Origin of the sequence: Streptomyces sodiiphilus (assembly GCF_039529215.1) — a bacterium.
Taxonomy (GTDB): Bacteria; Actinomycetota; Actinomycetes; order Streptomycetales; family Streptomycetaceae; genus Streptomyces; species Streptomyces sodiiphilus.
The window spans coordinates 1-57,671 of the sequence record NZ_BAAAMJ010000042.1 but is presented as its reverse complement, the minus strand read 5'-3'; the positions used below and the strand labels follow the sequence as shown (position 1 = coordinate 57,671).

Annotated in this window: 46 protein-coding genes and 1 tRNA gene; 22 read left to right on the top strand and 25 right to left on the bottom strand. The window is 70.9% G+C overall.

Features of this window, described 5'->3' with window-relative positions:
- Positions 1 to 364 precede the first annotated feature (364 nt).
- The 7 genes from ABD299_RS18540 to ABD299_RS18510 all read right to left on the bottom strand — a co-directional run bounded on the left by ABD299_RS18540 (position 365) and on the right by ABD299_RS18510 (position 7,253).
- Positions 365 to 1,759: a tryptophanase gene (locus ABD299_RS18540; RefSeq protein ID WP_344263808.1), complete on the bottom strand. Its 1,395-nt coding sequence runs from the start codon at positions 1,757 to 1,759 to the stop codon at positions 365 to 367.
- A gap of 65 nt (positions 1,760 to 1,824) precedes the next feature.
- Entirely contained in the window at positions 1,825 to 2,808 is a 984-nt protein-coding gene (locus ABD299_RS18535; RefSeq protein WP_344263806.1) for a tryptophan dimethylallyltransferase family protein, read from the bottom strand.
- Positions 2,809 to 3,325: 517 nt separating this feature from the next.
- Complete coding sequence (locus tag ABD299_RS18530) at positions 3,326 to 4,693, bottom strand: cytochrome P450 (RefSeq protein ID WP_344263804.1); 1,368 nt, start codon at positions 4,691 to 4,693, stop codon at positions 3,326 to 3,328.
- Complete coding sequence (locus ABD299_RS18525) at positions 4,690 to 5,295, bottom strand: GTP-binding protein (protein ID WP_344263802.1); 606 nt, start codon at positions 5,293 to 5,295, stop codon at positions 4,690 to 4,692. Before ABD299_RS18525 ends, ABD299_RS18530 begins: the two co-directional genes overlap by 4 nt.
- A complete protein-coding gene (locus ABD299_RS18520) occupies positions 5,270 to 5,632 on the bottom strand; it encodes a DUF742 domain-containing protein (RefSeq protein ID WP_344263819.1) in 363 nt (120 codons plus the stop codon). Before ABD299_RS18520 ends, ABD299_RS18525 begins: the two co-directional genes overlap by 26 nt.
- A gap of 14 nt (positions 5,633 to 5,646) precedes the next feature.
- Positions 5,647 to 6,048, bottom strand: a complete 402-nt coding sequence (locus ABD299_RS18515; protein ID WP_344263800.1) for a roadblock/LC7 domain-containing protein — start codon at positions 6,046 to 6,048, stop codon at positions 5,647 to 5,649.
- The gene (locus ABD299_RS18510) at positions 6,045 to 7,253 is read right to left on the bottom strand and encodes an ATP-binding protein (protein ID WP_344263798.1); all 1,209 of its coding nucleotides are present in this window, start codon (positions 7,251 to 7,253) and stop codon (positions 6,045 to 6,047) included. The genes ABD299_RS18515 and ABD299_RS18510 overlap by 4 nt, the downstream gene beginning before the upstream one ends.
- Before the next feature lie 802 nt (positions 7,254 to 8,055).
- Here ABD299_RS18510 and ABD299_RS18505 point away from each other — a divergent pair.
- Entirely contained in the window at positions 8,056 to 8,883 is an 828-nt protein-coding gene (locus ABD299_RS18505) for a helix-turn-helix domain-containing protein (protein ID WP_344263796.1), read from the top strand.
- A complete protein-coding gene (locus ABD299_RS18500; protein ID WP_344263794.1) occupies positions 8,843 to 9,073 on the top strand; it encodes a DUF397 domain-containing protein in 231 nt (76 codons plus the stop codon). Before ABD299_RS18505 ends, ABD299_RS18500 begins: the two co-directional genes overlap by 41 nt.
- Before the next feature lie 90 nt (positions 9,074 to 9,163).
- Here the strand turns inward: ABD299_RS18500 and ABD299_RS18495 are convergent, their stop codons facing one another.
- Both ABD299_RS18495 and ABD299_RS18490 read right to left on the bottom strand, forming a co-directional pair.
- Positions 9,164 to 10,897 carry a cellulase family glycosylhydrolase gene (locus ABD299_RS18495; RefSeq protein ID WP_344263792.1) on the bottom strand — a complete coding sequence of 578 codons (1,734 nt, stop codon included), beginning with the start codon at positions 10,895 to 10,897 and terminating at the stop codon, positions 9,164 to 9,166.
- Between the two features lie 435 nt (positions 10,898 to 11,332).
- Positions 11,333 to 12,052, bottom strand: a complete 720-nt coding sequence (locus tag ABD299_RS18490; protein ID WP_344263791.1) for a restriction endonuclease — start codon at positions 12,050 to 12,052, stop codon at positions 11,333 to 11,335.
- A 622-nt stretch (positions 12,053 to 12,674) separates the two neighbouring features.
- On the opposite strand from ABD299_RS18490, the gene ABD299_RS25170 reads away from it, so the two are divergent.
- The 13 genes from ABD299_RS25170 to ABD299_RS18430 all read left to right on the top strand — a co-directional run bounded on the left by ABD299_RS25170 (position 12,675) and on the right by ABD299_RS18430 (position 29,649).
- The gene (locus tag ABD299_RS25170; protein WP_425581366.1) at positions 12,675 to 13,022 is read left to right on the top strand and encodes a response regulator transcription factor; all 348 of its coding nucleotides are present in this window, start codon (positions 12,675 to 12,677) and stop codon (positions 13,020 to 13,022) included.
- A gap of 330 nt (positions 13,023 to 13,352) precedes the next feature.
- Positions 13,353 to 14,108 carry a class I SAM-dependent methyltransferase gene (locus tag ABD299_RS18485; RefSeq protein WP_344263817.1) on the top strand — a complete coding sequence of 252 codons (756 nt, stop codon included), beginning with the start codon at positions 13,353 to 13,355 and terminating at the stop codon, positions 14,106 to 14,108.
- Positions 14,109 to 14,136: 28 nt separating this feature from the next.
- Positions 14,137 to 16,419, top strand: coding sequence for an alpha/beta fold hydrolase (locus tag ABD299_RS18480; RefSeq protein ID WP_344263790.1), 2,283 nt, complete (start codon positions 14,137 to 14,139; stop codon positions 16,417 to 16,419).
- Positions 16,412 to 17,419 (top strand): ATP-grasp domain-containing protein, encoded by a 1,008-nt coding sequence (locus ABD299_RS18475; RefSeq protein WP_344263788.1) that lies wholly within the window; start codon positions 16,412 to 16,414, stop codon positions 17,417 to 17,419. The genes ABD299_RS18480 and ABD299_RS18475 overlap by 8 nt, the downstream gene beginning before the upstream one ends.
- Positions 17,420 to 17,421: 2 nt before the next feature.
- Entirely contained in the window at positions 17,422 to 18,603 is a 1,182-nt protein-coding gene (locus ABD299_RS18470) for a phenylacetate--CoA ligase family protein (protein ID WP_344263815.1), read from the top strand.
- The gene (locus tag ABD299_RS18465) at positions 18,600 to 20,039 is read left to right on the top strand and encodes an MFS transporter (RefSeq protein ID WP_344263786.1); all 1,440 of its coding nucleotides are present in this window, start codon (positions 18,600 to 18,602) and stop codon (positions 20,037 to 20,039) included. The genes ABD299_RS18470 and ABD299_RS18465 overlap by 4 nt, the downstream gene beginning before the upstream one ends.
- 454 nt (positions 20,040 to 20,493) lie before the next feature.
- Complete coding sequence (locus ABD299_RS18460; RefSeq protein WP_344263784.1) at positions 20,494 to 20,817, top strand: MFS transporter; 324 nt, start codon at positions 20,494 to 20,496, stop codon at positions 20,815 to 20,817.
- A 27-nt stretch (positions 20,818 to 20,844) separates the two neighbouring features.
- A complete protein-coding gene (locus tag ABD299_RS18455; RefSeq protein ID WP_344263782.1) occupies positions 20,845 to 21,837 on the top strand; it encodes a LacI family DNA-binding transcriptional regulator in 993 nt (330 codons plus the stop codon).
- Positions 21,838 to 22,140: 303 nt separating this feature from the next.
- Positions 22,141 to 23,502 carry an ABC transporter substrate-binding protein gene (locus ABD299_RS18450; protein ID WP_344263780.1) on the top strand — a complete coding sequence of 454 codons (1,362 nt, stop codon included), beginning with the start codon at positions 22,141 to 22,143 and terminating at the stop codon, positions 23,500 to 23,502.
- Positions 23,503 to 23,575: 73 nt separating this feature from the next.
- Positions 23,576 to 24,487, top strand: a complete 912-nt coding sequence (locus ABD299_RS18445) for a carbohydrate ABC transporter permease (RefSeq protein ID WP_344263778.1) — start codon at positions 23,576 to 23,578, stop codon at positions 24,485 to 24,487.
- On the top strand, positions 24,484 to 25,380 hold the full coding sequence (locus ABD299_RS18440) for a carbohydrate ABC transporter permease (protein WP_344263776.1): 897 nt from the start codon (positions 24,484 to 24,486) through the stop codon (positions 25,378 to 25,380). Before ABD299_RS18445 ends, ABD299_RS18440 begins: the two co-directional genes overlap by 4 nt.
- Positions 25,377 to 27,419: a beta-galactosidase gene (locus ABD299_RS18435; RefSeq protein WP_344263774.1), complete on the top strand. Its 2,043-nt coding sequence runs from the start codon at positions 25,377 to 25,379 to the stop codon at positions 27,417 to 27,419. Before ABD299_RS18440 ends, ABD299_RS18435 begins: the two co-directional genes overlap by 4 nt.
- Before the next feature lie 64 nt (positions 27,420 to 27,483).
- Positions 27,484 to 29,649 (top strand): alpha-galactosidase, encoded by a 2,166-nt coding sequence (locus ABD299_RS18430; RefSeq protein ID WP_344263772.1) that lies wholly within the window; start codon positions 27,484 to 27,486, stop codon positions 29,647 to 29,649.
- A 128-nt stretch (positions 29,650 to 29,777) separates the two neighbouring features.
- On the opposite strand, the gene ABD299_RS18425 is transcribed toward ABD299_RS18430, so the two are convergent.
- The 3 genes from ABD299_RS18425 to ABD299_RS18415 all read right to left on the bottom strand — a co-directional run bounded on the left by ABD299_RS18425 (position 29,778) and on the right by ABD299_RS18415 (position 31,845).
- A complete protein-coding gene (locus ABD299_RS18425) occupies positions 29,778 to 30,569 on the bottom strand; it encodes a DUF429 domain-containing protein (RefSeq protein WP_344263813.1) in 792 nt (263 codons plus the stop codon).
- A gap of 200 nt (positions 30,570 to 30,769) precedes the next feature.
- Complete coding sequence (locus tag ABD299_RS18420) at positions 30,770 to 30,991, bottom strand: DUF397 domain-containing protein (RefSeq protein ID WP_344263770.1); 222 nt, start codon at positions 30,989 to 30,991, stop codon at positions 30,770 to 30,772.
- Positions 30,988 to 31,845, bottom strand: a complete 858-nt coding sequence (locus tag ABD299_RS18415) for a helix-turn-helix domain-containing protein (RefSeq protein WP_344263768.1) — start codon at positions 31,843 to 31,845, stop codon at positions 30,988 to 30,990. Before ABD299_RS18415 ends, ABD299_RS18420 begins: the two co-directional genes overlap by 4 nt.
- A 141-nt stretch (positions 31,846 to 31,986) precedes the next feature.
- On the opposite strand from ABD299_RS18415, the gene ABD299_RS18410 reads away from it, so the two are divergent.
- The 4 genes from ABD299_RS18410 (at position 31,987) to ABD299_RS18395 (ending at position 33,842) form a co-directional block, all read left to right on the top strand.
- On the top strand, positions 31,987 to 32,508 hold the full coding sequence (locus tag ABD299_RS18410; protein WP_344263766.1) for an ATP-binding protein: 522 nt from the start codon (positions 31,987 to 31,989) through the stop codon (positions 32,506 to 32,508).
- The gene (locus ABD299_RS18405) at positions 32,505 to 32,942 is read left to right on the top strand and encodes a DUF6415 family natural product biosynthesis protein (protein ID WP_344263764.1); all 438 of its coding nucleotides are present in this window, start codon (positions 32,505 to 32,507) and stop codon (positions 32,940 to 32,942) included. The genes ABD299_RS18410 and ABD299_RS18405 overlap by 4 nt, the downstream gene beginning before the upstream one ends.
- A gap of 179 nt (positions 32,943 to 33,121) precedes the next feature.
- Complete coding sequence (locus ABD299_RS18400; protein WP_344263763.1) at positions 33,122 to 33,472, top strand: hypothetical protein; 351 nt, start codon at positions 33,122 to 33,124, stop codon at positions 33,470 to 33,472.
- 91 nt (positions 33,473 to 33,563) lie between these two features.
- Positions 33,564 to 33,842, top strand: a complete 279-nt coding sequence (locus ABD299_RS18395) for a hypothetical protein (protein WP_344263761.1) — start codon at positions 33,564 to 33,566, stop codon at positions 33,840 to 33,842.
- 232 nt (positions 33,843 to 34,074) lie between these two features.
- Here ABD299_RS18395 and ABD299_RS18390 read toward each other — a convergent pair whose 3' ends face one another.
- Complete coding sequence (locus tag ABD299_RS18390) at positions 34,075 to 34,245, bottom strand: hypothetical protein (protein WP_344263759.1); 171 nt, start codon at positions 34,243 to 34,245, stop codon at positions 34,075 to 34,077.
- Between the two features lie 78 nt (positions 34,246 to 34,323).
- The gene (fxlM, locus tag ABD299_RS18385) at positions 34,324 to 35,535 is read right to left on the bottom strand and encodes a methyltransferase, FxLD system (protein WP_344263757.1); all 1,212 of its coding nucleotides are present in this window, start codon (positions 35,533 to 35,535) and stop codon (positions 34,324 to 34,326) included.
- 289 nt (positions 35,536 to 35,824) lie between these two features.
- Between fxlM and ABD299_RS18380 the strand changes: the two genes are divergently transcribed.
- Entirely contained in the window at positions 35,825 to 36,775 is a 951-nt protein-coding gene (locus ABD299_RS18380) for a phosphotransferase (RefSeq protein ID WP_344263755.1), read from the top strand.
- A gap of 819 nt (positions 36,776 to 37,594) precedes the next feature.
- Here ABD299_RS18380 and ABD299_RS18375 read toward each other — a convergent pair.
- The 3 genes from ABD299_RS18375 to ABD299_RS18365 all read right to left on the bottom strand — a co-directional run bounded on the left by ABD299_RS18375 (position 37,595) and on the right by ABD299_RS18365 (position 40,590).
- Positions 37,595 to 37,671: transfer RNA gene (locus ABD299_RS18375), tRNA-Thr, on the bottom strand.
- A gap of 68 nt (positions 37,672 to 37,739) precedes the next feature.
- The gene (locus ABD299_RS18370; RefSeq protein WP_344263753.1) at positions 37,740 to 39,326 is read right to left on the bottom strand and encodes an alpha/beta hydrolase; all 1,587 of its coding nucleotides are present in this window, start codon (positions 39,324 to 39,326) and stop codon (positions 37,740 to 37,742) included.
- A 58-nt stretch (positions 39,327 to 39,384) separates the two neighbouring features.
- Positions 39,385 to 40,590, bottom strand: coding sequence for a DNA polymerase III subunit delta' (locus tag ABD299_RS18365; protein ID WP_344263751.1), 1,206 nt, complete (start codon positions 40,588 to 40,590; stop codon positions 39,385 to 39,387).
- 240 nt (positions 40,591 to 40,830) lie between these two features.
- On the opposite strand from ABD299_RS18365, the gene ABD299_RS18360 reads away from it, so the two are divergent.
- Complete coding sequence (locus ABD299_RS18360; protein ID WP_344263749.1) at positions 40,831 to 41,811, top strand: choice-of-anchor P family protein; 981 nt, start codon at positions 40,831 to 40,833, stop codon at positions 41,809 to 41,811.
- An 87-nt stretch (positions 41,812 to 41,898) separates the two neighbouring features.
- On the opposite strand, the gene ABD299_RS18355 is transcribed toward ABD299_RS18360, so the two are convergent.
- The 8 genes from ABD299_RS18355 to ABD299_RS18320 form a co-directional block, all read right to left on the bottom strand.
- Positions 41,899 to 42,642, bottom strand: a complete 744-nt coding sequence (locus ABD299_RS18355) for a L,D-transpeptidase family protein (protein ID WP_344263747.1) — start codon at positions 42,640 to 42,642, stop codon at positions 41,899 to 41,901.
- A gap of 262 nt (positions 42,643 to 42,904) precedes the next feature.
- On the bottom strand, positions 42,905 to 45,946 hold the full coding sequence (gene tmk, locus ABD299_RS18350; RefSeq protein ID WP_344263745.1) for a dTMP kinase: 3,042 nt from the start codon (positions 45,944 to 45,946) through the stop codon (positions 42,905 to 42,907).
- A 96-nt stretch (positions 45,947 to 46,042) separates the two neighbouring features.
- A complete protein-coding gene (gene topA / locus ABD299_RS18345) occupies positions 46,043 to 48,904 on the bottom strand; it encodes a type I DNA topoisomerase (protein WP_344263743.1) in 2,862 nt (953 codons plus the stop codon).
- Positions 48,905 to 49,167: 263 nt separating this feature from the next.
- Entirely contained in the window at positions 49,168 to 50,724 is a 1,557-nt protein-coding gene (locus ABD299_RS18340; protein ID WP_344263741.1) for a DUF7059 domain-containing protein, read from the bottom strand.
- A 24-nt stretch (positions 50,725 to 50,748) separates the two neighbouring features.
- Positions 50,749 to 51,411, bottom strand: a complete 663-nt coding sequence (locus tag ABD299_RS18335; protein WP_344263739.1) for a small secreted protein — start codon at positions 51,409 to 51,411, stop codon at positions 50,749 to 50,751.
- A gap of 248 nt (positions 51,412 to 51,659) precedes the next feature.
- Positions 51,660 to 54,107, bottom strand: a complete 2,448-nt coding sequence (locus tag ABD299_RS18330; protein ID WP_344263737.1) for a sodium-translocating pyrophosphatase — start codon at positions 54,105 to 54,107, stop codon at positions 51,660 to 51,662.
- Positions 54,108 to 54,295: 188 nt separating this feature from the next.
- Positions 54,296 to 54,721, bottom strand: coding sequence for an ATP-binding protein (locus ABD299_RS18325; RefSeq protein ID WP_344263735.1), 426 nt, complete (start codon positions 54,719 to 54,721; stop codon positions 54,296 to 54,298).
- A gap of 102 nt (positions 54,722 to 54,823) precedes the next feature.
- Entirely contained in the window at positions 54,824 to 55,165 is a 342-nt protein-coding gene (locus ABD299_RS18320; protein ID WP_344263733.1) for an STAS domain-containing protein, read from the bottom strand.
- Positions 55,166 to 55,298: 133 nt separating this feature from the next.
- Between ABD299_RS18320 and ABD299_RS18315 the strand changes: the two genes are divergently transcribed.
- Positions 55,299 to 57,671: DEAD/DEAH box helicase (locus ABD299_RS18315; protein ID WP_344263731.1), on the top strand; the 2,373-nt coding region annotated here is incomplete at its 3' end.

Here is a 57,671-nt window from a genome sequence, read left to right as displayed (position 1 = left end):
GCGGCATCTTCGGCTTCGGCCAGTGCGTCGTCGGTGAGTTCTCTCGCCTGCCTGGCGTCGATACCGAGTTCGGCCAGGCTTCCGAGGAGTTGTGCTCCCCATTCCTCGGCGGACATCACGCCGGCCCGTGCTGCCCGCTCAACGTGCTCGGCGCACTCACCGGTGTGTCGACCACGGTGTTCATCGCGGTGCGGAACTGCTGCCGTTCGCGCATGGCCGCTCGGCCAGTGTCCGTGAGTCCGTAGTACTTCCGGGTCCGGCCCGGGGCGTCCGCTCTCTGCGGCGAACACCCCCGGGGCGGCGCGAACGGGTCATCCCATCGGCGGGGACGACCCGTTCATCGAAGAGCCGGTACCGGATTGCCTCATCCGCCCTCGGACGGGGAAGCACCTCCCGCTGTGACAGGGCGGAGCTTGGCGCGGAAGTGCCGCAGGATCGGGCCCTGTTCCACGATGCGGTAGCCGTGCACGGAGTCCGCGGCCTTGACGATCCGTTCCAGGGTCGAGCCGATGTGGTCGTAGTGGCTGCGCGTGTAGACCCGGCGCGGCAACGCCAGCCTGACCAGCTCGTACGGCGGGCCGCTCACCTGGTTGCCGTCCTCGTCCTCCTTCCCCAGGTACAGCGAACCGAGTTCGGCCGAACGGATTCCGCCCTGCAGGTAGAGCTGGCAGGCAAGGGCGTGGCCGGGGTACTGGTGCGGCGGTATGTGGGGCAGGAGCCGCCCGGCGTTGAGATAGATGGCGTGCAGCCCGGCAGGCTCGAGGATGCTCACGCCGGCGGCCCGGACCCGGTCGGCCAGATAGCCCGCGCTGTCGGCCCGCTCCGCGAGGTAGGCGGGTTCGGTGACCTCCAGCAGGCCCTGGGCAACCATGTCGAGGTCGCGTCCGGCCAGCCCTCCGTAGGTGGGAAACCCCTCGGTGGCGATGAGGAGGACCTCGCACTTCTGGGCCAGTTCCTCGTTGTTCAGCCCGATGAAACCGCCGATGTGGGCGATCCCGTCCTTCTTGGCACTCATGACGCACCCGTCGGCGAGACGGAACGCCTCTTCGGCGACCTGGCGAGGGGTGCGGTCCTGGTAGGCCGCCTCGTGGCGGGTCACCAGCCAGGCGTTCTCGGCGAACCGGGCGGCGTCCAGAATCATGGGCACGCCGTGCCGCCGGCAGAGTTCGGCGGTGCGCCGGAGGTTGTCCATGGAGACGGGCTGACCACCGCCGCCGTTGTTGGTGATGGTCATCACCACTGCGGCCACTCGCGGGCCGCCCGAATCGGCCAGCGTCTTCTCCAGCGTCTCCAGGTCGATGTTGCCCTTGAAAGGCTCGTGGCTGTCCAGATCGCGGGCCGCGGCGCACGGCAGATCGCGAGCCTGGCAGCCCGCCAGCTCCACGTTGGCCCGGGTGGTGTCGAAATGCGTGTTGGACAGGACGACGTCGCCAGGTGACAGAAGCGCGGAGAACAGGACACGCTCCGCGGCGCGCCCCTGATGGGCGGGCAGAATATGCGCATACCCGGTGAGATCCCTCACCGTGTCACGGAACCTGTAGAAGGAGTGCGAGCCGGCGTAGGACTCGTCACCGGCCATGCCGGCGGCCAGCTGCGCGGCCGACAGAGCGCCGGTGCCCGAGTCGCTCAGCAGGTCGATGGTCACTTCGTCGGCTCGCAGATCGAAAAGGTTGTAATGCACTCGCTTGAGCGCCGCTTCACGCTGCTGGGGTGTTGTCACCGGGAGTGGTTCGACAACCTTGATCCGGTACGGCTCCATATCCGGTTACTGCTCCTGTTATCGGTGTTCTACTGCTCTGAGTGGCTTCCCGCGCCCGGTGCGGGCTATCGGGTGGGAAGAGGAATCGACAGCTGGGACCTGGGCGGTTGAACCTTGTACGCCTCCGAGGAGATGTACGTGGTCACACGCGGCGGACGTCCCAGCTCATGGACCAGCGCAAGGTAAGCGATCAGTCCGACACCGTCCTGGAGCCTGCGGCCGCTCACTCCTGCCAGCGCCCGGTCGAGCGGTGCGGGGTCCATGCCGTACCGACTCAGCAGAGCCCGCGCACGCGCACGTGCCTCGCCGTCGTGCGACGCGTAGTCCCGGACCGGGAAGTGCAGGGTGAAGCCGCTCGGCAGTCCGCTCTTCGCCTCGGTGAAGGAGTGGCACGAGAGGACGGGCCGCCCGGCGAACCGCGCGCTGTCCCGGAACGCGGGCGAGGCGTCGAGGTCGCCGGCGGTGCACAGGAACTCCTGGAGTACGTGCGGCTCCGGGCCCGGGTCCATCCGGCTCAGGGCGCCCGAGTCGGCGACGGACAGACCTTGGTGGGCAAGGTAGATCTTTGCACGGGGGGTTTCCCAGTCGCCCAGGTCAAGGGCGAGGAACGGGTACCCGTCGGCCTGGGGAAGTGTCGCGAACGCCCGCTCGTGCCCGAGCCGGCACAGCGCCTCGCGTACGGTCCTGGCCGCCCGATCCTTTCCGGACGCCGCGGGGTTCAGGTAGACCTTCACCTTGGGGACTCCGCCGGGGCGGAGCTCCAGGGCGAGCCACAGCGCCAGGGGGCCCTGAGGGGAAGGGGGGAAGAAGAGGTCTTCCAGTTCATCGAGCCGGTCGGTGGTGAAACCCCAGCGCTGCGCCATGGCACGCACCACCCGCAGTCCTGTACGGCCGTTCGCCGCCAGGTCGCCGGCCCCGTGCCCCGGCTCCAGCAGTACGCGCAGCGTGGGATCCGCGCCGGGGACGAACGAGAGGGAGAACTCGACCGGCGTGTGGTCGTCGGACAGGAAAGTCGGAGCGTGCGGCGGCAGGTCCAGTGGACGTTCCACCACATGTTCCAGGGACTGCGTCAGGAGGTCCGCGTATCCGTGCGCGTCCGCATGGCCGAGTCCCACAGCCCGGCACAGACGTGTTAACTGGCCCGCGACAAAGCTGCCGAGTGGTTCCGCCTTCGTCGTTTCCCGGAGCCGTGGAGGCGACGTGGTCACTGCCCCGCCTCCCGGGTGGCGGTGCGTGCGAGGCGAGGGTGCCGGCACGGTGCGGCCGGTCGCCGGAGGGAACCGACCGCTCGGGGGAGGCGGACAGGAACAGCGGTGCTGCGACCGGGTATCTGGTTCTTTGTCACAAGAAATCCGGCGTCAGGATAATTCGCGGGGACAGGACAGCCCCCCGCCGTCGAGGCCCGGCGCGGAAGGCCTTGCCCGGCAGGGGAACGCAGAGTGGCAGTGGTGTCGGTGGATAGCTCCACGACGCCTCCTTAGTCGTGTACCAGGAGTCATACAGCTCCCTTCTATCCCTTCAGTTTGATCTTCAACCAGTACACGATGTCCAGATGTGCCGGGTAAATCAACTCTTCAGCCAGTTCAGGAACGAACTCCATCGTCCCCCGCGATCCTGGTGTGCCCGCGTGTCGCCCCCGCCCTGGGCAGCGGCGTCCTCGCCCTGTGTGGTCTCGGCGGCTTGCCGCGTCTCGAGTTCTTCCTTGGGCGTCACAGGAGTGAAGCGGACCGGGAGAGCGGCCAGAGCCCGATGGAACGGTCCCGGACGCCAGGTCAGGCTGTCGCCCGGCACGGCGAGTTCCATGTCGTGCAACTGGTTGAGGAGATGCTCGATGGCGACCACCGCGATGATCCGGGCGGAGTCCTTCGCCGGGCAGGCGTGCGGCCCCGCGCTCCAGGCCAGATGAGACCGGTTGCTGGGCGTGTGCCGTGACGCGGAGAGCGCCGGGTCCTTGTTGGCAGCGGCGAAACTGACCAGCATCATGTCGCCGGCCCTCAGCCTCTGGCCCGCGAAATCCACGTCGGCCGCCGGATAGTGCGGTGCGTAGTTGGCGATGGGCGGGTTGTTCCACAGCGTGGCATCAATGGCCTCGTCGATCATGCCACCGGCCGCATACCGTCCCTCGTCGTCGGTGAGCAGCAAGTACAGAGTGTTGGCGAGAAGGTTCCGCTGCGGTTCCACACCCGCTCCCAGCAGCAGGACGAGCTGCTGGATCATCTCCTCGTCGTTCAGGCGCGCCTGGTGCCGCATCAGCCAGGAGGTGACATCATCGCCGGGCCGGCTCCGCTTCAGGGCGACCAGTTCGGCCACCGCCTGGATCAGCACCTCATTGGCCTTCTCCGCGTTCACGCCCTCGAAGACGCCGGATATCCCGAAGAGAACCCGGTCTCCGATCTCCGCGGGGCAGCCGAAGAGATCGTTGAAGACGAAGAGCGGCAGCAGCTTGGCGTAGTCGTTGAGCACGTCGGCCGAGCCTCGGCTGCTGAACTGCGCGATGAGGTAGCGGGAGACCCGCTCGGAGCACTGCTTCAGCCAGTACGCGTCGACCTGCGCAAGGCTGTCCGTGACCGCCTGGCGCAGCCGCTTGTGCTCGGCACCGTCGGTGAACATGCAGTTGAGGCGGGGCGCGAGCATCGGAAGGACCGGACTGTCCTCGCTGATCCTGCCCTCGTCGAGGTCCCGCCAGCGGCGGGCGTCCTTGCGGAAGATACCTGGGTTCTGCAGGAGTTGAAGAGCCGCCGCGTAATCCGTCACCAAAGTCGCCTCCACACCGGGAGCCAGCTCGACCGGCGCGGTCGGCCCGTAGTGGCGCATGTACTCGTAATAGGAGTCGGGGTTCGCCGCGAACTCCGATCCGTACAGCGGCACACGTTCAGCCATGCCGTGGGCCGGACATCCCGGGGGCGGTACGGGGAAGGTGGGATCAGTGCTCATGCTTGCTCCTTACGGACTTTGTTCTGAAGATAGTCGACAAGCGATATCAGAGCCCTGGCAGACGATCTCTCATCACGCGCATCGCAGGCGATGACCGGAGTTTCGGGCAACAGGTCGAGGGCCTCGCGCAACGAATGCTCGTTGCGAATCTGCGTCCCGTCGAAATGGTTGACAGCAATCGCGTAGTCGAGTCCGTACTGCTCGATCAGGTCGATGACGTCAAAGGATTCCCTCAGCCGCTCGGGGTCGATCAGGACCAGGGCTCCGAGAGCGCCACGGGCCACGTCTTCCCACATCTGCACGAAGCGCTGTTGCCCCGGCGTGCCGAACAAGTACAGCACGATGTGATCGCTGAGGGTCAGGCGGCCGAAATCCATGGCCACCGTGGTGGTGGTCTTGCCCCGCACTCCTTTCAGGTCGTCGATGCCCTCTCCGGCCTGCGTCATCGTCTCCTCTGTGGAGAGCGGTGGGATCTCGGACAGGGTTTTCACGAGGGTGGTCTTGCCCACCGCGAAGTGCCCCACGACGAGAATCTTCACCGCGGTCTGCTCGGCCCCGCCACGGACGTAGGACGGCTCACCCAAAACGGGCCCGGAGACCATCCAGCACCTCCTGAAGAATCTGCTCGTCGACTTGCTGTGCCCGCTCCACGGGTGCTCGCGTGGTGAGATAGCCACGTTCGGCGAGTGAGGAGAGGAGCACCTTCACGACTCCCATGGGCAAGCCCATGTGGCCCACGATCTCGGCGACCGCGAGGTAGCCGCCGGAGCACATCCGCAGAACACTCTGTTCCTCGGGGGAGAGCAGAGCGGGCCACTGCTGCCGGCTGTCGACCGCGGTGACCAGTGTGATCAGCGAGAGCTCGTCACCCTCGGGGACGTTCCGGCCGTTGGTGATGACGTACGGCCGCACCAGTGCGGCGGCCTCGGGCTCCTGCATTTCCGGGTCATCGGTCACGGGCGCGCACCGGTGCCCTCACGCGGCGAAGTCGCCAGTTCCTTGCCCAACTGGCTGACAATCAGCTGCATTCGATAGGTGATGCTTTCCATATCGACGTCGGTCGTGGCGGAGACCGCGAGGTACGCGCCGGACCCGGCGGAGATCAGAAAGATCCAGCCACCGTCGAACTCGACCACCGTCTGCTGCCACTTCAGGCCGGGCTGGTCGCAGAAGAACGCGAGCGAGCGGCTCAGCGACTGCACGCCGCTCATTCCGGCAGCGGCCCTCTCCGCGTTGTCCTTGTCTAACTCCTTGGAGGAGGTCATCAGCAGCCCGTCCGCGGAGACCAGGACCGCGTGAAGAGCCCCGGGAATCTCCAAGACACCGTCAAGCATCCATGAAAGATTTTTCGTCACCGAACGTCATGCCCTTCGCTGCTTGGCTCACGTGTGCTGCTCTGCCGGCCCTCAGTGTCCGCGCTCACAGCCCGACCGGATTGTGTGCCCCGCTGAAGGCGCCCGTATGTGGACGCGGTCCTCTCCGCTGAGCGGGGCCGGCTGCCCGTGCCTCGGGAGTCCTGCGGCACGATGGCCAAAGCCTGCTTCCGCCGGCGCCTGGGAAGGCCGTCCGCGGTCTCGGGCAGGGCGGCGACAGCCTCCCCGCCGGGGTTGTTCGAGGGAACGGTGCTCACAGCCCTGGTCGCTTCCTTCGGCTCCGGCATGCTGGTGAGCAGCGCGTCGGGCAGCAGTACCACTGCCCGCACTCCTCCGTAGGGCGAGGTGGAGTCCACGGAGACCGTGAAGCCGTAGCGCTCACAGAGCTGACCGATCAGGGCGAATCCGAACCGGGGAGGGTCGCCGAGCTCGGAGACACCGGACGCCCGTTCGCTGGACAGCAGTCTGGCAGCCCTGACCTTCTCTTCCTCGTCCATACCGACACCCGCGTCGTCGACGACGATGCAGATGCCCTTGGGCACGGTCCGGACATCGATCCCGACCATGGTCTCCGGCTGCGAATAGCTGGTGGCATTGTCCAGTAGCTCGGCTAGTGCCAGTGCCACCGGTTCGACAGCTCGGCTGGTCACGCCGAAGTCAACCTGCGAGAGGATCTCGACACGCTGGTAATGCCGGATCCTGCCCTGAGCGCTGCGCACCACGTCGTGCACCGAGGCGACCTCGCGCTGCCGCCCCGCCCAGCCTCCGCACAGCACAGCGATGGACTGGGCGCGCCGTCCGAACTGTGAGTTCATATGGTCGATCTCCAGGAGGTCCTGAAGAACCGGCGACTCACCGTACTTTTCCTGAACCCGGGAAATGATCAGCTGCTGCTCACCGGCGAGACCCTGGAGTGTCCGCATCGCGGACTTGAGCACCGTGTTGATTGCTTCTTCGGCCTTCTTCCGAGCCTCGTCCACGGACGCCGAGAACTTGTCCTCCAGCTCGGCGTTGCGTTTTTCGAGCTCGGCGTTGCGCTCTTCGGCCCGGGCCTTTTGCTGTTCGAGGCCGGCGCATTCCCGCCTTAACCTTCGCGACACGTTCCGGGCATGGATGACAATGAGGGCAGCAATGGAAGTTCCAGCAATAAGAACCCAAAGCGCCGGGCCCTGCATGTAATACGTCATAAAACTCTCTTCAAGCGACTGGCATCTGGTCACTGGGTTCGTGCTCAGCGCGACGTACTGCCCGCCAACTGCTCCGGGGCGGCTTCCCGGGCCGCACCTCCGACCCAATGAAGTCGTTTTGCGGCCGGAGCCCACTCGTTGGTGCGGCGATCGTATCACCGCACCAACCCGGTTACTTTCCTCGCGAGTCACCGGCGGGGCCGGGTAGCCGGCCCCGCCGGTGACCGTCCGTTTCGCCCTGCGACATCCCGATCAGGTGGGGGAACACGCGCGGCACACAGGGGGAGTCTCCGCAATTGGCCTGTGGTGCCGGTGACCACGGAACAGTCACGAATTCTCCGTTTTCGCCCGGCCCGTGGCCGGGGAACTCCTTCTTGGCCGCGGCCCCCGGCGGCTGCGGCGCACTCCCTTCGCGGGCCGGCCGCTGCCACAGGTGTCAGTCCCGGAACGCAAACAAGCCGTTCACCTCCCGAGGCGCCTCCCCTGATCGTCTCCCTCGTCACCACCGGGCACCGGCAGACGCTCACCCCGGCTCCGACCGATGGCGTCCGGACGGGCGCCGAAGCAGCCGGAGCAGTGGCTCGATCACGTCGGCGACAGTGTGCAACACGTCTTCAACTCCGTGCGGTTGATGGCCATGCCCCCGAGTCGTCACCAGCGGCTGCGGGGGCCTCCTGCGCGCAGTCCGGGCACACACCGCGGAACTGCGCTGCGTAGCGATTCACTCACAGAATGGGACCCGGTCGTTTAGCCTGGCCGGGGGCCCAGAGGTGACAGTGCGTTCGTCGCAGGGGAGCTGACAGTGAGCAACATCTATGGGGAATGGCTGCGTGAGCAGCGTGAGGCCGCGGGCATGACGCAACAGCAGCTGGCCGACGCGGCGTTCATGACCCGCTCGCACGTCGCGCACATCGAGGCAGGCCGACGCATCCCGTCGGAGGACGACGCCCGCCGCCTGGACAGAGCCCTGAACACGGGAAACGTGCTGACCAGCTTCCTGCCCCGGGAGGATGTGGCGGTCGCCGACTACTTCGAGACGGCACGACTGCTCGAACAGCAGGCAACAGTGATCCGGGAGTTCGCCCTCTCCTTCGTTCCCGGCATCCTCCAGACAGAGGCATACGCGCGGGCCGTCCTGCGCGTGGGTTTCCCTCCCTTGAGCGAAGAAGAACGTGACAGGCTCGTCGTCACGCGGCTGGAGAGATCGAAAGTCCTCCTCGACCCGGTGACTCCGGTCGTCTGGGCGCTCCTGGACGAGGCCGTGCTGAGGCGCCCTGTGGGCAGTCCGCGCGTCATGGCGGAGCAGATCACGCACCTCGTCCGCCTCGTCGAGTCCGGCCGCATCCGCGTGCACGTTCTGCCCTTCGGGCTGGGACTCCACCCGCTCATGCAGAGCATGCTGACCTTGATGTGGTTCGAGGACCAGCCTCCGGTCGCCTACTCCGAGGGAGTGCAGATCGGCAAGGTGCACGACAGCCCGTCCACCGTCGAACGGCTCCAGGGCTCCTACGACCTCGCGCTTGGCGACGCGCTGCCGATGCAGGAGTCACTCACCCTGATGCGGGCGGCAGTGAGGGACTATGAGCACCATGAGCGCACACTCAATCGCCAACGCCGCGGTCCTGCCTGACTGGCGCAAGTCCTCATACAGCGGCAACGAAGGGGGCAGCTGCCTGGAGGTGCTGGACGGCTACCCCTCCGGCATCCCGGTCCGCGACTCCAAGCAGGCCTCCGGCCCGGCTCTGGTCTTTCCCAGCGCGCACTGGGCGATATTCGTCGCCACCGTGAAGGAGGGTGGGCTCTCCACCCGGAACCCGTAAAGGGGCCAGCGGCGCGGGGCGTCCAGGCAGAACAGTCCCGGGGCGGCCGGGGACCGCGACGGTTCGCGGTCCCCGGCCGCCGGGTGGCGGTCAGCCGGCCGTGCCGGTGACGGTCGAACCCGACCTGGTGAGCGTGTACGACACCGTGTCGCCGCTCCAGAAGTGGAAGGTGAGGTTCACCGTGGAGTTGTCCCGCACCGCGTCGAAGAACGCGGAGGGAAGGGTGATGCGGCCGGCCTCGTAGTCCGGCGCGAAGGCCGCGTCGAACTCCTTGAACGACGTCCAGTCGTGCGGGCCGGCGTTGCCGCCATCCGCGTACACGGCCTCCATGGTGGCCAGCTGGTCGCCGCGGAACGCGGTCGGGATCCGCAGGGAGTTCGTCGTCCCCGTGGCGTTCTGCAGGACCGGGGTGTCGTGGGTGAGGATGTGCACGTCCCAGGGCACCCCGCCGGAGAAGCGCAGCGAGATGGTGGTGTTGACCCCGTACTGGCCCGGGCCGGCGAGCCGGTCCAGGGTCGCGGCGCGGATGGTCAGCCGGTCGCCGCTCACGGAGTAGTCACGGTCCCGGACGAGCCACCGGGAGCCGTGGACGACCGAGGTGAGTGTGTGACCGTTCGTGTTGAGTGTGAGCGTGGCATCGGTCGTCTGCTGGGACCCGCGGACGAAGATCTGGTCGGAGGAGGCCGTGCCGGAGGCGGTGGTCCAGCTCGACTTGATCTGCCGGAACAGGCTCGGGTCGTTCCAGCGGAACGCGGTGCGGTCGAAATGCTGGCCGTTGTCCCACAGCATCGTCGTCAGGCCGCGGGCCCGGGCGTGGGTGCCGAAGTGCTCGAAGAACTTGAGCTTCTCGCCCTGCTGGATGGTGCCGGTGTGGCGGTCGAAGCCGAGGAGCCCGTACTCGCCGATGATCAGCGGGATGCCGCGTGCCACGAACGTGTGGTGCAGACGGTCGAAGGTGTCCGTCAGGTCCTGGCGCGAGGTGTCGTCGTAGCGGGTGAAGCCCGCGACGTTCACGCTGAACGGCCAGAAGCCGTAGTAGTGGATCGTGGCGGCCAGGTTGGGGTCGTCCAGTTCGTCGAAGGTGTCGACGAGTTCGTCCAGCCGCTCCTGGTCGGAGGAGGTGTGCAGGGTCGGCAGGACCAGCAGCCGGTCGGTGTTGTTGCCGCCGGAGCCCCGGACGATCCCGTGGAACTTGGCGTTGAGGTCGTGCATCAGCTCGGCATTGTGCGCGTCACCGGAACTGCCCTCGAAGAAGGGCTCGTTGATGCTCTCGAAGCTGAGCTTGGGGGGTGCGTCGCGGAAGGTGCCGGCGATCTGCTCCCAGGCCGCGGTGTAGCGGGCCATCACGTTGTCGTAGTCCCTCGGCAGGTTCATCACCCACTGCCAGGAGTCGTGATGGATGTTGATCATGACGTAGAAGCCCTCGTCCAACGCCCAGCCCACCACCTCCTCGACGCGGTCCATGTACGCCTGGTCGATCGTGTACGAGGGGCCGGGGCCCTGATGGGCACTCCAGGTGACCGGGATACGGATGCTCTCGAATCCCTGGGCGCGCACATTCCTCAACTGCTCCCGGGTGATGCGGGGGTTGCCCCAGGCCGTCTCGTCGTCACCGACGGCGTCAAGGGAGTTGCCCAGGTTCCAGCCCGGCTGCATCGCCTCGACCATCTCCATGGCCGAGACCTTGGCCGGCGGCTTCTTGTGCTTGGCCGCGCCGAATTCCTCGGCGCCCGCGGAGGACGGCATGGCCGCCAGGCCGAGTAGGACCGCCAGGGCGGTCAGGGCGGTCAGGGCGGTCAGTAAACCTCGTGAACGGCTCTTCACCGTCGTCGTCCCTTTCCGTGTGCATGTGTCCGAGCGGCTCGGGATGAGCCCGCTGCTGCCGGAACACGTGTGTCCCACGGCCGAACGCGCGCGCCGCCCCGTGCGCTTGCCCGGTCCTGAGCGTTCGTCCGGCGTACCGTTCCGCCGACGGCTGTTTCCCGCCGACGTCCCCGAACTGCGCCCCGGAACAACACTGTCGAAGATATTCGACACAGTTCCGACATATTCGAACACTACTGTTGCGTCGTGCACACGTCAATGAATGCCGTCGGGATCCCGGGCACAGGCAGCCGACGGCCGGGGCACGGGACAACCCCATGCGATGACACCACCGGCCCCCTACCGCCCCGCGGCCACGTCGCCGTCCCCTGAGACCACGGGCCGCCGCCCGGGGGGTGGGAGACGGGGGACGGCTTGGGCACAGGGAGGTGCGGATCAGCCCTGGGGTTCCGCCCTCTGCCGGCGCTTCTCCGGCTTCCCGTACGTCTTCTTCCAGGTCTTCAGGTGCTGCCGGTTGCCCTGGCCGCCGCCTCCGGTTTCGAGCACGGACGTCAGGGGCGCGCCGTTGAGCCAGGTGGCGAAGAGGTTGCGCCCGATGGCGATGATGCCCTTCTCTCTCGCGTACCTCTCGGCGTCTGCGGTGAAGCGCGTGTTCGTCACGAAGATCGCGACATCGGCGCCGAAGTCCGTCCGGGTGCCCAGCAGGCGCTGCATGTCGCCGCCGGCGACCGACCGGTGCGCGGCGAAGCGCTTGCACTGCACCACCATGGACCGGCCGTCGGGCAGCCGGCCGCCGATGTCCCGGCCCCGGTCCCCTCGCCCGCCGACGCGCTCGACGTCCGTGCAGCCGCCCTCACGGAACATCACGGCCACCTGCCGTTCGAAGTCCTCGCCGGACAACGCGTCGATGCACTGCATCGTGCGGTTGGCGTCCCTCACCCGCTGTTCGGCCTGGAAGACCGCTTCCTTGCGGCGCACCTCCCGGAGCCGGCGCCACCCCAGCCTGCCCAGCAGGACGAGGCAGCCGAGGGCCAGGGCCGCGAGCACGTACGGCCAGACCCGGGACCAGAAGACCACCATTGCCGCGAGCGCCACCGCTCCGGCAATCGCCAGCCGCCGGTTCCGCCTGCGCCGCCACCCACGTCGTCGTGCCATCGGCCTCGTCCCCCTCGCCCGTTCACTGCCGGGACCCAGAGTGGCGGACAGGCCACTCAGCGCGAAAGGGGGCCTCCGTCTTCCGCCGCCCTCCGGCTGCTTCCGGCTCCCGGTTCGGTCTTACCGAAGCGGGGGCTGGGGCGAGGGCCAGCCGTCCCTCGGACGCGCGCCAGGTCCGTGGCTCCGCCCGCTGCTCCCGCTCCGGGCCGTCCAGCAGCAGACCGAGCCCTCCGAACTCGCCGGAGAAGGCGTAGCCCGGCTCGGCGAGCCGCAGGGACCGTGCGAGGAAGTACCACCAACGGCATGGACTTCGCTCCTTATCAGGGCCGAGGCCCTGACCGGCGACTCGTTCATCCATGAGGCGCCCCGCCATCGTCGGCTGCCGGATTCCATCGGCCCTCCCCTGCACCGCCCGCACCTGCCCCTGGCACGACCCCGAATACTGCGGACGCTCTGGACCAGGACGAGTACAGTCCGTTGTGGGCAGGACGGCCGATGACGACGTGCGCGCGCTCCGCGCGCCCGAGGAACGGGGGGACCTCACCACACACCGACTTTGCCCGTTGCCATCGACAGTCGAGATCGACCGAGGCGGATTTCGATACCCGCACAGGAAAGGGACATGGAAAGTTCTCACATATGCCTGTACTGCCAGCACTTGCCCTCACTGGAAACGGAGTACGGCATCGTCGCCGCGGCCGGGAGACTCCTCACGCCTCGCGAAAAGCAGGTATGGCTCCTGCTGGGCCTGGGGCTGACAAACCGCAGGATCGCTCTCACCTTAGTCATCACGGAGGCAACTGTGAAGAAGCATGTCGCTACCGTCATGAGAAAGCTGAGTGCGTCGAGCCGCCTGCACGCCTCCATCATGGCGCGGACGTGGCACCAGATCAGCTGCACTCATCAGAGCCCTGCCCCTTCCTGCGGCGGGACGGGAGTGCGGGCCCGAGCGGAAGCTTCCGGTTCATAGTGCGTTCGGTGCTCCACAGCAGCGTCACCGGTGACCCGGATGCCGGAACAACTGACCCATCCGGCAAGGGAGAACGCGCACCGGGACGGCCTGCCCGCGGGCACCACGCCGGGCGGCTTGCCCCTGCGCGGAAGTGCTGAATCCAGGGGGGCAGCAGCAGAGTCCGCCTCGCGCCCTTCCGACTGTCCGGCGGCTGCCGCCTTCCTGTTACTCCCGGGTACGCGAGGTTTCGCATGCCGTATGCCGTGTGCCGGCCGACAGCGGCCCCTGGTACCAAGGGACCATGGCAAACCCGACGGACAGGTGGTCTGATTGGCGCGGGCCGCCGACGTGGAAGACCTCCGCCGAAGCGGCGAGCTCAGGCCGTCTGTGAGAGGGGACATAGTCGTGCAGCGCACTGTGGGGGAGCTGTGGAATCCGGGGTCATTCGATTCATTGCGGCGACAGCTCATACCGTCATTCGATCTTCTCTACACCTGTGCGGCTGAAGCCATAGCCCATTCATTCGGGCCAAAGGCGCCCGGGGGAAACAAATCGGTGAAGGTGCTCGATCTCGGCGCCGGCACCGGGCTGGTGAGCGCGGCAATCCGTGAACTGATCCCGGACTGCGAACTCGTTCTCCTGGATCAATCCGAGAAGATGCTGGCCAAAGCGGAGCAGCGATTCGCCGGGGACGACGCCATAAGGCTGGTCACCGCGGACATGGCGGAAAACCCCCTGCCGGCAGGGCCGTTCGACGCGGTGGTCAGCGGACTCGCCATCCATCACCTGACTCATGACGGCAAACGAGACCTGTTCGCCAGGATTCTCCGCGTCCTGCGTCCCGGCGGGCTCTTCGTCAACGTCGAACAGGTCGCCGCCCCCACCGACAGGCTCGAGGCACTGTACGACCAGCGGCACGAGTCGCACGTGCAGAGTTCCGGGACACCGGCGGAAGAGTGGGCAGCCGGACGGGAGCGGATGAAGTTCGACATCTGCGCAGATGTCGAGAGCCAGCTCCGCTGGCTCCGGGAGTCGGGATTCACCGACGTGGACTGCCTGGCCAAGGACCACCGGTTCGCCACCTACACCGGTCGACGGCCGTGACGGAAGCAAGGGCCACAGGACGGTTGCCGTGCTGTACCAGGCAGTAGCGGAGGTCGCGAGCCGTCGCCCCGAGAACGTGGCGGTCCGCACGCCGTTCGGAGGAGCCGAGACATACCGGGAGTTCCTCGCTCGTATCGACCGGCTCGCGGCCGGCCTCGCCCGGCACGGAATCGCACCGGGAAGCGTGGTCGCCTGCCGCGGGCTGCCCAACAGCCCCGACTACCCGGCGTTCATCCTCGCTGTGGCCAAGATCGGCGCCTGCTATGTCCCGCTCATCCGCGAGTTCGACGAGGAAGACGTCCGCACCGCCCTCAGGCTGGCCCGCCCGGAACTCGCCGTGGTGAGCGAGGCGAACAGCACTCTGGAGGGCGTACGGGAAGCAACGCTGGAGGAACTGCACGACGCGGGGGCAGCCGGGGAACCGGAGGGCGCCGGGCACGGAGAGGAATTATCCGCAGGACGGTTCCGGCTGCTGTGGTCGTCGGGGTCTACCGGCTTTCCCAAGATGATCGCCTGCCGCCAGGACCGGCTGCTCCCGGAACGGCAACGGTGGGTCCGGCACATCGCGGTGACGGAGACGGACGTCCTCTTCTGCCGGCACACACTCGACGTCGCCCACGCCACCGACCTGCATCTGCTAACGGCCCTCCTGGCCGGGGCCCAGGTGGTACTTGCCGACCCGGACGACTCACCGGAACAACTACTGGCACAGCTCGCCGCGTGCGGCGCCACGGTGATGAGTGCTCTGCCCCGGCACTACGACCAGCTCGCCGCGGCCGCGGAGAAGCACGAGCAGGGTCCGCTGCCGGCGTTGCGGCTGGCACTGTGCGGCGGCACGTACGTAGGTCCCGAGGTCGCTCGCCGCTGCGCCCGGTCCCTCGGGATACGGCTGCGCGAACTGTACGGCTCGACCGAGTACGGCCTGGCAGCGGTCGACTTGAAACCCTCGGCGGACGCAGACCCCTACCTGCCGCTCGTGCCGGGGGTGAGCGCCCGGCTGAACCCGCTGACGGCGGACGAGCCCGACGTGGGCGAGCTGGTACTGAGTTCGCCGTGGACCAGCGAGGGCTATCTCAACAACGACACCGCCCATGCCCGGACGTTCCGCGAAGGCGAGTACTGGACCGGAGACGTGGCACGGCGCAACGCCTCTGGCGAGTATCGCGTCCTGGGGCGTGTCTCCGAGGCCCTGACCAGCTCGCAGGGGCTGCTTCTGACCCCCGGCCTGGACGAGGATCTGGTCGCGCACTGCCCGGTCGGCGAATCCGTCAGCCTCGCTGTCGACCCGGAGGGGCGCGGCGACCGGGTGCGGGTCACCGTGCGCCCGGCTCCCGGGCACGCCGAGGCGGACGTGCTCGCAGCCGTGCAACGCCGGCTGCGGGACACGCACGGACTGAAAGGCACAGTCCGCGTCACCCGCCGGATCCCGTACACGGCCGTCGGAAAGCCGAACAAGGCGGTGATCCGCCGGATGTGGGACGCCCCCGGCAAGCCCCCGCTCGTGATGATTCCCGGGCTGGCGACGACGGGACGGTACCTCGACGGGCTTGTCGCCGAGTTCGCAGACGAACACGACGTCATCGTGTGGGACCTGCCCGGGCACGGCACACACTTCGACCCGGACGACACCGTCACATCGGCGCCCACCCTCGACTCGGCCGCCAGGGCACTACGCGACCACCTCGATGACCTCAACCTGTGCGGGGCGACCCTGCTGGGCTGGTCACTCGGCGCCGCCGTCGCCTATACCTACCTGAACCGCTACGGCCCGCACCGCGTCGCCCGGCTCGTCTCGGTCGAGATGACGCCTCGTCTACTCGTCGGCGAGGACTGGACACACGCGGCGTTCGGCCGGCTGGACGCCGAAGGCGCCCTCGCGCTTCTGAAGCAGATCTGGACCGACTACGACGGCTTCGTCACGGACCTGGTCCGCAGCTCCTTCGCCGACGGAAGCACACCCGATCCCTCCCTGCAGCACGCCCTCACCACCGCATCGAAGAACTGCCGACCCGCCGACGTCGTCGCGCTGTGGACGGACGCGTTGTGCCTCGACTGGCGTGAACAGCTCGCTGCGCTGCCCCTTCCGACGCTGCTCGTGCACGGGGCGAGGAGCCAAGTCTTTCCCAGCGGCGTCGGCGACTGGCTGGCGGACACGATTCCGCACGCACGGCTGGTCCGCCTCGAACGAAGTGGGCACATGCCGTTCCTCGAACAGCGAAAGGAGTTCGTGGCCGAGCTCCGCGCGTTCCATGCGGTCACCGCGGCATCGACTCAGAAGAACCAGAAGGGAAGCACCGAAGACGATGGCTGACGACGAGCGCCCGGAGAACCGGACGGCCGCGCGGCGCCTGTGCTGGATCTACCCCGATCGCGGCACGGCGGAGCAACGCGAGATGGAAGCCCGCAACGTGTGGGACGGGTACCGCGCGGTCGCCGGCGACCTGGGGCTGGAGATGTCCCTGCACAAACCCGAGGAGATCGCCATTGACGCGCGGGACCCCCGGCGGCCCCGCTTCTACCTCAACGGGGATCAGGTGACCCCTGAGGACACGATCTTCGTGACCTATCTGTACTCTCTGCCGCACCAAGCACCGGACGTGGCGAACCAGGTCATGCTCTACACCAACCTGGAACAGGCCGGGTTCTACCTGCCCATCCCGCCGCGGATCGCATACATCGGCCGCGACAAGCTCGCCACCATGCTCTTTCTCGCCGACTGCCCGGTCCCTGCACTGCCCAGTGTGCGCATCGGGACCGGACGGTCCGCCATGTCCGCCCACTACGACATCGCGTTGTCCGGCCTGACCTACCCACTGATCGTCAAACCCGCCTACTGGGGGATGGGCCTGGGCACCAGTGTGGTGACGAACATCCATGACCTGCGGGGCGTCATCGGCATGGCGGGCGGTGCCGACGTGCCGGTAGTGGTGCAGCCCTACTTCGAGAACGTCAGCGAGGGTCGCGTCTACGTCATCGACGGCAAGCCCCACACCATTCTGCGTGGAAGGAAGGAGGGGTACTGCATGATGGCGGTCCGCGCCACCGGCGGGAAGATTCACCGCGAGTATCTCGACTCCCTCCCCGAACTCGAGGAAGCCGTGGCCTACGCCGCGCGACGACTGCGGACCGCGTACTTCACACTCGACTTCCTCCACGACGGCGAGCGCTACTGGATACACGAAATAGAGCCCGACGGCGCCGTGGGCTTCAGCCAGAACGCCGACCAGGGCGATGTGGCCTACCGTGTGATCCACGACCGGTTCGCCGCGTACCTCCGGGGCCACGACGCGTTCCTCAAGGACCGGGCGTGACCATGGCCGCCGGGAGCATCGGTCGCCTTCCGGTGCCGGAGGTGCTGGCCCACGCGGACCGGCTCGCGAGGACCGGCGGGCCCTCCGTTCCGCAGGGCGCCCGCGAGCTGGCCGATCTGCCGGTGACCGGCCCGGCCGAGGTACTGGGCATCTCCCGGAACGCGGCCGAGAGGCACGGAGCGCTGCTGCTCTCCAGCGGCGGCACGACGGGCGAACCGAAGCTCACCTTCGTGCCGCATCACCAGGCCGTGGAACGTCTGTCGGCGCGGTGGCGCCCGCTGGTGCCCGGCAGCATCATGCTCAACGCGTTCAACGCCGGGCGTATGTGGGCCTCGCACTACTACATGCAGCGGCTCGCCGAGCACAGCGGCGCCACCGTGATCCCCTTCGGACCGCTGACAGCCGAAGACGCCATGGCCTGGGCACCCCGGCTGGCGCGCATCGGGGTCACCGCCGTCGCAGGCACGCCGACCGGGCTGGCCGACCTGGCCGAAGGCGTACTGGCTGCGGGGGCGGAACTGCCCGTGAAGACAGTCATCTGGATGGCCGAGCCGTGGACCGACACCAAACGCGACGCGGTTACCCGTGCGTTCCCCCAGGCCGGCTTCTGGGGCAACTACGGCTCGGTCGAGACCTACGTCATCGCCGTCAATGACCCGCGCTGCGATCCGGCTGTCCTCCACCTGCTGCCCGAGCAGGTGCTGGAGCCGGACGACGGCGGTGCGCTGCTGACCCGCGTCGGCGAGGGCTGGACAGTGCCGGTGGTGCGGTACCGGCTGGGCGACCGCGTCGCACCGGCCGAGTGCCGCTGCGGCCGGGGGGACGGTCTGCGCGTCCTGGGGCGCGCAGACGACATGGTGAAGTTCCGTGGCGCGACCTTCGGAATCGGTGAAGTGCTCGACGTGGTGCGCAGTGTCCCAGGTGTGACCGAGGCTCAACTGGGTCTCGCCGGGGCGGACGGCGACCGTCGGACGGCCGAGCGGCTGACGGTCCGCTTCCTCGGCACAGCAGACGCCGAAGACGTCACCGCCGAGCTGCTGCGGGCGTTCGACCGCTTCCGGCAGGTCATGTCGCACCATCCGAAAGCCGTCACCGCGGTGCGCGCGGAGCGCCTCGCCAGGATCGACAGAACCACAAAGGTACCGCCGGCCACCTGGTCGAAATGGTCAGAGGAGGACCGATGAGCACGGTGAACTCGACGGACACGAAAAGACGGGAACGCCCTTGGGCCGTGTTCGCCATCGTCGTGGGTGGCTACTTCATGGCCCAGATGGATCTGACAGTACTGACCGTCGCGTTGCCGAGCATCACCCGCGACCTGGACGCGAGCGTCGTCGAGGGCCTGTGGGCGGTGAACGCCTACGTGCTGGTGCTCGCCGCCGCGCTGATCACCGCGGGACGGCTGGGCGACATCTACGGCTCGCGGCGCATGTTCGCGCTCGGGGTGACCCTCTTCACCGTCTTCAGCCTCGCCTGCGGGCTGGCCCAGAGCCCCTTGCAGCTGATCCTGGCCCGTGCCTTCCAGGGCCTGGGGGCCGCGCTGCTCTTGCCGCAGGTCCTCGTCACGATCGTCTCCCTCATCCCCGAGGAGCGGCGAGGCACGGCCCTCGGCATCCGCGGCTCGGTCGGCGCGGGTGCCGCCATCGCCGGGCCCCTCGTGGGCGGACTCCTGGTCAGCCTGCTGGACTGGCGGTGGGTCTTCTTCATCAACGTGCCCATCGGTGCCGCCCTGCTCGTCGCCACGCTGCTGCTCATGCCCGAGCCACGGCCACAGCGCCCCCGGCGCCTGGACATGGCCGGAGCGGTGCTCGTCGCGCTGGCGCTGCTGATCGCCGTGTACACACTGACGCAGGGCGAGGAGGCCGGATGGAACATCGGAAGCTGGGCAGGGCTGGCGGCCGCGGCGTTGCTGGTCGTGGCGTTCGTCGCGCAGCAGCGCCGCAAACAGGAGGACGAGCCACTCATCCCGTTCGCCGTCTTCCACTCCCGCCGCTACCGGCTGATGCTGGTGGCGGGCGTGGGCATCTCCATGTCGGTGATCGCCTTCACGCTGTCGCTGTCCTACTTCCTCCAGGAAGGGCTGGCGGTCAGCGCGCTGCGCACCGGAGCCGTGATCGCGCCCGCCTCGCTGGTGTCGATGCTGCTGGCGCCGTTCGTGGGCCGGCTGGCCGACCGAATGGACGCGAAGCGGCTGCTGACAGCCGGGCTGGGGCTGACGGCGCTCGGCATGGCCCTGTGCATCTGGCAGATGACCGCCGACGCGGAGTGGATGTACTTCATCCCCATGATGTTCGTCATCGGTGCGGGCAACGCGATGCTGTTCACTCCGATGACGGCCATCGCCATGCGTGGAGTCGAACCAGCGGTGGCGGGTGCCGCATCGGGGGTGCTGGCGACGTTCCTCCAGTTCGGGGCTGTCGTGGGTTCGGCGGCCGTGGGCGTGGTGATGCAGCGCGTCGCCGCGGACGCCGCGTTCACCGATGCCGCCAGGACGGCGATGCTGGTTCCGCTGGCTGCCGTGCTCGTGGCCGCCGTCGCCTGCCTGGCCGTCGACCGGACGCCGCCGCCGGAACGCGCGGAACCCGCCGCGGCGAAAACCGCGGCGGGCGGCGCCAAGTGACAGCGTTCGGAGCCTGTCCGAAACCGTGGTCCCGGCGCGAGGCAATTCCGTCGGCCGAAAGGGCTCGGCCCCGGCCGTTACGCCCGCAGCGGCGCCGCCCGCCCGGGCCCGTCACGGCCGCTGTGACCTCCCCGATGTCCCGCACCAGCTTGTCGTGCGGCCGGTAGTCCCGGGGCCGCACGTGCGCGACTCCGTCCCCGGCGCTTTCGTACCCGGGACTGCCGGATGGCCCGCCGGCCACCGGAGACACGGCACCACCGGATGAGGGGTGCCGGACGGAACAGTGGCCGTCGCGGTGGCGGAGTCCTCTCCGCTCCAGGGCAGGGGGAACGCAGTTGGGGACGTCACAGGCACCGGACGCTGCCGCCGGACACAGGCCGGACGGTGGCGAGGACCCGGAGCAGCTCCTGCGTGGTGGCCGAGCGGATCGCCGTGGTTCGCCCTGGCCCTGCTGATGATGTTCGTGATCGGGTTCGGCAGTGCCACGCACCTGGTGATCGGCACCACGCTGCTGCAGCGCGAGGCCCGGAGCGACATGACGGGCGTGGTCATGGGCGTGCTCCTCAGCATGACGTTCCTCGCCGAAACACTCGGATCCCTCATCGGCGGCGTGGTGTTCGAGCTCGTCGGGGCACGCTGGACGCTCGCCGTCGCCGGCACCGTGATGGCCGTGGGCGCCCTGACCGGCACCCGTCTCGCTGCCCGCGCCACCCGGCGGGGAGGAGACCGCCGGGCACCGGACGAGAGGGCGAACGGCAGGTCCGGGACGGTGACGTAGGGTGGCGCCCCGGGAGGAGCGTGAGCAGTGCAAGAGCGGGTCACCATGACGGATGTCGCGCGGGCCGCCGGCGTCTCGACCGCCACGGTCTCCTACGTCCTGTCCGGCAAGCGGCCCGTGGCGCCCGCGACGCGGACGGCGGTCGAGGCCGCCATCACCGAACTGGGCTTCACCGTGAACACGGCCGCGCGCAGTCTGCGGACCGGGCAGTCCACGCTGGTGGCGCTGATCGTGCCCGACATCGCGAACCCGTTCTTCGCCCAGCTCGCCGCCGCGCTCCAGGAGGAACTGCGCGGGCTGGGACTGCACGTGATCGTCTGCAACACCCGCGCCGACCGCCGCGAGGAGCGCGCGCTGCTGGCCGAGGCGGTGCAGCAGCGGTTCGCCGGGGTGGTGATCACTCCCTTCCGCCTGCTGCCGAGGGACATCGAGGTCCTCGGCAGAGCGGGAATCCCGACCGTGATCAGCGCGGACGTCCCCTTCGGCCCGGTCGATCTCGTGACGCCGGACGCGCGGACCGCGACCCGTCAGGCGCTGGAGCGGGTGACCGCGGCGAAGCGCCGGCGCATCGCCATGATCGCCGGTCCCCGGGACGCGACCGGCGGTGACCCCCGTCTCGAACTCCTGCGGAACCTGGCCCGCCAGTTCGGCACCTCCCTGCCCGGCGACCTGGTCGTGCGCGGTGAGCACACCCGGGAGGCGGGAGCCGAGGGCTTCGCCCGTCTGATGAGCCGCCGCTACCGGCCGGACGCCGTCTTCTGCGCCAACGACATGGTCGCGGTCGGTGCCCTGGACAAGGCGAACGAGCTGGGCGTCGGCATTCCCGGCGAGGTCGCTCTCGTGGGCCATGACGACGCCTCGTTCGCCTCCCTGGTGCGACCGCAGCTGACGACGATCCGCTACCCCGCCGAGGACGTGGGCCGGGCGGCGGCCCGGCTGCTCAAGGAGCGTCTGGACGGGCGGAGCGTGCACCGGACCGTCCGGGTCAAGGCAGAGTTCCTCGCGCGGGACTCCGCCTGACCGCAGGGCGTCCGTCGACCGCCTCCCGCGCCGCCCCGGCAGCTCATCGTCAAGCCCTTCGGGCAACCATGACGTAATCGATTCCGCACGCAGTTGCCCCCACCGGCAACCTGCCGCCAGAGCTGCGCATAACCGCAGGTCGAACGACCATTACAGGGGTTCGCCGAGCAAGGCGGAGCAGGTCATGAACAGAGGCCATCGCAAAGAAATCCGCGCAGCACTCTTGACATCGGTGGATTCACCTCGTCAGGGTTGCGCCCACCGCTTCGTCGGAGCGGTGAATCGGCGGCAAGGAGCAAACCCATGGCGACGCGTGCGCGGCAATCCTCCCTGGTCAGACACGGCGTGATCGGTGCCGCGGTGATGGCTCTCGCGGCGGTGACCGCCTGCGGCGGCGGTGACGGCACGGGCGGCGGTGACGCGGCCGACGGCTCCTGCGCGCCGTCCTCCGGCCCGGTCACGCTGCAGTACTGGTCCTGGGTCCCCGGCATGCAGGAAGCCGTGGACCTGTGGAACAGCCAGAACCTCGACGTGCAGGTCGAGCTGAAAAGCACCCCCGCGGGCAACGCGGGCACCTACCAGAACATGTCCAACGCCCTGAAGGCCGGCAACGCCCCGGACCTCGGGCAGATCGAGTACGACTCCCTGGCCAGCTTCCGCCTCCAGGGCGGCCTGCACGACATCGCCGAGTGCCCCGGCATGGACACGGCGCAGCCGCTGTTCGCCGACTGGACCTGGTCCCAGGTCGGCTTCGGGGCCGACGGCGAGGACGGCATCTGGGCGATACCCCAGGACACCGGCCCCATGGCGCTGTTCTACCGCGAGGACATCTTCGACGACCTCGGCCTGGAGACGCCCGGCACCTGGGAGGAGTACGCGGCCGCCGCGGCCGAACTCAACGAGGCCGGCAAGTACATCACGCACTTCTCGCAGACCGACCCGAACTGGTTCACCGGCCTGCTGTGGCAGAACGAGGCCACCATGTTCCAGCGCGACGAGGACACCTGGGAGGTCACCGTCGACCGCCCCGAGAGCCGGCAGGTCGCCGAGTACTGGCAGGAGCTCATCGACGACGGCCTCGTCGCCACCGATCTCCAGGGCTTCTCCCCGGCCCTGTACAAGGCGTGGAACGACGGCGAGGTGGTCACCTGGATCAGCGCCGCCTGGGGCTACAGCACGATCCGCGACAACGCCGCGTCCACCGAGGGCACCTGGGCCGTGGCCCCGATGCCGCAGTGGGAGGCCGGGCAGCAGCGGGCGGGCAACTGGGGCGGCTCGACCACCGCGGTGCTGTCCGGAAGCGAGCACCCGGCCGAGGCAGCGGAGTTCGCGCTGTGGCTGAACACCGACCCCGACGCCCTGGAGATCCTCAACCGTGAGGGCGGCCTCTACCCGGCGGCCACCGAAGGCCTGGAACTGCCCGCTCTCCAGGAGCCGGTGGAGTTCTACGGCGGGCAGAAGATCTTCGACGTCTTCGCCGAGGCGTCGGCGAACGTCGACACCGGGTTCACGTGGGGTCCGACGATGACCGACACCTACCGCTTCCTCAGCGACGGCATGGCCGGTGCCCTCGGCGGCAAGGACACGCTGACGGACGTGCTGGAGCAGACCCAGTCGCAGAGCGTGGACTCGCTGCGCAAGCAGTCCCTCGACGTGACCGGCTGACCGGCCTCCCCTCCCGCCCCGCCTTCCCCGCCGCCCCGCCCGGCGGGGAAGGCGCCCTGCCGAAAGCCTTCCCGTGAACACCAACGCCCCGCCCCGGGCGCGCCGCAGGCCGGCCCGTCAGGCCCTCGTCCCCTGGGCGCTGCTTCTGCCCTTCCTCATTCCCTTCGCGCTGTTCACCCTGCTGCCGGTGGGCTACGCCTTCTGGCAGAGCCTGCACAGGACGGAACGCACCGGCGGCACCTTCGGGGAGACCCGGCCGGTGTTCGCCGGCTTCCAGCAGTACGCCAACGTCCTGGGCGAACCCTTCTTCCTCGACAGCGTTCTGCGCGTCACCGTGTTCGCCCTGGTGCAGATCCCCGTCATGCTGCTGTTCGCCCTGGTCCTCGCCCTGCTGCTGGACTCCACGGTGGCGCGCCTCAAGCGGTTCTTCCGGATGGCGTACTTCATCCCGTACGGCATACCGGGTGTCATCGCGGCGCTGATGTGGGCCTTCCTGTACGACCCGCGGCTGTCGCCGGTCGTGGACGGGCTGCGGTCCGCCGGAATCGAGGCCGACCTGCTGGGAGGGGACCTGATCCTCTTCTCCATCGGCAACGTCGTCACCTGGACCTACACCGGCTACAACATGCTCATCCTGTACACCGCGCTGCAGACGCTGCCCGCCGACATCGGGGAGGCGGCCCGCATCGACGGGGCCGGCGGCTGGACGATCGCCACCCGCATCAAGGTCCCGCTCATCCGGCCGGCACTCGTGATGACCGGGGTGTTCTCCATCATCGGCACCTTCCAGCTGTTCACCGAGCCGCAGGTCTTCCGGTCCATCTCCACCAGCGTCACCAGCACCTACACGCCCAACCTCGCGGCGTACTCGCTGGCCTCCGCCGACCACTACAGCGAGGCGGCGGCGCTGTCGGTCCTGCTCGCCGTCGTGACCTTCGTGCTGTCGTTCGGCTTCCTCTTCCTCGTCTCCCGGAGGCAGCGATGAGCTTTCTCACCCGCACCGAAGGCGCGCACGCCCCGGCGCCCGCGAAGCGGTCCGCGCCGGGGAAGCTCGGCGTCGTGGCCGCCGTGGCCTTCATGACCCTGGCCGCCTGCTACATGCTGCTGCCGGTCTACTGGCTGCTGATCTCCGCCACCAAGAGCCAGCCGGACCTGGTCTCCACACCCGGGCTGCTGCCCGCCCAGTGGCACCTCACGGACAACCTGCGCGCGCTGTTCACGCAGCAGGACGGCGTGTTCGCCCGGTGGCTGCTCAACAGCCTGCTCTACGCGGGCGCGGGCGCGGCCCTCGCCACCGCGCTGGCGGCGGCCGCCGGATACGCCCTGGCCAAGTACGAGTTCAGGGGGCGCGAGGCGGTGTTCTCCGTCATCCTCGGCGGCGTGCTGGTGCCCGCCACCGCGCTCGCACTGCCGCTGTTCCTGCTCTTCGCCGAAGTGGGGGCGACCAACACCTTCTGGTCGGTGTTCCTGCCGAGCATCGTCAGCCCCTTCGGCGTGTTCCTCTCCCGGATCTTCGCGACCGCCTCGGTGCCCGACGAGATCATCGAGGCCGCCCGCATGGACGGCGCCGGGGAGCTGCGCATCTTCCGCAGTATCGCCCTGCGCATGATGGGCCCCGCCCTGGTGACCGTCTTCCTGTTCCAGTTCGTCGTCATCTGGAACAACTTCCTGCTGCCTCTCATCATGCTCCAGAACGACACCCTCTACCCGGTCACCCTGGGGCTGTACACCTGGCAGTCGCAGACCAGCCGGCTGCCCGAACTGCAGACGCTCACCATCGTGGGGGCCCTGGTCTCCGTCGTGCCCATCGTGCTCACCTTCCTGCTTCTCCAGCGCTACTGGCGGGCCGGTCTCACCGCAGGGGCGGTGAAGGCGTGACCCACCCCCGCCCCCACCCCCTGACCGGGATCAACCGGCGTCTCGGCTCCCTCGCCTACGGCGGCGACTACAACCCCGAGCAGTGGCCCCCGGAGGTCTGGCAGGAGGACGTCCGGCTCATGCGGGAGGCCGGCGTCAACCTCGTCACCCTCGGCGTGTTCTCGTGGTCGCGCATCCAGCCGCGCCCCGGCACCTGGGACTGGAGCCTGACGGACACCGTGCTCGACCTGCTCCACGAGCACGGCATCGCCGTGGACCTCGCCACCCCCACCGCGGCACCGCCGCCCTGGTTCACCCACCAGCACCCCGACGCCCGGCCGGTGACCGCCTCCGGCACCCGGCTGGCCCCCGGCAGCCGCCAGGTCTTCTGCCCCAGCCACCCCGCCTACGCCGAGGCGGCCGACGCCGTTGTCACCGCGCTGGCCACCCGCTACGCCGGGCACCCCGCCGTCGTGCTGTGGCACGTGCACAACGAGTTCGGCAACCACAACGCCCTGTGCTACTGCGACACCAGCGCCGCCGCGTTCCGCGACTGGCTCCGGGACCGCTACACCTGCCTCGACGCCCTGAACGACGCGTGGGGTACGGACTTCTGGAGCCAGCGCTACGGCGACTGGGAGGAGATCGAACCGCCCCGCGAGACCACCGCCTTCCGCAACCCCGGCCAGGAACTGGACTACCACCGCTTCTCCTCCGACGCCCTGCTGGCCCGCCACCGCGCCGAGGCCGCCCTGCTGCGCCGCCTCTCCCCCGGCATCCCGCTGACCACCAACCTCCTGGGCACGCTGGAACCCAAGGTCGACGGCTACGCCTTCGCCGCCGCGTGCGACGTCGTCTCCGTCGACCACTACCTGCCCGCGCACGACCCCCGCGGCCACATCGACCTGGCCCTCAACGCGGACCTGGCCCGCGGCATGGCCGCTGGACGGCCCTGGCTGCTCATGGAGCACTCCACCTCCGCCGTCAACTGGCAGCCGGTCAACGTCGCCAAGCAGCCCGGCGAGATGCACCGCAACAGCCTCACCCACCTGGCCCGCGGGGCGGACGGCATCCTGTTCTTCCAGTGGCGGCAGTCCCGCGCGGGCGCCGAGAAGTGGCACTCGGCGATGCTTTCGCACGCCGGCACCGGCAGCCGCATCTGGCGGGAGGTGCGCGCCCTCGGCGCCGGCCTGGCCGCGCTCGGCGAGGTGGCCGGGACACGCGTCGAGGCGGACGTCGCCCTCCTCTTCGACTGGCACACCTGGTGGGCACTGGAACTCCAGGCCCGCCCGTCCTCCCGCATGCGCTACCTCGACGCGGTGCGCGACTGGTACGAGGCACTGTGGACCTCCGGCGTCACCTGCGACATCGTCCCGCCCGGCAGCGACCTGACCCGGTACAAGGCCGTCGTCGCCCCCAGCCTCTACCTGCTCTCCGAACAGGACGCGGCGCACCTCACCCGGTATGTCCACGGGGGCGGACACCTCGCCGTCGGCTGCTTCAGCGGCGTGGTCGACGCCCACGACCGGGTCCACCCGGGTGGCGGCCCCGGAGTGCTGCGCGAGGTGCTCGGGCTGGCGGTCGACGAGTACCTGCCGCTGCGGGACGGGGAGACGGTCCGCCTCAGCGACGGCTCGGCGGCCGGCCTGTGGGCCGAACGCGTCGAGCCCCGCGGCTGCGAGACCGTGCTGCGCTTCGCGAAGACCGCCGAAGGCGGCCCGGCGCGCGGCGGCCCCGCCGTCACCCGGCACAGCCACGGTGCCGGGAGCGCCTGGTACGTGGCCACCCGTGCCTCCGCCGGCACCCTGCGGGACCTGGTCCGGGGCCTGGGCGGTGAGGCGGGGTTCCGTCCGGTCGCCGACGTTCCCGAGGGCGTCGAGGCGGTGCGCCGCGCCGGGGACGGCCACTCGTACCTCTTCCTCGTCAACCACACGGACACCGACGTCACGGTCCCGGTCGGGGGCACGGTGATCCACGGCTGCGCGGCCGGGCCCGGTGCGGCGATTCCGGCCGGAGGCACCGCCGTCGTCCGGGAGGAGGCCGCCCCGCGCCGGTCCTGACGACGCGGCCGGGCCCGCGGCCCGCCCCTCCCCGCCTTCCGTCCCTCCCCCAAGGAGTCCTCACGTGCCCGGCCACCCGACAGCACCGCCCGGCCCCCGGCCGGTGGAGACCGACGAGGCGAGCGGCACCATCGTGCTGCGGACCCCCGCCTCCTGCTACGTCCTGCGCCTGGACCGCACGGCGGGCACCGCCTGGAACGTCCACTGGGGAGCGCCGCTGCCCCTGGCCGACGCGGCGGCGCTCCCGGTGTGGGCCGATCACGACGACAGCTTCGCCGGGCGCGGCGACGGCGTCGAGGAGTACCCGGTGGAAGGCGGCGCCCGGTTCGGCGTCCCGGCACTCGCCGTCCGGTTCGCCGACGGCAGCAGCCCGCTCGAACCCCGGGCCGAGGGAATCCGGATCACCGACGGCAACCACGTGACCGTCTCCTTCCGGGACCGGGCCCGGCCACTGGCGTGGGAGCTGCACTACCGCGTACCCGCCACGGGTGACGTCATCGAACGGTGGACGGAGATCGTGCACACGGGAGACGTGACGGACGAGCCGGTTCTCCTCCTGCAGTACGCCTCCGCGCACTGGCCGCTGCCGCAGCGAGCGCACTGGCGCCTGTCCTCCGTGCACGGAAGCTGGTCGGCGGAACACCGGCTGGGGCGGAGCGAACTCGCCTTCGGGGAGACCACGTTGACCAGCCGCCGCGGCCACACCGGCCATCACGCCAACCCCTGGGCCATGCTCGACACCGGCAGCGCCGACGAGGAGCGGGGGGAGGTCTGGGCGACCGCACTGGCCACCAGCGCCAGCTGGCGCCTGACGGCCCAGCGCACCGCCTCCGGCCGGGCGGGGATCATGGCGGCGGAGGGACACGAAGGCGTCGAGATCTCCCTGGCTCCCGGCCGCCGCCACACCACCCCGGTCAGCGCGGCCACGTACAGCCCGGACGGCTTCGGCGGCGTCAGCCACGCCTTCCACGCCTACGTGCGCCGGCACGTCCTGCCGCACGGGGAGGAGACGCGGCCGGTGCTGTACAACTCCTGGGAGGCGACCTCCTTCGAGGTGGACGAGGACAACCAGACGGACCTGGCCCGGCGGGCCGCCGCCCTGGGCGTGGAACTCTTCGTGGTCGACGACGGCTGGTTCGCCGGCCGGGACGACGACCGCGCGGGACTGGGCGACTGGACCCCGCACGCCCGGCGCTTTCCCCGCGGACTGCGGCCGCTGGCCGACGAAGTGCACCGGCTGGGCATGGCGTTCGGCGTGTGGGTGGAGCCCGAGATGGTCAACGCCGACAGCGACCTGTACCGCGCCCGCCCCGACTGGGTCCTGCACCTTCCCGACCGCCGCGCCACCGAACTGCGCCACCAGCTCGTCCTCGACTTCTCCCGGCCGGAGGTGACCGACTGGGCGTACGGATGGCTGCGCGAGCTGGTCGACGGCTGCGCGGTGGACTTCCTCAAGTGGGACTTCAACCGGTCGTTCACGGAAGCGGGCGCACACGGCGGCGGGCCGGACGCGCGGCGCGTGCACATCGAGCACGCCCGGGGGCTGTACCGCGTACTCGACCGGCTGCGGGCCGACTTCCCGCACCTGCGCGTCGAGTCCTGCGCGGGCGGCGGAGGGCGCGCCGACCTGGGCATCCTGGCGCGGACCGACCAGGTATGGACCTCGGACAACACCGACGCCGTGGACCGGCTGACCCTCCAGCACGGCTTCAGCCAGGTGTACCCGGCCTCCGTCATGGCGAGTTGGGTGACCGACAGCCCCAACCCCCTGACCGGGCGCCGGACACCGCCGGCCTTCCGCTTCCACACGGCGATGGCGGGCGTCCTCGGCATCGGCGGCGACCTGGCGCGCTGGACGGCCGAGGAGACCGAGGAGGCGACCCGGCTGGTGGCCCTGTACAAGGACATCCGCGCGGTCGTGCAGCACGGCAGGCAGTACCGGCTGCTCGCTCCGGGGCAAGGCCCCCTGTGCGCGGTCCAGTACGTCGCCGCCGACGCGCGCGAAACGGTCGTGCTGATCTGGCGGCCCAGCACGTCAGCCTGGTCCGCGCACGCCCCGCTGCGGCTGTGCGGACTGGACCCCGAGGCCCGCTACCGGGACGAGGACACCGGGGCGGAGTGGTCCGGCGCGACCCTCGCGGCCCACGGCCTCCCGCTCCCCGGCCTGCCCCCCGGCGACTGCGCGAGCGCCCTGGTGCGCCTGCGCCGCTCGTCCCCCGCCGAGGACTGAGCGCCGTCAGCCTTCGCCTGCCGCGCTCGCCATACTTGCCGCGCACCTCGACGCTGTAGCCCCCGTCGGCCGACGGCCCCACTCCCGGCGCGAGCGGCAACGGTCCTCCGCCGGATCGCCAGGGAGGGTCAGGCAGCTACCCCATCGCGCACAGCGGTGAGCGGCAGGTCCCGCCGAGGAAGATGCATCCAGCCCTCGACCGCGGCCATGGCCTGCTCCTCCTCGGTGGCCGGCGCATGCGTCAGTCCACACGCTGCCGCCCGGGCGACGACCGCGGAGATCAGGGCATCCAGGTCGTGGTCACTGGCCACACACCGGTCACGGACCCGGTCGGACAGGTCCAGATCCAGACCCGCCTCAAGGCCCGCGACGATCCGGGACCGCGCGGCCGTGGCCTCCCTGCCCTTGTAGGTGCCCTCAGGAGCGAGGCCCCACTGCATCAGCGCGAACGCCGGGTAGACCTCGACAACGGGACCCGAGCCGTCGCGCGGTACCGCCGGACCGCCCTCGGCCAGCCGGTCCAGCAGACCGGCCGCACGGATGGCGACGATGCCGAGCTTGTCCGCCGACACCGACAGCGGACGCCGCTTGCCCGCCCCCGTGCGCTTCCACGCCACGTCATCGGTCAGCCGGTGGGTGAAGGTGTTGCCGAGTCCGGGGCGGCCGTCGGCGCGCGGCGCGTGGTGGGCGAGCCCGGGCAGTTCGGCGCCGGTCCGGTGCGCGGTGAGCAGGGCTATGAAGGCCACCGGCCAGCCCAGGGGCGAGTCCAGCCCCGTCTTGTCCGCCGACCGCATCGCGGACAGCAGGTCCTCGTCATGCTTCGCGGGAAGCAGTTCGACCGCGGGCCGCCGCCCCCACGTCACGCGGCACACACCCGTGGTCCCGGTGCGCCCGGCAAGGTCGACGCCCACCGTCACCATGGCACCGTCCTCACCACCGGCCCGCCGCATCCCGGACTTCACCTGCACAAGCACCCCCTCGTGGCCTACCTCGAATCGTGCGCGGTTCCGTCACTGGCGGCCCCCATTGAGGCGACGAAGCCTACGGCAGCTCCCCCGGCCCGCAGGGAGCACCCGCGCCGGCGGGCACGGTACGCGAAGGGCCACGGCGGAAGGGAGCGCTACTCCTGCACGTCCTCGGCTCTGGCGTACGCGACGAAGTGGGCGAAGGTGCCGGCGGTGACGGTCAGCGTGGGTCCGGCGGGGTTCTTCGAGTCACGTATCGCTGTCCAGGCCGGTTTCACTCGTGCGACTTCCACGCACTCGTTTCCGGCGTTGGTGTAGCTGCTGGTGAACCACTGCGCCGCAGCGAGTTCGGCAGCGGTCGGGGCGGGGCTCGTCATCGGAGGTACTCCTGTCGGACGGTCGTCAGCAGGTCAGCCGTATCGGCGGTGCCGGATGCCTGGGCGCGCAGCCGGTTGAACATGATCTTGTACGCGGCGACATCATCGGGATCATCGAGGTACACCCCTCGTTGTGGCAATTCCAGGTAGACCACTGCCATCGAGCTGCGCGGGTCCCGCTCGTCCTCCCGGCCCAGGATGAGGAACTGACCGGGCGCGCAGGGCGGTCCGGCGGTGAACGGGAGCACCTGGATGTCCACAGTGGGACGCTTCCCAGCTTCGTGCAAGTGACCGAGCTGGTCAGCCATGACGGACGCACTCCCCACCTGCCTGCGGAGTGCCGTCTCGTCGAGGATGACCCACAGCCTCATGCCACGGTCCAGTACAGTCTGCCGCTGCATCCGGGCTTCGGTTTCCTGGTCGAGCCGGTCGCCCGTCAAGCCCTGACCGCTGAGCAGGGCCCGGGCGTAATCGCGGGTCTGAAGCAGACCGGGGACGAGCGTGGGCGCGGTGACCAGCTCGTATCCGGCGAGAGATTCGAAGCTCACGAGCGGTGAGAGCCATTCCGGGACAGCGGGGTTCCCCACCCACCAGCCCGCTGCCGCTTGCGATTTCGCCATCTCCACCAGGGCCGCCACCTCGGCCGCGTTCCCTCCGCACGCCTCGGCCAGGGCCTTGACGGTCGCCCACTTCACCCGGCGGCGGTCGGTCCAGTCCTCGTAGCGGCTGACGGTCGCCTTGCTGCATCCCGCGACCTCGGCGACCTGGATCTGCGTGAGCTCCGCCCGGTCCCGCAGCTCGATCAGCCCACGGGCGATCTGCATCCGAGCTGCCGGCCCCACCGCTGACGTCATCGCGTCGTCTCCGTTCCGATCGCAGGTGAACAACGGTGAGCGTACGCGCCGGTGTCGGCCCGGGCGCCCGAAGCACCCGAAGTGAGGAAACCTCAGAAAAGTAGCTTCTACTCAGTAGCGGTTCCGTCATAGTGACTCTTCGTGAGACGACCAACCCAGTACGTGGAGGAAGCGGCCATGGCAGCAACAGGCACCGATCGGCCACGGGTACTCCCGTGGAACGCAGCCCTCCGCCCCGGGATGCTGAAGACCACGTTCCACATCCCCGAGCGCAGCGAGGGCGGACCACCATCGCAGGAGGCCGCCTTCCAGGTCTGCGTCATGCGGCGCTTGGCGCTGGTACTCCTCGTCAAGTGCGGGCTGAACCACCTGGCGGACGACGTGGCACTCATCGTTTCCGAGCTGACGACGAACGCGATCGTGCACAGCGGCGGGACGGAGATCACGTTGTCGCTCGACATCGACAACGACGTTCTGCACATCGCCGTCCGCGACGGGATGCCGGGACGCCCTGCGGCCCGCGCCCCGGACGATGACGAGGAGAACGGGCGCGGTCTCCAGCTCGTACGGTGGATCGCGGGTGAGCGGCACGGAGCGTGGGGCACCAGCGACGAAGGTGCGACGACGTGGTGTGACCTTCCGGTGGCCGAGGTGGGCCGGTGAGCGCCCCACCGTTCAGCCCTCCCGGCACCGACCAGCGGACATCAGCCGGCCGCTGGGGCCGCCCACTGGACGTCGAGACTCTCGGAGCGGTGCTCACGAAGCTCCGGAGCTGGCAGCCGCTGGACGGCGACGCCCTACTGGACGACGTCGCGGACGCCCTCGACGACCTCCCGCCCGGCCAGGCGGCGATGGGCCGGCTGGTGCAGCGGCTCCGTGGCCACCTCACCCGCTTGACGGAAATCGCCGTCGCCGCCAAGGCGGTTCAACGGGATGCGTACACGGCCTGCCTCGTCCAACAGGGCAGCGCCCTGTGCTCGCAGGAGGTCCCTGACGGCCGCGTTCCGGCGACGCAGCACGCGCGGCGCCTGGGCTGGGTCACGAACGAGCTGCTGGAGGCGCTTGTGGCGGCCCGCTGCCTGAAGCAGGCCGCGTGAGCAGGCCCCCTCGCCTTCCTCCGGTGGTCGCCGACTGTGGGGGCGGCGCCGGTCCGCTTCGTGCCGCTGCACAAGAGGAAGGGGCGAGGACCGAACATCACGAATCCGCGCGGCCCAGGACACTGCCGGCCCCTGGCAGTCACAGCCCGGTTTCCTACGCCACGCTCGCCCACGGCGACATGCTGGAGATGGATGGCCGACAGCATCGCATTGCCGCGATCGTTCAGGACCGCTCGGGATTCACCATCCAGTTCGCCGACACGCGCACGGTCCGTGTGCTGTGCCCGCCGGAAGTGTGCCGCATCGACGACCGGCTGGTCCGGCTGGACGAAATCCCGGTCGGACGGTGCCTGTGGTGCCCCCGCCTGCGCCCACTTGTCCCGGTCGGCCACTACGTCGCCCAGTCCGGACGGGAGGTCACCGTTTACGCGTGCACCGGCTGCCTGATACGGCACGACCTGCTCCCGCTCGCATCCCGCCCGCCTGGCACCGGCACCGAGGTCCGTCGCCGCACCCGCCGGAGGACCTGAGCTCTTCCGCCACCGCGACAATAGGCGATCTGCCCCCGGGCGGGCCACGCAGCAGAACCACCCCACCCGAAAGAGCTTGTTGAGTAGTTCCATGGCCACCACCCCCGACCCCGCCCCCGGAGAAAGCCCGGTCCGCCCGGTTACCGTCTCCCCCCACGAAGGCACCATCGCCGCCCTCAAAGCACGCACGGGCAAACGCGGCATGTCCGCCTACGTCGAGGCTCTCATCCAGCGCCGACTGGAACGCGACCGGCTGCGCGAGCTCATCGAAGACGCGGAAACCGAACACGGTCCAGTCGACCAGGCGGCGGTCGAAGCGAAGCGGGCGCTCCTGCGCGGTGATCCGGCTGGCCCGGCGGACGCTGCGTGAGCCGTCACGCTCGTCCTGGACTGCGGAAACCTGTCCGACTCGCGCACCGCACACCCGACACCACACCGCGGCACCTCATGCCCACGGGATCCGGGGGAGTTTCGTGAATGGAGCCCACTCAGAGGAGACCACTGATGGACAGCAGGAGCGGTCACCTGATCGGTAACGCTGAAAGCGTGTAGCGCCGCGCAGCCGAGGTGAGGGGGGACTCCGACCGCGCGGCAGTGGCAGCTCAGCAGCCGGTGGCCGACACCGCCGCGGGACTTCCCGCAGCGTCGCCGATGGTGTCGCCTTCCTCCTCGCCGCCGCCCAGCCAGACGTGGAGTCCATCCATCGGCTGCTGCCGCAGGTCGAGGCCGAATGCGTCGGCGAGTTCGGGGGCAGGTGCCAGGGGTGGTGTCATCGTGCTTCTTCGTGGTGACCTTCCCGGCGTTCTGCCGGGAGTTCGGTTCGCGGCCGGAAGGTCGGGGGCCGTTCAGGATCAGGTGATGGTCAGGCGGACGCTGGGCTTCTCGATGACCACGCCGGTGGGGTGCTCGGGGTGGCTGCGCCGGTGGGCGTGAATGACGGGATCGCCGTGCCGGCGCGCGGTGTTGTCCCAGTTGGTGACGGCTTCGGCGAGGGCGGCGCCGAGTCGTCCGTGGTCGGGGCCATGGGCGATGACTCCCAGCTCGAACTGGTTACCCTGCTTCGGGGCTTGACGCAGGGCGAGGTAGGCGAGGGAGGTCTCGTTCCAGACCGTGGCCGCGCCGGTCCCCAGGATCCAGCCGACCAGGCCGCGCGCAACGGCGTCCGGGGCCGCGCGAAGCCTCCCATAGGGCGCGACTGCACCGGCGAGCCATACATCGAGGCGGGGCAGCAGCCCTTCGGAGCCGGTCAGCCGCACCCCGGTCCACAGTTCGTGGCGGGCCGTGGAGAATGCCGCCTGGAGCGCGGGCTCGTCGCAGGGCTGCCGTTCATCGACGGTGAGCCGGACCTCCTCGCCAGCGAGCCGCACCACCCGGGGGGCATCGGCGCTCTTCCCGCGCATGGCGAGGAACCCGGAGACGATCGCGGTGTCGCTGCTCAGCCATTCGCCCTCCCGGGCAAAGGCCAGGGTGCGGGAGAGCCCGCGGAACCGCAGGGGGACGACCAACCGCCCGCCGGGGGCCAGTTGATCGAACCACGCCTCGGGGAGGTCGGCCGATCCGGCAGTCACGATGATCCGGTCCCACCCGCCGGCCGGTGCTCCGGTCACCGGTAGCGCTCCGTCGCCCGTGCGGATCTGCACGCGCTGGTAGCCGGTCTCGTCCAGGAGTCGGCGGGCACGGCCGGTGATGTCCGGGTCGATGTCGAGACTGGTCACCGTGCCTGCGGCCCCGACGAGTTCGGCCAGCAGAGCGGCGTTGCAGCCTCCGGAACCGATCTCCAGCACCCGCATCCCCGGAGCCGGCCGGGCCGCCTCCAGCATCCGCGCGTGCAGCCAGGGCGCCGAAACCGAACTGATCACGCGCCCGTCCTCGGCACGCTTGGTGAAGATGGCCTCCGGCGCCTCGTACACCTCCTCCGGCGACACCTCCGGCGCGAAACGGTGGCGCGGTACCGCACGGAACGCCGCCTCCCCGGCTGGGGACACGATCGCACCGCGTTCCACCAGCTCCCGGACCATCCGCTCCCGGAGTTCTGCGGCGCCTGCTTCTGTCTCAGTCGTCATGTTGCTTCTCTCGCTTGCGTCTCGTCGCGCTCTTCGCCTGTACCTGCTGCCCTTGGCTGCCGGGATCGGCCGCTCCTCCAGAGCGCCGAGCCGACACCCGCTACGCAACCAGACGACTACGACACGTGTTCGTCATTGTGGTCGCGCAGTCTGCTCGCCGCTCCACCGCACACGACCTCCGACGCCAACTCCCGGACTGAGTCCAAGAATTGTTAACATGAACGTTATGCGAAATCTTCCTGAAAGATTCACCGAAGACCAGCTGTGGAATGCTTTAGGAGCATTTGGCGTGACCCTGGCGCGCGCCTCTTACGCCCCGGTCGGCTTCGGGGACTACCACTGGCACGTCCTCGACGAGGCCGGTGGGCGGTGGTTCGCCACTGTCTCCGACCTGGAGCACAAGGAGCACTGCGGGCAGGGAGCCGAGGCGGCCCTGGAAGGGCTGCGCCGGGCCATGGAGACTGCCCGCACCCTACGCGAGCGCGACGGACTCGACTTCGTCGTCGCACCCGTGGCGGCCGCAGACGGTGGCTGCGTCGTCACCGTGGACAGACGCTACGCCCTTACCCTCTTCCCCTACGTCACAGGCAGCCCGGGGGCGTTCGGGCAGCGGCTGTCAAAGGCCGAGCGCGGCCGGCTGCTGGACCTCTTGGCGGAACTGCACGGACGGACACCCCCGGAGACCACACCGTCGACAACCCTGGAGCCCGCCGGACTGAGCGACGTTCACGAAGCGCTGGACCACCTGAACGGCACGTGGTCCGGCGGCCCGTTCGCCGAACCGGCCCGGGAACTGCTGGCCGAGCACGCCACGACGCTTCGCGCCCGCTGCGCGCAATTCAACGCGATGGCCGCCGACGTCCGAGGCAGTGGCGCGCCACTCGTCGTCACGCACGGCGAGCCGCATCCGGGCAACCTGATCCTGGGCGAGGACGGCTACCGGTTGGTCGACTGGGACACAGTGGGACTCGCCCTGCCCGAGCGCGACCTGTCCCTGCTCTCCAACGACCCCGCAGAACTCACGCGCTACACCCGGCTGACCGGCCGCACCCCGGACGCGACCGCACTCGCGCTGTACCGGCTGCGCTGGAGCCTGCTGGACGTAGCCGAGTTCGTGACATGGTTCCGAGGGGAACACAACCGCTCCGAGGACACCGAGACAGCATGGACGGGCTTCACCGAGACCCTCGACCATCTCGCGGAGGACACGTTCGACACAGCAGGACGCACGAGAAGCTGACCACCCGGCGCGCGCCATCGGCAGGCGGTTGTCACAAGGGGCGTACTCAAGCGGAGTATCAGCGCGTGGACCGCCGTGCGTGCCTCCCGGCCTCTCCGTCATCGGTGACGACGCCACCCGTCGAAGCTTGCCCAAGGCCCCCCCTCTACTGGCAAGCGCCATGACCAATGCGGGAGAACCCGCCGAGACAACAGCGTCAACGGTTCTCTGCCTGGCAGCTTCCCACGTGCTCGGAGAACGAGACCGCTTGTCGCCTGCCCTTGCGCACGGGGATCCAGCGTCCAAGGAAGAATTGATCAGCACCACGAAGCTGATCAGCGACGGCACCAAGGCAGCAGCGCACCTGATGGAGGGAGCAGCCCACCGCAAGCTACTGGCCTTCGCTCAAGTACTTGCCGGAGAGTGCCACCGGTTGAAGAGTGCTCCCCCCTTCGCACTTGTTCACGAGTTCGTGCCGGCGTATCGGGCCCTGCGGAGGCACGGGCCAGCGCACCTCCCATGGACCGCAGGACTCCACGACTCTGCCATCTGAGATCCCAGACATGGTCGGGCTCCGATCACGCTTCAGAATCCAGCGCGCGGGCGAGATGGCCGACAGCTGATCACCCAAGCCGAGAATCAAGACTGTTTGGCGCCCTTCGTCGTGGTACGGGGGTTCGGGACCGGGTTCCGGTTCGCGGCCTTCCCCTTCCCGCCCAGTTCGCTGCACGCTTGTCCACCGCCGACCTTCAGAAGCGGCGCTCGGGCCGGATTGCCGTTACAACACTCAGTCGCGGAACATAAAAGGCCAGGTCAGACGGGGTCTGACCTTCCCTTCGGTGGAGCCGCCTAAGGGAATCGAACCCTTGACCTACGCATTACGAGTGCGTCGCTCTGGCCGACTGAGCTAAGGCGGCGGGTGCACGCCAGCCGTGAGGCGGGCGCGGCAGCGACAAGTCTACACAGGTTCGGGCGGTGCTCCGGATCAGGTGCAGGTGAGGTCGGGCTCGGGGCTGGTGTTCTCCAGGAGGTAGGTGTTGACGGCGGTGTCGATGCAGTCGCTGCCGCCGTAGGCGCCGTGGCCGTCGCCGTCGAAGGTGAGCAGGATGCCGGACTCCAGCTGGTCGGCCAGGCCCTGCGCCCAGGTGTAGGGGGTGGCCGGGTCGCGGGTGGTGCCGATGACGAGGATGTCCGCCGCGCCGGCCGCCTCGATGGTGGCGGGGCCGCCGGCCGGTTCGACCGGCCAGTTCGCGCACAGCAGGGAGGACCAGGCGAAGTCGCGGCCGAAGGTCGGGGACGCCTCCTCGAAGGAGGCCAGCTCGCGGCGGACGTCCTCCTCGTCCTGCAGGCCGGACGGGCTGTCCAGGCAGCTGATCGCCGGGAAGGCGAACATGATCGTGCCGTAGGAGCCGTCCGCCTCGCGGTCGTGGTACTCGTCGGACAGCTCCAGCAGCGGGCCGCCGTCGCCGTCCTCCATGGCGGCGGTCAGCGCCTCGCGCAGCCGGGGCCAGTACATGTCGGTGTAGAGGGCCATCGCCACGCCGGTGGTCGCCAGCGACTCGGTCAGCGGGCGGGAGTCACCGGTGCGCAGCGGCTCCGCGTCGACCCGCTCGAAGAACTCGGTGAGCCGCGAGGACGCCTTGTCCGCGCCGTCGGTGCCCAGCGGGCAGCTGCGCTGGCGGGCGCAGTCCTCGGCGAAGGAGCGGAAGGCCGTCTCGAAGCCTCCCGCCTGCTCCCGGTCGGTCTCCAGGGTGGACAGCCGGGGGTCCATCGCGGCGTCCAGGACCAGGCGCCCGGCCCGGTCGGGGAAGAGCCCCGCGTAGGTGGCGCCGAGCTGGGTGCCGTAGGAGGCGCCGTAGTAGTTCAGCTGCTCGTCGCCGAGGACGGCGCGCAGCAGGTCCATGTCGCGGGCGGAGTCGACGGTGGAGATGTGCTCCAGCAGCTTGCCCGAGCGCTCCTGGCAGCCCTCGCCGAACTCCTTGAAGGCGGCGAGGAGTCGCTCGACCTCCTCGGGGTCGTCGGGGGTGCGGTCGAGGCTGGTGAACTCGTCCATCCGGGCGTCGGTGAGGCACTCGACGGGCTCGCTGCGGCCGGTGCCGCGCGGGTCCATGCCGACCACGTCGTACCGGGCGCGCACGGGCTGCGGGAAGCCGGTGCCGGCGTAGCCCTGGACGAAGTCGATGGCGGAGGCGCCCGGGCCTCCCGGGTTGACCAGCAGCGAGCCGAGCCGTTCGCCGGGGCCGGTGGCCCGCGCCCGGGTGACGGCCAGCTGGACATCCTGGGCCGGGTCCACGTTCTCGTAGTCCAGCGGGGCGGTGAGCGTGGCGCACTGGAAGCCCGCCACGCCGCAGGACCGCCAGCTCAGCTCCTGCTCGTAGTAGGGCTCGAGGTCCTGGGAGATGCCGGTGGCCAGGGGCTGCAGCACGGGGGCGGTCGCGTCGCCGCGGTCCGCGGGGGCGGCGGGCGTGGTCGTCCCCGGCCGCTCGGCACGCTCGGCGGTGCAGCCGGCGGCGAGCAGGGCGGCGGTCGCGAGGGCGGCGGTGGTGCGGCGGAGATGTCGGGCGGAGGGCATGGTTGAGGGTATCCGCCACGCTGACCGGCGCGTGCGAGGGCTCTCGCCCGGTCGCACGTCAGGGTGAACGCAGCGCCAGCGTCATGGCCTCGACGGCGAGCAGCGGCGCGACGTTGCGGTCCAGTGCGCGCCGGCAGTCCAGGACGGCCTCCATCCGGCGCAGGGTCTGCTCGGGGCGGCCGGCGGCGGCGACGCGTTCGACGGCGGCGGAGCTCTCGCCGCCAGCCATCGCGACGCGGGTGCCGAACTGCAGGGCGAGGACGTCGCGGTAGAAGCCGGTCAGCTCGGTGAGCGCGAGGTCGAGGGTGTCGCGCTGGGTGCGGGTGGCGCGCCGCTTCTGGCGGTCCTCCAGGTCCTTCATGACGCCGGCCGTGCCGCGCGGCAGCCGTTTGCCCTCGGCGGCCCCGAGGGCGGCGCGCAGCTCGTCGGTCTCCTTGCCGTCGCGCTCCTCGGCGAGCTGCTTGGCGTCCTCGGAGGCGGAGTCCACGAGCTCCTGGGCGGCGCGCAGGCAGCCCCCGATGTCGGCGACCCGTTCGGGGAGCCGGAGGACGGCGGCGCGGCGGGCGCGGGCCCCTTCGTCGGTGGCGAGCCGCCGGGCGCGGCCGATGTGGCCCTGGGTGGCGCGGGCGGCGGCGTGCGCGACGTCCGGGTCGATGCCGTCGCGGCGGATCAGGATGTCGGCGACGGCCTCCACCGGCGGGGTGCGCAGCGACAGGTGGCGGCAGCGGGAGCGGATGGTGGGCAGGACGTCCTCGGTGGAGGGGGCGCACAGCAGCCAGACGGTGCGCGGGGCGGGCTCCTCGACGGCCTTGAGCAGGACGTTGCCGGCGCCCTCGGTGAGGCGGTCGGCGTCCTCCAGGACGATCACCTGCCAGCGGCCGCCGGCCGGGGACATCTGGGCGCGGCGGACCAGGTCGCGGGTTTCCTTCACTCCGATGCTGAGCAGGTCGGTGCGGACGGTCTCGACGTCGGCGTGGGTGCCGATCAGGGCGGTGTGGCAGCCGTCGCAGAAGCCGCAGCCGGGGGCGCCGCCCAGGGCGCGGTCGGGGCTGACGCACTGCAGGGCGGCGGCGAAGGCGCGGGCGGCGGTGGAGCGGCCGGATCCGGGCGGGCCGGTGAACAGCCAGGCGTGGGTCATCGCCGAGCCGCTCTGCTGCCCGGCGCTCTCCCCGGCGGCGGTGACGTACGCGTCCGCGTCCCTCGCCGCCGCGGTGAGCTGCCCGGCCACCCGGTCCTGCCCGACCAGGTCGTCCCAGACCGCCATCGCTCTCCCGTCCTGCCGTGTGCGGGCCCGCGGTGCCTTCCCGCGGGTGCGCCTTCACATTGTGCGGCATGGGTCCGACAGGCCGGGCGGGGGACGGTGCTTGGGGGCGTGTAGAGCCGATCGGTGGAACCTGGTCCCCGATCGGCTTCGCCGGGAGGACTCTTCCCCCGCGATGTGGAACGTTCTTATCCGGTGGTCACCCCAGGTGCCCATCCGACTACCGAATGAGAGAGAGGTCTCATGCTCCCCATCGTGAAGCGTCTCGCCGCGCGCACGGGCACCGCCCTGGCGCTGGCCGGGACACTGATCGCCGTGCCGGTCGCCGCCCAGGCCATGGACGACGAGTACGGCCACGACTCCGCCCGCCACTACGGTTCCGCCTCCGCCACCGGACTGCAGGTGCAGCTCGGGCGCCGGATCGATGTGACGGCTGCCGAGGCGCGGTACCCCGAGGGTCCCCGTCGTGACCGCGTGGACAACGTGGCCATCGACGGCCGCGGCTCCGCCTCCCGGGTCTACGCCCTGGCCACCGGCCAGCAGAGGGAAGGGACGGTGGAGGCCCGGGCCGGTCTGCGCTCCCTGGAGCTGGACCTGGGCATCGCCACCCTGCGGACGGGTGCGGTGAGCGCCTCCTGCACCGCCGGCCCGGACCGGCGTGCCACCGGCACCTCGCAGATCCGTGACGGCATTGTGGACCTCCCGGTCGGCCCGGACTTCCCGATCCCCTCCGACCCGGCGCCCAACACCACCTACAACCTGCCCGGCGGTGCCGGCACCGCGGTGCTGAACGAGCAGATCAAGCACCGCGACGGCTCGATCACCGTCAACGCGATGCGGGTCACCCTCACCGCTCCCCTGCCGCCCAGGCTGCGGGGCGAGTTCACCGTCGCCAGCGTCACCTGCGACCCGGGCAAGAAGGAGCGCAAGCGCGACGCCTCCATCACCGCCCGGACCACCGACAGCGTCACCGGCAAGGGCGTACGCGGCGTCGTCATCGACGTGGTGGACCGCCGCGGCAACGTGGTGGACAGCTGCGTGACCGGCAGCGACTGCACCGTGAAGGTGCGGCCGGGCCGCTACTGGGTCTGCGTGGCCGATGTTCCCGAGGGCTACCGCAAGCCCCGTCCGGCGGACCTGTGCGAGGGCCCGCTGAACGTGGAGGCCGGTGAGCGGGAGCGGGTGCACTTCGTGCTCGACCCGGACCGCCGCCACAAGAAGTGACGCGGTCGCCGGCCCGCTGATACCGGGCCGGCGACCGCGGGACGGCCGGGCCGTCGGCTGAGTTGAGCCGACGGGCCGGCCGTCCGGCTATGTGCCGGGCTTCCTGCCGTAGACGAAGACGCGGTCGCCCATGTTGATGGTGTGCCACAGCGTCTCGGCGTCCGGCAGGGTCATGTTGACGCAGCCGCCCGAGCCGGACTCGTACAGGTCGTCGTAGGTGCCGTGGAACGCCTGTCCACCGTTGAAGAACTGGGAGAACGGCATGGGGGCGTTGTCGTAGATCGTCGAGTAGTGGTCACGCTTGCGCAGGTAGATCCGGTGCCAGCCGAGCCGGGTCTCCAGGCCCTGGCGGCCGGTGCGCACGGGGACGGGGTCCATGATGACGCGGCCCGCGTGCCCCTGCTGCACCCACATCAGCTGCCGGGTGAGGTCCACGCAGGCCACCTTCCCCTCGGCCGTGGGGCAGGCGCCCAGTTCGTTGGGGTTCGCCCGGGCCTCCTCCACCAGCATGGTGCGCCAGGTGGGGACGCCGGCGTAGCCGTCGGCCGGTTCGATGCCGTGCTCCCGCTGGAAGGCGCGGATGGCCCGGCAGTCGTCCTCCGACTGCCTGCCGTCCACCGGCAGACCGAGGTACTCCTCCATCTCCCGCTGGTACGGGCCGAGTCGGGAGGTGCACGGCTCGTCGGTCCCGTCACCGCCGTCCGGCGGGGGCGCCGCCGCCGCGGGGACCTGTCCGGCGGCGAGCAGCACGGCGGCCACCACGGCCGCGAGTATCACCGCGGTGAGGCGGCGGAGTGCGAGAAGGGATGCGCTGCCGTCGACTGGTGTCATGACGTCCTCCTGGCTGCCGCGCGGCGAGGGCGCCGCGTCCGGTGTCGTCCCCCCCGCAGGTCCATCCTGGGGACGTGCCGGGGCATCCGGGTCGGTCGAACGCGGCAGCCGGGTGGCAGTGGTGGGCCGAACGGTGGATTCCGGCGACGGAGTGGTGTGAGCGCGCGGCGGCACGGCACCCGGAGACGACGACGCCGGCCGGCTCACCCGGGCAGCCCGCGGGCTGTCCCCGGTGCACCGGCCGGCGTGGCGGCGTGCGCGGTCAGCGGCGGCCCCGGCGGCCGCCGTCGCGGTCGTCGGTGTCGTCGTCGTGCGCGCCGAGGAGTTCGTCGGCCAGGGTCGGCACGTCGTCCATCGGGGTCTCCTCCGCCCAGGTGGGCTTGCGGCGGGCACGCCGGGGGGTGTCCTCGGGGGTGCCGTCCTCGGAGACCTGCGGCAGCGGCCTGGTCTCCCCGACGGCCTCCGGCCGGTCACCCACGCTCGGCAGGACGGTCGTCTCGTCCTCGGCGGAGCGGGCACCGGGCGGCTGCGGCAGCACCGCGGTGTCCTCGTTGTCCGCGCCGTCGGCGCCGTCCTGACGGCCCGTGGGGTCCGCGCGGGGGATCTGCACCGTCTCGGAGGCGTCCGGGTCGGGGGCGTCCGGGTCGGGGGCGTCCGGGTCGGGGGCGGCGGGCTTCGCGGCGGCCTCGCGGCGGGCCTCCTCGGCGCGCAGCAGCGCCTCCTCGGCCTTGCGCTGCTTCTCCCGGCGGCGTTCCTCGGCCTCGGCCCGCAGCCGGGCCTCCTCCTCGGCCTCCTTGCGGCGGCGCTCCTCCTCCTCGCGCCGCAGCCGTTCCTCGGCCTCGCGGCGGCGGCGTTCCTCCTCGGCCTGCCGGCGGGCTTCCTCGGCGCGGCGGCGGGCCTCCTCCGCCTGCCGGGCCTCCTCGGCGCGGCGGGCCTCCTCGGCCTCGCGGCGTTCCCGCTCCTCGCGTTCGGCCTTCAGGCGGGCCAGTTCCTCCTGGCGTTCGCGCTCCCGGCGCTCTTCCTCCTCCTTGCGCTCCCGCTCCAGGCGCTCCTCTTCCTCCTTGCGCTTGCGCTCCTCCTCGGCGCGCCGCCGGGCCTCCTCCTCGGCCTTGCGGCGGGCCTCCTCGCGGGCGCGCACCTCCTGCTCGGAGAGCGGCAGGACGTGGTCCAGGCGGTGCCGGGCGGCGGTGGTGACGGACTCGGGGTCCTGTCCGGCGTCGATGACGAGGTAGCGGGCCGGGTCGGCGGCGGCCAGCGCGAGGAAGCCGGCGCGCACCCGCTGGTGGAACTCGTGGGGCTCGGACTCCAGCCGGTCGGGGGCTTCGGTGAACCTCTCCCGGGCGGTCTCCGGGGAGACGTCCAGCAGGACGGTCAGGTGCGGCACGAGTCCGCCGGTGGCCCAGCGGGAGATGCGGGCGACCTCCACGGGTTCGAGGTCGCGGCCGGCGCCCTGGTAGGCGACGGAGGAGTCGACGTACCGGTCGGAGATGACGACCGCGCCGCGCTCCAGCGCCGGGCGGATCACCGAGTCGACGTGCTCGGCCCGGTCGGCCGCGTACATCAGGGCCTCCGCGCGGTGCGAGAGTCCGTCGGTGGAGACGTCCAGCAGGATGGTGCGCAGCCGCTGGCCGATCGGTGTGGCGCCCGGCTCGCGGGTGACGACGACCTCGTGTCCCTTGCTGCGGATCCACTCGGCGAGCGCGTCGACCTGGGTGGTCTTGCCGGCGCCGTCCCCGCCCTCGACGACGATGAAGAAGCCGGAGGCGGCCGGGGCGGTGGCCGGAGCGGTGCCGCGGAGGGCGGTGTCGAGGTCCCGGTGCAGCGGGACGCCGCGCCGGTCGTCGGTGCGGCCGAGGACCACGGCGGCGACCGGCAGCAGCAGCGCGCCGATGATCATGAGGGCGAAGCCCGCGCCGCCGTGCTCGACGACGAAGTCACCGCGCTCCACACGCTGGTGGCCGATGAGGGCGGCGATCAGCGGGGCGGCGACGGCCGCGAGGACGACGGCGACCCGCAGCACCGCGTGCAGGTGCTGGGTCAGCCGTGCCCGGCGGAACTCTTCGGTCTCCAGGTCGAGCAGGGTGTGGCCGGTGCGGGCGGCGGTGCCGGCGGCGACGCCGGTGAGCAGCGCGCACAGCAGCACGGTGGCGGGGTCGGAGATCAGTCCGGTGGCCAGCAGTCCGAGGCCGGTGGCCGCGAGCGTGAGGGCGAACAGCCGGCGGCGGGAGAGCGCGGGGAGCACCGAGGGCGCCCAGCGGACACCGGCGGCGACGCCTCCGGTGAGGGCCAGCACCAGCAGGCCGAAGGCGACGGGCCCGCCGCCGAGGTCGGCGGTGTGCAGGACGGCCAGGGCGACGGCGGCCGCGATGCTCCCGGCGAGGGCCGCGCAGCCGATGACGAGGACCGGCACGGCGCCGGTGCGGCCCTTGTCGTGCCGGCTGCCGGCGGAGGGGCGGCGCAGACCCTGCAGCGGGGAGCGCGGCCGGGGGGTGTCCGTGCCGGGCAGCCGCAGGAAGTACAGCACCGAGATGGAGGCGGCGAAGAAGCCTGCGGCGACGTAGGAGCCGAGCGCCGCCTGGTGGCTGCCGAACCAGCCGAGGCCGGTGGCCAGCAGGTTGCTCACCAGCGTGGCGCCGACCAGCAGGGCGGCGGCGGCCGGGACGGCGGCGAAGCCGCTGCGCAGCCACAGCCGGCGCAGCGCGTCGTGGTGGTCGGGCAGCGGCCGGACGGCGGCGCCCTCCGGCGGGGGCGCGGGCAGCAGCGCGGGGGCGGCGCTGTCCTTGGCGGCCGTCCACACCCTCTCGGCGGTGCCGGTGAGGAAGACGGTGAGCAGGATGAACAAGTAAGCGCTGGAGGGGACCCAGTCGATCCACAGGGGGGCGACGATCAGCAGGGCGGCGCGCAGACCGTCGGCGCCGATCATCGTCCAGCGGCGGTCCAGCGGGCCGGCGGCGCCCACGAGTTTCGCCACCGGGCCGAGCAGCAGCACGCCGGTCAGGCCGGTGGCGGCCACCCGGACGGCCAGGACGACGGCCACGGCCAGCGCCACACCGCGGTAGCCGCCGCCGAAGAGCGGCTCTCCCCCGGCCGGAAACCAGCCGGAGGCCTGCACCGCGAGAAGGATCAGCACCAGCAGGGCGAGGGCGTCACCGACGGCGCCGGTGAACTGCGCCTCCCACAGTCTGCGCAGGGCCGGTACGCGCAGCAGCGCGCGGGTGGCGCGCTCGCGGGAGTCGGCGGCGAGGGCCTCATCGGTGGCCTCGCCGGTGGGGTCGACAACCTCGGGTTGCTCTGCTCGCGTCATTCGGCCAGCGTAGCGTTCACCGGGCGGAGGAGAGCCACCCGCCCGAACATATGCCCGGGTGTGCCGCGGCGGGGCGGGCCCGCCGCGGCACCGGTGCTACTCCCGTTCGGCCGTGGCGGTGCCGGCGGCGGTCTTCTTCGCCGCGGTCTTCTTGGCCGTCGTCTTCTTGGCCGTCGTCTTCTTGGCGGCCGTCTTGGTGGCGGTCTTCTTCGCGGCCGTCTTCTTGGCCGTGGACTTCTTGGCCGCCGTCTTCTTCGCCGGGGCCTTCTTCGCCGCCTTCTTGGCGGTCTTCTTCGCCGGCCCCTTGGCCCGCTTCTCCGCCAGCAGCTCGAAACCCCGCTCGGGGGTGATGGTCTCCGGGTCGTCGTCCCGGCGCAGCGTGGCGTTGGTCTCCCCGTCGGTGACGTAGGGACCGAAGCGGCCGTCCTTGACCACCACCGGCTGCTGCGTGACCGGGTCGGTGCCCAGCTCCTTCAGCGGCGGCTTGGCCGCTGCCCGGCCCCGCTTCTTGGGCTGGGCGTAGACGGCCAGGGCCTCGTCGAGGGTGATCGTGAAGATCTGCTCCTCCCGCTCCAGGGAGCGCGAGTCGGTGCCCTTCCGCAGATACGGGCCGTACCGGCCGTTCTGGGCGGTGATCTCGTCGCCCGACTCCGGGTCCACGCCGACCACCCGCGGCAGGGAGAGCAGCTTCAGCGCGTCGTCGAGGGTGACGGTGTCCAGGGACATCGACTTCAGCAGCGATGCCGTGCGCGGCTTGACCGCGTTCTTGCCCGTCTTGGGGGTGTCCTCGGGCAGCACCTCGGTGACGTACGGGCCGTACCGGCCGTCCCGGGCCACGATCGGACGGCCGGTCTGCGGGTCGGTGCCCAGCTCGAAATCGCCGCTGGGCTTGGCCAGCAGTTCCTTGGCGAGCTCGACGGTCAGCTCGTCCGGCGGCAGGTCGTCGGGCACGTCGGCGCGCTTGCCCGGCTCGCCCTCCTGCTCCGGCGGGCCCTCCACGTAGGGGCCGTAGCGGCCCACCCGCAGCACGATGCCCTCGCCCACGGGGAAGGACGACACCTCGCGGGCGTCGATCGCGCCCAGGTCGGTGACCAGTTCCTTGAGACCGCCCAGGTGGTCGCCGTCGCCGTTGCCGGCGTCCGCCGCCTCGGCCGACCGGGCGCCGCCGCTGTCCTCGCCGAAGTAGAACCGTCGCAGCCACGGGACGGCCTCGGCGTCCCCGGTGGCGATCCGGTCCAGGTCGTCCTCCATCTTCGCCGTGAAGCCGTAGTCCACCAGCCGCCCGAAGTGCTGCTCGAGGAGGTTGACCACGGCGAAGGACAGGAACGACGGGACCAGCGCCGTGCCCTTCTTGAAGACGTAGCGGCGGTCCAGGATGGTGCCGATGATCGACGCGTAGGTCGAGGGGCGGCCGATCTCCCGCTCCTCCAGCTCCTTGACCAGGGTGGCCTCGGTGTAGCGGGCCGGCGGCTTGGTGGCGTGGCCGTCGACGGACATCTCCCGGGCGTCGAGCGCGTCGCCCTCGGCGACCTGCGGCAGTCGCCGCTCGCGGTCGTCGAGTTCGGCGTTCGGGTCGTCGGCGCCCTCGACGTACGCCTTGAGGAAGCCGTGGAAGGTGATCACCTTGCCGGACGCGCTGAACTCGCAGTCGCGGCCGTCCGCGCTGGTGCCGGCCACCTTGACGGTGACGGACTGGCCGGTGGCGTCCTTCATCTGGGAGGCGACGGTGCGCTTCCAGATCAGCTCGTAGAGCCGGAACTGCTCGCCGGTCAGCCCGGTCTCGGCCGGGGTGCGGAAGTGGTCGCCGGAGGGGCGGATCGCCTCGTGCGCCTCCTGGGCGTTCTTCACCTTCCCGGCGTAGGTGCGGGGCTTGTCCGGCAGGTACTCGGCGCCGTAGAGCTGGGTGACCTGGGCGCGGGCGGCGGCCACGGCGGTGCCGGACAGGGTGGTGGAGTCCGTCCGCATGTAGGTGATGAAGCCGTTCTCGTACAGCCGCTGGGCGACCTGCATCGTCGCCTTGGCGCCCATGCCGAGCTTGCGGGAGGCCTCCTGCTGGAGCGTGGTGGTGCGGAACGGCGCGTAGGGCGAGCGGCGGTAGGGCTTGGACTCCACCGAGCGCACCGCGAAGCGGGTGTCGCGCAGCGCGGCGGCCAGCGCGGTGGCGCTCTCCTCGGTGAGGTGCGCGACCTGCTCGGGGTTGCGCAGCCGGCCGTCCGCGCCGAAGTCCCGGCCCTGGGCGACCCGGCGGCCGTCCACGGCGGCCAGCCGGGCGGTGAAGGTCTCCGGGTCCGTGCCGCGGACGAACGTGCCGGTGAGGTCCCAGTACTCGGCGGAGCGGAACGCCATGCGCTCCCGCTCCCGCTCGACGACCAGCCGGGTCGCCACGGACTGCACGCGGCCGGCCGACAGCCGCGGCATGACCTTCTTCCACAGCACCGGGGAGACCTCGAAGCCGTAGAGCCGGTCCAGGATGCGGCGGGTCTCCTGGGCGTCCACCAGCCGCTGGTTGAGCTCGCGGGGGCTGTTCACCGCGGCCCGGATGGCGTCCTTGGTGATCTCGTGGAAGACCATCCGGCGGACCGGGACCTTGGGCTTGAGGACTTCCTGGAGATGCCAGGCGATGGCCTCGCCCTCGCGGTCCTCATCCGTGGCGAGGTAGAGCTCGTCGGACTCCGCCAGCAGCTCCTTGAGCTTCCTGACCTGGTCCTTCTTGTCGCTGTTGACCACGTAGAGCGGCTGGAAGCCCTCGTCGACGTTGACTCCCAGCCGGGCCCAGGGCTGCCCCTTGTACTTGGCGGGAACCTCCGCCGCGCTGCTGGGCAGGTCACGGATGTGCCCCACGCTGGCCTCGACCACGTAGCCGGGGCCGAGGTAACCCTTGATCGTCTTCGCCTTGGCAGGCGACTCGACGATCACAAGTCGACGCCCGCCGTCTGCGGTCTCGCTGGTCGGGGACAACGTTTCGCTCTTCTCTCCGGTCTCTCCGGTCGGTGTCGGGGCCAAGCCGGTGTGCCGGCCGCCGGGGCACCCCGGACACGGCCCGGGGGAAAGTACTCTCGGTGCGGAGTGTGACGCTACCTCCCGCCTCCGTGTCAAACGGGAAAACCCCGCGACGCCCCTCGAACGGTAACCCGACTTCCGGCGTGCCCGCCGCCGGAAGCCCGCGTGGGACGGGCGGCGCACGCCGCCGCAAACACGCTCCGCCGTGCACCCGACACTCTTCAGTCACCCGTACAGGGGAGCAGGAAGCCCTCTTCCACCAGGGCCCGCAGCACCGGCGGGATACGGTCCCTGAGCAGCACCGGGTCCTCGGCGAGCAGCTGCGCGATGGCGTCCGCGATCACTCCGGCGGGCAGCGTCCCGTCGCAGCTTCCCGCGAACCCCGCGCCCACGGTGTCGAGCGTGGTGGCGCGCATCACTCCGGAACGCCGGCGGAGCACCACGTATTCCGGGTCCTCGGCACCCGGCCTGCCGATCTGCTCCTGCACCGCGTTCTCCGCCAGCACGAACCGCCGGTTCAGCAGCGAGGCGTCGTCGTGCCGTCGCAGGAAGTCCAGCCGCTCGAAATGCGACCGGATCTCGTCACCGAGCGGCTGTTCGACGGCGTGCGGCCAGTCCTCGACGATGACGGACCGGTCCTCGGCGTCCGTCCTGCGCAGGGTGATCCAGCCGAAGCCGACGGCCCGGGTGCGGCGGGCGGCGAACTCCTCCAGCCACGCCTCGTACCGCTCCTCCCAGCGCCGCTGGTCGTCGCGGTGCACACCCGCGTCGCGCAGCCACAGCTCCGTGTACTGGGCGACGTCCTGCTCCTCGCGCTGCATGATCCAGGCGTCGCAGCCCGGCGGCACCCAGGAGGACACGCGCTCGCGCCAGTCCTCGCCCTCGACGTGCTGCCAGTTCGCCAGGAGCTGGCAGTAGCCGCCCGGGGCCAGGTGCGCGGCGGACCGCCGCACCAGGGTGCGGCACAGCTCGTCGCCGGGCAGGCCGCCGTCACGGTAGGTCAGCCGCTCCCCCGGTTCCGGCGGGGAGATGACGAACGGCGGGTTGGAGACGATGAGGTCGTAGGGCTCGTCGTCCTCCACCGGGCCGAAGAGCGAGCCCTCGCGCACGTCGGCGGCCGGGACGCCGGACAGCGCCAGGGTGAGCCGGGTCATCCGCAGCGCCCGGGGATTCACGTCGGTGGCGGTCACCTCGGTGGCGTGCCGGGCGGCGTGCAGCGCCTGGATCCCGCAGCCGGTGCCCACGTCCAGCGCGCGGGTCACCGGGGTACGCACCGTGATCTGGGCGAGGGTGCTGGAGGCGCCACCCGCCCCCAGGACGACGTCGCGGCCGCCGGTGGCCGCGGTGGTACGCAGACCGGCGGCGCCGCCCACCGCGCAGCCGGCGTCGGAGACGATCCACCAGTCCTCGCCGTCGGGGCCGGCGTAGGGGCGGATGTCGACGGCCGCGCGCAGCGTGCCGCCGCCCCCCGCGCCGGGGCGCAGCCAGCCCCCGGCGAGCGCCTCGCCGGCCGGGAGGGCCGTCTCCGCCGGGCCGGCCGGCACCGGCCGGTTCAGCAGGAACAGGCGCACGAGGGTGGCCCGCGGGCCGTCGTCGCCGCGGATCGCGCGCTCGGCCGGGACCGTCTCGCCGCGCGCGAGCGCCGCGTAGGCGGTGGCGCCGAGCAGTTCCAGCACCCCGTCCGCGGTGAAGGAGGCGTCCAGCAGCGCCTGCCTGAGGCGGTCGGCGCCCGGGCCGGGTTCGGGAAGGTCGGTCGTGCTCACGGGACGATTGCTCACCGGACCATTGTGGCCCGGCGCGGGCTACTCGTCGTCCTCGTCGCGGCCGTCCTCCCCGTCGTCCTCGCTCTCGCCGTCGCCGTCCTCACCGTCCTGCTGCTCTTCGACCTGCTCGTCGACGTCCTCCTCCCCGGGAGAGGGAACCGGCGTGCTGCGGCAGCCCTCCTGACGGGCCATGGCCTCGCCGAGGTCACCGGACTGGAGCCGGCTGAGCGCCTCGTCGCCGGTCTCGCCGAGCCGTTCGAGCTCGGCGGCGATGCCCTTCAGGCCCTCGGCGAACTCCGCCTGGTCCGAGGTGTCGAGTTCGTCGATGGATTCCTGGAGCGCGCCGTAGGACTCGGCGATGGCGTTCAGTTCGCCGACGGCGTCCTGGCGCAGCTGCTCGCCGTCCTCGACCGGCGGGTCGCCGGCGCTGTCGACGGCCGAGGCCAGTTCGGCGTAGGCGTCGGCGATGTCCCGGAAAGCCGCCGAGTCCGCCTCCTGCACCTCGGCGGCGGACTTGTCCCCCTCGCTCGCCTCGGCGATGGCCATGTTGGCGGTCTGGATCTTCTGCACCTGGGGCTGCACCCCGTCACAGACGTTCTTCGCCCACGCCTCGGTCTGCTCGGCCCTGTCGTCACCGCACGCCGTGAGCGTGAGGGCCAGCACCGCGCAACCGGACAGTGCCACCGCGAGCTTTCTGTTCACCCGAATCAGCTCCCCTTCATGCCGCTGGAGCGCGAACTTACCCGCCTGCCGTCCCTCACCCGGGTGACGGGCGGGACCGTCGCCCCGATTGCAGCCATTTGCACGACACCACGGCCCGCTGCGGAGGGCACGGCAGGGACGGCACGGACAGTACCGGAGGCGGGGGGACGGGCGGGCCGTCCGGGGCGGCGCACGGCGGGCGGGCCGCGCCGAAGCGCCGCCCGCCCGCCGCCGTGGGGACCGGCCGCTCAGGACCGCGAGGCCGTGCCCACCGCCTCCGGGTCCTCCGGGGAGGCGTCCGGTGCCGGGGCGCCGTCGCCGTCCTCCGTGTCGTCCACGGCGATGCCTCGCCGCTTGGACGCGTACACCGCACCGAAGATGATCAGGACCGCGAGGCCGGCGATCAGCCCGCGCAGCGGGGCACTGGCGTCGTCGCCGTAGCTGAGCGTCACCACAGCCGGGGCGATCAGCAGAGCCACCAGGTTCATCACCTTCAGCAGCGGGTTGATCGCCGGACCGGCGGTGTCCTTGAACGGATCGCCGACGGTGTCGCCGATGACGGTCGCCGCGTGCGCCTCGCTGCCCTTGCCGCCGTGGTGGCCGTCCTCGACCAGCTTCTTGGCGTTGTCCCAGGCACCGCCCGAGTTGGCCAGGAAGACCGCCATCAGCACGCCCGCGCCGATCGCGCCGGCCAGGTAGGCGCCGAGGGCGCCGACCCCCATGCTGAATCCGACGGCGATCGGCGCCAGCACGGCGAGCAGGCCGGGGGTGGCCAGTTCGCGCAGCGAGTCCCGGGTGCAGATGTCGACGACCCTGCCGTACTCCGGCTTCTCCGAGTAGTCCATGATCCCGGGGTGCTCCCGGAACTGCCGGCGCACCTCGTAGACCACCGAACCCGCCGAGCGGGAGACGGCGTTGACGGCCAGTCCGGCGAACAGGAAGACCACGGACGCGCCGATGATCAGGCCGACCAGGTTGTTCGGCTGGGAGATGTCCAGGCTCAGCCCGGTCTCGCCCAGCAGTTCGGCCGCGGTCAGACCGGAGTCCCGCACGGCCGTCTCGATGGCGTCCCGGTAGGCGCCGAACAGTGCCGCCGCGGCCAGCACCGCGGTGGTGATGGCGATGCCCTTGGTGACCGCCTTGGTGGTGTTGCCGACCGCGTCGAGGTCGGTGAGGACGCGGGCGCCCTCGCCCTCCACGTCGCCGGACATCTCGGCGATGCCCTGGGCGTTGTCCGCCACCGGTCCGAAGGTGTCCATCGCGACGATGACGCCGACGGTGGTGAGCAGACCGGTGCCGGCCAGCGCGATCGCGAACAGCGCCAGCATGATGCTGCCGCCGGCCAGCAGGAACGCGGCGTAGACGCCGAGACCGACCAGGATCGCGGTGTAGACGGCGGACTCCATGCCCAGCGAGAACCCGGAGAGGACCACGGTGGCCGGGCCCGTCCGCGAGGTCTTGCCGATGTCCCGAACCGGACGCCGGCTGGGCTCCGTGAAGTAGCCCGTCAGCTGCTGGATCAGGGCCGCCAGCACGATGCCGATGGCCACCGAGGCCAGAGCGAACAGCCGCGGATCGGCGGTGTGGGCCAGGATCTCCTCGGAGGCACCGGTCAGTTCGGAGAACGCCGACGGCAGGTAGACGTAGGCGGCGACCGCCACGAGTACCACCGAGATCGCCGCGGAAATGAAGAACCCGCGGTTGATGGCGGTCATGCTGCTGCGGTCGGAGCGGCGCGGCGCCACCACGAAAATGCCGACCATCGCGGTGAGCACGCCGATCGCCGGGACGATGAGCGGGAATACCAGCCCGGCGTCCCCGAAGGCGACCGCGCCGAGAATGAGACTGGCGACCAGCACCACCGCGTACGACTCGAAGAGGTCTGCGGCCATTCCGGCGCAGTCCCCCACGTTGTCACCGACGTTGTCGGCGATGGTGGCGGCGTTGCGCGGGTCGTCCTCCGGAATGCCCTTCTCCACCTTGCCGACCAGGTCGGCGCCGACGTCCGCGGCCTTGGTGAAGATGCCGCCGCCGACCCGCATGAACATCGCGATCAGCGCGGCGCCCAGGCCGAAGCCCTCCAGCACCTTGGGGGCGTCGGCCGCGTAGACCAGCACGACGCAGGCGGCGCCGAGCAGGCCGAGGCCGACGGTGAACATGCCGACCACGCCGCCGGTCCGGAAGGCGATCTTCATCGCCTGGTGCCGGACCGCGACCACGTCGCCGGCGGTGGGGCCGTCACCGGCGACCGCCGGGTCGGCCTCCCGGGCGGCTGCCGCCACCCGGACGTTGGCCCGCACCGCGAGCCACATGCCGATCCAGCCGGTCGCCGCGGAGAAGCCCGCGCCGATGATGAAGAACAGCGAGCGTCCCAGACGCTGGTTCCAGTCGTCCGCCGGGAGCAGGAGCAGCAGGAAGACGACCACCACGGCGAACACCGCGAGGGTGCGCAACTGGCGTGCGAGGTAGGCGTTCGCGCCTTCCTGGACCGCGGCGGCGATCCGCTTCATGTTGTCGGTGCCCTCACCGGCCGCGAGAACCTGTCTGACCAGGACGACGGCGAGCGCAAGGGCGGCCAGGGCGATCACCGCGATCACCAGCACCAGACCCTGGTTGCCGCTGGTGAGCTGGGCGCCGCTCCCGGCAGCCTCGATGACGTGCGAATGATCTTGCAGAAGAGTGTGCGGCCCCGCCATTCGTCCTCCTTGACGCTCAGGCGTTGATCCGAAACAGATGTGGCCGGAGTGTAGAGAGGTGTTCTGGAACAAAACAGGGGCCGGGAAGGGTAATTCACCAGCAAAGATGACGCCGGGCTACTGCACCGGAGGGATTAATGATCTCCGAGTCAAGATCAGTTGACGGAATTCCCTGATCAGCGCATTGATCAGGAAGGCGAGGCGGTGACGACCGGCCAGCTCATCCTGATCCGGCCACCTTTGCCGTCGGAGGTCACCTCGACATCGTCCACCAGCCCGCTGATCACGGCGAGGCCCAGCTCGTCGCCGTCGCCGTCCCCGTCACCGCCGTGCCGGCCGTCCGCGCCCGGCACGGGTGCCTCGCCGGGGACGTCGTCGCCCACCTCGATGGAGAAGGTCTTCTTGCCCTCCGTCAGCACCACGCGCACCGGGGTCCGCAGACCGTTCACGGCATGCAGGCCCACCGCGCGGGAGCACGCCTCGCCCACCGCCAGACGCAGCTCGTCGAGAACCGACTCGTCCACGCCCGCGCGCCGGGCGACCGCCGCCGCCACGAGCCGTGCGGTGCGCACGTGCTCCGGCGAGGCGCTGAAGCGAAGTTCGACGGTGGCCATGGCCATCCCCCTCGGTCGTACGAAGCCACCGCCCCGGGAGCGGCCCGGCCACACAGGGGCGCGGCCGCGTCCGGGGCGGCTTCGGTGATCTGATGAACTGCGTCAGTCGGTGGCGGCGATCGCCTCGTCGACCGAATCATGGATCGGGAACACCTTGGTGAGGCCCGTGATCCGGAAGATCTTCAGAATGCGCTCCTGGTTGCAGACCAGGCGCAGCGAGCCCTCCTGGGCCCTCACGCGCTTGAGACCGCCCACCAGGACGCCCAGACCGGTGGAGTCGAGGAAGTCGACGCGCTCCATGTCCACCACCAGGTGGTGGTTGCCGTCGTTGACGAGCTCAACCAGCTGTTCGCGCAACTTCGGCGCGGTGTATACGTCAATCTCGCCGCCTACCTCGACGACCGTACGGTCGCCAACGGTCCGGGTCGACAGGGACAGGTCCACGGATCCTCCAGCCTTGCTAACGAGCGGTCGCCCCCCATGGATCGGCAGCCGCCAGGGCATTCAATCACTTCCCCCCTGCCCAGGACGACGCAATGCAGCCATTGTCCGCCGGACCAGTGACAGACTCGGGGGAATGTCCCACCAGCCCGGCCCGCCCGCGGCGGGCCCGCCACCGGCCGGCGCGTCACCGCGAGAGGTGCTCCGGCACCTGGGAAGCCCGCACCGGCGAACCGAGCGCATCACCCATACGGAGCATGTGCCCGCTCGGGCCGGCCGTCATGCGCCCTGGCCGGCGGCGCTGCGGCCGGAAGTGGCCGATGCCATCCGGGCCACCGGGGTGGAACAACCCTGGCAGCACCAGGTTCGCACGGCCCGGCACGCGCTGCACGGCGAGTCTGTCGTGGTGGCCACCGGCACCGCCTCCGGCAAGTCGCTCAGCTACCAGGCTCCGGTGCTCAGCGCCCTGCTGGACGGCGCGGACACCCCCGGCCGGCGCGGCGCCACCGCGCTGTACCTGGCCCCCACCAAGGCGCTGGCCGCCGACCAGCTGCGGACCCTGCGCGCCCTGGCCGCTCCGCTGGGCAGCGCCGTACGGCCCGCCGCCTACGACGGCGACACCTCCCCGGAGGAGCGTGCCTGGGCCCGCGACCACGCCAACCTGCTGCTCACCAACCCCGACATGCTGCACAGCGGCCTGCTGCCCGCCCACCGGCGCTGGCCCGGCTTCTGGCGGTCGCTGCGGTACGTCGTGATCGACGAGTGCCACGTCTACCGCGGCGTCTTCGGGTCGCACGTCGCCCAGGTGCTGCGCAGGCTGCGCCGGGTGTGCGGGCACTACGGCAGCGAACCGGTCTTCCTGCTGGCCTCCGCCACCACCGCCGAGCCGGGCGCCACCGCCTCGCGCCTGACCGGGGTCCCCGTCGCGGAGGTCACCGAGGACACCTCGCCCCGCGGCGAACTCGTCTTCGCCCTGTGGGAGCCGCCACTGACCGACGCGCACGGCGAACGCGGCGCGCCGGTGCGCCGCACCGCCACGGCCGAGACCGCCGAACTCCTCACCGATCTCGTGCTGCACGGCGTGCGGACGGTCGCGTTCGTCCGCTCCCGGCGCGGCGCCGAACTGGTCTCGCTGGTCGCCCGGGACCGGCTGGCGGCCGTGGACCGGACTCTGCCCGGGCGGGTGGCCGCCTACCGGGGCGGCTACCTGCCCGAGGAGCGGCGGGCGCTGGAGCGCGCCCTGCACAGCGGGGAGCTGCTCGGCCTGGCCGCCACCACGGCACTGGAACTCGGCGTGGACATCGCCGGCCTCGACGCCGTCCTGCTGGCCGGCTATCCCGGCACCCGGGCCTCCCTGTGGCAGCAGGCGGGCCGGGCCGGCCGGCGGCGGCAGGGGGCGCTCGCCGTGCTGATCGCCCGGGACGACCCGCTGGACACCTACCTCGTCCACCACCCCGAGGCGATCTTCCGGCGGCCCGTCGAGACAACCGTGCTGGACCCCGGCAACCCGTACGTGCTCGCCCCCCACCTGTGCGCGGCGGCCGCCGAGATCCCGCTCCACGAGGACGACACCGCGCTGTTCGACCCGGCGGCCGCCGGGCTGCTCCCCCGGCTGGAGGCCCGCGGGCTGCTGCGCCGACGCGGCCGCCGGTGGTACTGGACACACCGGGACCGGCCGGTGGACCGGGTGGACATCCGCGGCCGGGGCGGCGAGCCGGTGCAGGTCGTCGAGGAGGACACCGGACGGCTGCTGGGCACGGTCGACGCCTCCGCCGCCCACAGCACGGTCCACACGGGCGCCGTCCACCTGCACCAGGGCCTCAGCTACGTGGTCCGCCGGCTGGACCTCTCCGAGGGGCCCGGCGGTGTCGCGTTCGTCGAGGAGGCGGACCCGCCGTGGTCCACCTCGGCGCGGGACGTCACCGAGATCTCCGTTCTGGAGACCGACACCGAGATCCCCTGGGGGCCGGCACGCCTGTGCTTCGGCTCCGTCGAGGTCACCCGCCAGGTCGTGTCCTATCTGCGGCGCCGGCTGATCACCGGTGAGGTGCTGGGTGAGACCCGCCTCGACCTGCCGCCGCGCACCCTGCGCACCCGGGCGGTGTGGTGGACGGTCACCGAGGACCAGCTGGACGCGGCGCGCATCACCCCGGAGATCCTGCCGGGCGCCCTGCACGCCGCCGAGCACGCCGCCATCGGCATGCTCCCGCTGTTCGCCACCTGCGACCGTTGGGACATCGGCGGCGTCTCCACCGCGCTGCACCCCGACACCCTGCTGCCGACGGTCTTCGTGCACGACGGGCACCCCGGCGGCGCCGGGTTCGCCGAGCGCGGGTTCGGCACCGCCCGCCCGTGGCTGACCGGGACCCGGGACGCCATCGCCGCCTGCGAGTGCGACAGCGGCTGCCCGTCGTGCATCCAGTCCCCCAAGTGCGGCAACGGCAACGAGCCCCTGCACAAACGGGGTGCCATCCGGCTGCTCACCGAACTGCTGCGGCAGGCGGACCCG

Bases quoted from the DNA above. Each gene is read 5' to 3' on its own strand.
- ABD299_RS18540 (WP_344263808.1), bottom strand. From the start codon at position 1,759: ATGGAGCCGTACCGGATCAAGGTTGTCGAACCACTCCCGGTGACAACA.
- ABD299_RS18530 (WP_344263804.1), bottom strand. From the start codon at position 4,693: ATGAGCACTGATCCCACCTTCCCCGTACCGCCCCCGGGATGTCCGGCC.
- ABD299_RS18525 (WP_344263802.1), bottom strand. From the start codon at position 5,295: ATGGTCTCCGGGCCCGTTTTGGGTGAGCCGTCCTACGTCCGTGGCGGG.
- ABD299_RS18520 (WP_344263819.1), bottom strand. From the start codon at position 5,632: ATGCAGGAGCCCGAGGCCGCCGCACTGGTGCGGCCGTACGTCATCACC.
- ABD299_RS18510 (WP_344263798.1), bottom strand. From the start codon at position 7,253: ATGACGTATTACATGCAGGGCCCGGCGCTTTGGGTTCTTATTGCTGGA.
- ABD299_RS18500 (WP_344263794.1), top strand. From the start codon at position 8,843: ATGAGCGCACACTCAATCGCCAACGCCGCGGTCCTGCCTGACTGGCGC.
- ABD299_RS18490 (WP_344263791.1), bottom strand. From the start codon at position 12,052: ATGGCACGACGACGTGGGTGGCGGCGCAGGCGGAACCGGCGGCTGGCG.
- ABD299_RS25170 (WP_425581366.1), top strand. From the start codon at position 12,675: ATGGAAAGTTCTCACATATGCCTGTACTGCCAGCACTTGCCCTCACTG.
- ABD299_RS18475 (WP_344263788.1), top strand. From the start codon at position 16,412: ATGGCTGACGACGAGCGCCCGGAGAACCGGACGGCCGCGCGGCGCCTG.
- ABD299_RS18470 (WP_344263815.1), top strand. From the start codon at position 17,422: ATGGCCGCCGGGAGCATCGGTCGCCTTCCGGTGCCGGAGGTGCTGGCC.
- ABD299_RS18465 (WP_344263786.1), top strand. From the start codon at position 18,600: ATGAGCACGGTGAACTCGACGGACACGAAAAGACGGGAACGCCCTTGG.
- ABD299_RS18460 (WP_344263784.1), top strand. From the start codon at position 20,494: ATGATGTTCGTGATCGGGTTCGGCAGTGCCACGCACCTGGTGATCGGC.
- ABD299_RS18450 (WP_344263780.1), top strand. From the start codon at position 22,141: ATGGCGACGCGTGCGCGGCAATCCTCCCTGGTCAGACACGGCGTGATC.
- ABD299_RS18440 (WP_344263776.1), top strand. From the start codon at position 24,484: ATGAGCTTTCTCACCCGCACCGAAGGCGCGCACGCCCCGGCGCCCGCG.
- ABD299_RS18425 (WP_344263813.1), bottom strand. From the start codon at position 30,569: ATGGTGACGGTGGGCGTCGACCTTGCCGGGCGCACCGGGACCACGGGT.
- ABD299_RS18420 (WP_344263770.1), bottom strand. From the start codon at position 30,991: ATGACGAGCCCCGCCCCGACCGCTGCCGAACTCGCTGCGGCGCAGTGG.
- ABD299_RS18415 (WP_344263768.1), bottom strand. From the start codon at position 31,845: ATGACGTCAGCGGTGGGGCCGGCAGCTCGGATGCAGATCGCCCGTGGG.
- ABD299_RS18400 (WP_344263763.1), top strand. From the start codon at position 33,122: ATGCTGGAGATGGATGGCCGACAGCATCGCATTGCCGCGATCGTTCAG.
- ABD299_RS18395 (WP_344263761.1), top strand. From the start codon at position 33,564: ATGGCCACCACCCCCGACCCCGCCCCCGGAGAAAGCCCGGTCCGCCCG.
- ABD299_RS18390 (WP_344263759.1), bottom strand. From the start codon at position 34,245: ATGACACCACCCCTGGCACCTGCCCCCGAACTCGCCGACGCATTCGGC.
- fxlM (WP_344263757.1), bottom strand. From the start codon at position 35,535: ATGACGACTGAGACAGAAGCAGGCGCCGCAGAACTCCGGGAGCGGATG.
- ABD299_RS18370 (WP_344263753.1), bottom strand. From the start codon at position 39,326: ATGCCCTCCGCCCGACATCTCCGCCGCACCACCGCCGCCCTCGCGACC.
- ABD299_RS18365 (WP_344263751.1), bottom strand. From the start codon at position 40,590: ATGGCGGTCTGGGACGACCTGGTCGGGCAGGACCGGGTGGCCGGGCAG.
- ABD299_RS18360 (WP_344263749.1), top strand. From the start codon at position 40,831: ATGCTCCCCATCGTGAAGCGTCTCGCCGCGCGCACGGGCACCGCCCTG.
- ABD299_RS18355 (WP_344263747.1), bottom strand. From the start codon at position 42,642: ATGACACCAGTCGACGGCAGCGCATCCCTTCTCGCACTCCGCCGCCTC.
- tmk (WP_344263745.1), bottom strand. From the start codon at position 45,946: ATGACGCGAGCAGAGCAACCCGAGGTTGTCGACCCCACCGGCGAGGCC.
- ABD299_RS18330 (WP_344263737.1), bottom strand. From the start codon at position 54,107: ATGGCGGGGCCGCACACTCTTCTGCAAGATCATTCGCACGTCATCGAG.
- ABD299_RS18325 (WP_344263735.1), bottom strand. From the start codon at position 54,721: ATGGCCACCGTCGAACTTCGCTTCAGCGCCTCGCCGGAGCACGTGCGC.